General features: G+C 45.0%; 36 protein-coding genes and 1 pseudogene (1 of these 37 only partly in view). 18 read left to right on the plus strand and 19 right to left on the minus strand.

What is annotated here, in order from left to right; genetic code table 11:
- Window positions 1-257, plus strand: the 3' portion of a protein-coding gene (locus tag L3V32_RS19895) for a DUF2218 domain-containing protein (RefSeq protein WP_046875989.1). 25 nt of this gene lie to the left of the window's left edge; the window shows 257 of its 282 coding nt (coding positions 26-282); the start codon falls outside the window, past its left edge; its stop codon occupies window positions 255-257.
- 98 nt (window positions 258-355) lie between these two features.
- On the opposite strand, the gene L3V32_RS19900 is transcribed toward L3V32_RS19895, so the two are convergent.
- Window positions 356-601, minus strand: coding sequence for a YgjV family protein (locus L3V32_RS19900; protein WP_005397186.1), 246 nt, complete (start codon window positions 599-601; stop codon window positions 356-358).
- 859 nt (window positions 602-1460) lie between these two features.
- On the opposite strand from L3V32_RS19900, the gene L3V32_RS19905 reads away from it, so the two are divergent.
- The gene (locus L3V32_RS19905) at window positions 1461-16832 is read left to right on the plus strand and encodes a retention module-containing protein (RefSeq protein WP_237285017.1); all 15372 of its coding nucleotides are present in this window, start codon (window positions 1461-1463) and stop codon (window positions 16830-16832) included.
- A 159-nt stretch (window positions 16833-16991) separates the two neighbouring features.
- Here L3V32_RS19905 and L3V32_RS19910 read toward each other — a convergent pair whose 3' ends face one another.
- From L3V32_RS19910 to yccS, 3 genes are all read right to left on the minus strand, one after another.
- Window positions 16992-17294, minus strand: a complete 303-nt coding sequence (locus L3V32_RS19910; protein WP_053807815.1) for a hypothetical protein — start codon at window positions 17292-17294, stop codon at window positions 16992-16994.
- An 80-nt stretch (window positions 17295-17374) separates the two neighbouring features.
- Entirely contained in the window at window positions 17375-17605 is a 231-nt protein-coding gene (locus L3V32_RS19915; protein WP_041853076.1) for a hypothetical protein, read from the minus strand.
- A gap of 184 nt (window positions 17606-17789) precedes the next feature.
- Window positions 17790-19943 carry a YccS family putative transporter gene (yccS, locus tag L3V32_RS19920; RefSeq protein ID WP_005396670.1) on the minus strand — a complete coding sequence of 718 codons (2154 nt, stop codon included), beginning with the start codon at window positions 19941-19943 and terminating at the stop codon, window positions 17790-17792.
- A gap of 323 nt (window positions 19944-20266) precedes the next feature.
- On the opposite strand from yccS, the gene helD reads away from it, so the two are divergent.
- A complete protein-coding gene (helD, locus tag L3V32_RS19925) occupies window positions 20267-22336 on the plus strand; it encodes a DNA helicase IV (RefSeq protein WP_006742784.1) in 2070 nt (689 codons plus the stop codon).
- 77 nt (window positions 22337-22413) lie between these two features.
- Here the strand turns inward: helD and L3V32_RS19930 are convergent, their stop codons facing one another.
- Together L3V32_RS19930 and torT are read right to left on the minus strand one after the other, a co-directional pair.
- Window positions 22414-22869 carry a methylglyoxal synthase gene (locus L3V32_RS19930; RefSeq protein ID WP_005376571.1) on the minus strand — a complete coding sequence of 152 codons (456 nt, stop codon included), beginning with the start codon at window positions 22867-22869 and terminating at the stop codon, window positions 22414-22416.
- A gap of 64 nt (window positions 22870-22933) precedes the next feature.
- Complete coding sequence (gene torT / locus L3V32_RS19935; protein ID WP_301615455.1) at window positions 22934-23983, minus strand: TMAO reductase system periplasmic protein TorT; 1050 nt, start codon at window positions 23981-23983, stop codon at window positions 22934-22936.
- 43 nt (window positions 23984-24026) lie between these two features.
- Here torT and torS point away from each other — a divergent pair, with 43 nt between their 5' ends.
- Window positions 24027-26990, plus strand: coding sequence for a TMAO reductase system sensor histidine kinase/response regulator TorS (torS, locus tag L3V32_RS19940; protein ID WP_237285019.1), 2964 nt, complete (start codon window positions 24027-24029; stop codon window positions 26988-26990).
- A gap of 49 nt (window positions 26991-27039) precedes the next feature.
- Here the strand turns inward: torS and L3V32_RS19945 are convergent, their stop codons facing one another.
- From L3V32_RS19945 to L3V32_RS19955, 3 genes are all read right to left on the minus strand, one after another.
- Window positions 27040-27231: a hypothetical protein gene (locus tag L3V32_RS19945; protein WP_005376565.1), complete on the minus strand. Its 192-nt coding sequence runs from the start codon at window positions 27229-27231 to the stop codon at window positions 27040-27042.
- A gap of 18 nt (window positions 27232-27249) precedes the next feature.
- On the minus strand, window positions 27250-29565 hold the full coding sequence (locus L3V32_RS19950; RefSeq protein ID WP_124007921.1) for a fatty acid cis/trans isomerase: 2316 nt from the start codon (window positions 29563-29565) through the stop codon (window positions 27250-27252).
- A gap of 128 nt (window positions 29566-29693) precedes the next feature.
- The gene (locus L3V32_RS19955) at window positions 29694-30065 is read right to left on the minus strand and encodes a winged helix-turn-helix domain-containing protein (protein WP_227483998.1); all 372 of its coding nucleotides are present in this window, start codon (window positions 30063-30065) and stop codon (window positions 29694-29696) included.
- A 330-nt stretch (window positions 30066-30395) separates the two neighbouring features.
- On the opposite strand from L3V32_RS19955, the gene L3V32_RS19960 reads away from it, so the two are divergent.
- Window positions 30396-31943: an arylsulfatase gene (locus L3V32_RS19960; protein ID WP_046875994.1), complete on the plus strand. Its 1548-nt coding sequence runs from the start codon at window positions 30396-30398 to the stop codon at window positions 31941-31943.
- Between the two features lie 123 nt (window positions 31944-32066).
- Here the strand turns inward: L3V32_RS19960 and L3V32_RS19965 are convergent, their stop codons facing one another.
- Window positions 32067-32924 (minus strand): LysR family transcriptional regulator, encoded by an 858-nt coding sequence (locus L3V32_RS19965; RefSeq protein ID WP_237285020.1) that lies wholly within the window; start codon window positions 32922-32924, stop codon window positions 32067-32069.
- A gap of 140 nt (window positions 32925-33064) precedes the next feature.
- Here L3V32_RS19965 and L3V32_RS19970 point away from each other — a divergent pair, with 140 nt between their 5' ends.
- From L3V32_RS19970 to yegS, 11 genes are all read left to right on the plus strand, one after another.
- Window positions 33065-34591 carry an arylsulfatase gene (locus L3V32_RS19970; protein ID WP_006742790.1) on the plus strand — a complete coding sequence of 509 codons (1527 nt, stop codon included), beginning with the start codon at window positions 33065-33067 and terminating at the stop codon, window positions 34589-34591.
- Between the two features lie 114 nt (window positions 34592-34705).
- Window positions 34706-36007 carry an anaerobic sulfatase maturase gene (locus L3V32_RS19975; protein ID WP_237285021.1) on the plus strand — a complete coding sequence of 434 codons (1302 nt, stop codon included), beginning with the start codon at window positions 34706-34708 and terminating at the stop codon, window positions 36005-36007.
- A gap of 85 nt (window positions 36008-36092) precedes the next feature.
- Complete coding sequence (locus tag L3V32_RS19980) at window positions 36093-37076, plus strand: MoxR family ATPase (RefSeq protein WP_005396657.1); 984 nt, start codon at window positions 36093-36095, stop codon at window positions 37074-37076.
- Between the two features lie 12 nt (window positions 37077-37088).
- Window positions 37089-38051, plus strand: a complete 963-nt coding sequence (locus L3V32_RS19985) for a DUF58 domain-containing protein (protein ID WP_015313118.1) — start codon at window positions 37089-37091, stop codon at window positions 38049-38051.
- On the plus strand, window positions 38052-38630 hold the full coding sequence (locus L3V32_RS19990) for a DUF4381 domain-containing protein (protein WP_021485215.1): 579 nt from the start codon (window positions 38052-38054) through the stop codon (window positions 38628-38630). It begins immediately after the preceding gene.
- Entirely contained in the window at window positions 38623-39693 is a 1071-nt protein-coding gene (locus L3V32_RS19995) for a VWA domain-containing protein (protein ID WP_237285022.1), read from the plus strand. The genes L3V32_RS19990 and L3V32_RS19995 overlap by 8 nt, the downstream gene beginning before the upstream one ends.
- Window positions 39686-41416 (plus strand): VWA domain-containing protein, encoded by a 1731-nt coding sequence (locus tag L3V32_RS20000; protein ID WP_237285023.1) that lies wholly within the window; start codon window positions 39686-39688, stop codon window positions 41414-41416. The genes L3V32_RS19995 and L3V32_RS20000 overlap by 8 nt, the downstream gene beginning before the upstream one ends.
- Window positions 41413-42729, plus strand: coding sequence for a BatD family protein (locus L3V32_RS20005; RefSeq protein WP_237285024.1), 1317 nt, complete (start codon window positions 41413-41415; stop codon window positions 42727-42729). Before L3V32_RS20000 ends, L3V32_RS20005 begins: the two co-directional genes overlap by 4 nt.
- Window positions 42730-42778: 49 nt before the next feature.
- Window positions 42779-43204, plus strand: coding sequence for a bifunctional diaminohydroxyphosphoribosylaminopyrimidine deaminase/5-amino-6-(5-phosphoribosylamino)uracil reductase RibD (locus tag L3V32_RS20010; RefSeq protein ID WP_005498583.1), 426 nt, complete (start codon window positions 42779-42781; stop codon window positions 43202-43204).
- Between the two features lie 173 nt (window positions 43205-43377).
- A complete protein-coding gene (locus tag L3V32_RS20015) occupies window positions 43378-44283 on the plus strand; it encodes a LysR family transcriptional regulator (RefSeq protein WP_237285025.1) in 906 nt (301 codons plus the stop codon).
- Window positions 44284-44291: 8 nt separating this feature from the next.
- A complete protein-coding gene (gene yegS / locus L3V32_RS20020; RefSeq protein ID WP_237285026.1) occupies window positions 44292-45194 on the plus strand; it encodes a lipid kinase YegS in 903 nt (300 codons plus the stop codon).
- Between the two features lie 77 nt (window positions 45195-45271).
- On the opposite strand, the gene L3V32_RS20025 is transcribed toward yegS, so the two are convergent.
- The 4 genes from L3V32_RS20025 to L3V32_RS20040 form a co-directional block, all read right to left on the minus strand.
- Complete coding sequence (locus L3V32_RS20025) at window positions 45272-45607, minus strand: NirD/YgiW/YdeI family stress tolerance protein (RefSeq protein ID WP_237285027.1); 336 nt, start codon at window positions 45605-45607, stop codon at window positions 45272-45274.
- A gap of 15 nt (window positions 45608-45622) precedes the next feature.
- The gene (locus L3V32_RS20030) at window positions 45623-46270 is read right to left on the minus strand and encodes an AcfA family outer membrane beta-barrel protein (RefSeq protein ID WP_237285028.1); all 648 of its coding nucleotides are present in this window, start codon (window positions 46268-46270) and stop codon (window positions 45623-45625) included.
- Between the two features lie 166 nt (window positions 46271-46436).
- Window positions 46437-48050, minus strand: coding sequence for a VRR-NUC domain-containing protein (locus tag L3V32_RS20035; RefSeq protein WP_237285029.1), 1614 nt, complete (start codon window positions 48048-48050; stop codon window positions 46437-46439).
- Between the two features lie 67 nt (window positions 48051-48117).
- Window positions 48118-49350 carry an OFA family MFS transporter gene (locus L3V32_RS20040; RefSeq protein WP_237285133.1) on the minus strand — a complete coding sequence of 411 codons (1233 nt, stop codon included), beginning with the start codon at window positions 49348-49350 and terminating at the stop codon, window positions 48118-48120.
- A gap of 576 nt (window positions 49351-49926) precedes the next feature.
- Here L3V32_RS20040 and L3V32_RS20045 point away from each other — a divergent pair.
- Window positions 49927-50283, plus strand: coding sequence for a hypothetical protein (locus L3V32_RS20045; RefSeq protein WP_005398137.1), 357 nt, complete (start codon window positions 49927-49929; stop codon window positions 50281-50283).
- A gap of 68 nt (window positions 50284-50351) precedes the next feature.
- Here L3V32_RS20045 and L3V32_RS20050 read toward each other — a convergent pair whose 3' ends face one another.
- The 4 genes from L3V32_RS20050 to L3V32_RS20065 all read right to left on the minus strand — a co-directional run bounded on the left by L3V32_RS20050 (window position 50352) and on the right by L3V32_RS20065 (window position 55905).
- Window positions 50352-52241, minus strand: a complete 1890-nt coding sequence (locus L3V32_RS20050; RefSeq protein WP_199804322.1) for a M48 family metallopeptidase — start codon at window positions 52239-52241, stop codon at window positions 50352-50354.
- Window positions 52241-52831 carry a LemA family protein gene (locus L3V32_RS20055; protein ID WP_005398201.1) on the minus strand — a complete coding sequence of 197 codons (591 nt, stop codon included), beginning with the start codon at window positions 52829-52831 and terminating at the stop codon, window positions 52241-52243. Before L3V32_RS20055 ends, L3V32_RS20050 begins: the two co-directional genes overlap by 1 nt.
- 226 nt (window positions 52832-53057) lie before the next feature.
- The gene (dcuC, locus tag L3V32_RS20060; protein WP_237285030.1) at window positions 53058-54425 is read right to left on the minus strand and encodes an anaerobic C4-dicarboxylate transporter DcuC; all 1368 of its coding nucleotides are present in this window, start codon (window positions 54423-54425) and stop codon (window positions 53058-53060) included.
- Between the two features lie 355 nt (window positions 54426-54780).
- Window positions 54781-55905: a fatty acid desaturase gene (locus L3V32_RS20065; protein WP_237285031.1), complete on the minus strand. Its 1125-nt coding sequence runs from the start codon at window positions 55903-55905 to the stop codon at window positions 54781-54783.
- A gap of 272 nt (window positions 55906-56177) precedes the next feature.
- Here L3V32_RS20065 and L3V32_RS20070 point away from each other — a divergent pair, with 272 nt between their 5' ends.
- Window positions 56178-56726 carry a GNAT family N-acetyltransferase gene (locus L3V32_RS20070; protein ID WP_005398196.1) on the plus strand — a complete coding sequence of 183 codons (549 nt, stop codon included), beginning with the start codon at window positions 56178-56180 and terminating at the stop codon, window positions 56724-56726.
- 86 nt (window positions 56727-56812) lie between these two features.
- Here the strand turns inward: L3V32_RS20070 and L3V32_RS20075 are convergent.
- Window positions 56813-57429: pseudogene (locus tag L3V32_RS20075) on the minus strand (HAD family hydrolase).
- Window positions 57430-57671 lie beyond the last annotated feature (242 nt).

The following is a 57671-nucleotide window of genomic DNA, read 5'->3' on the forward strand; positions in this document are numbered from 1 at the left end:
ATAGCGAACACGCTGACAAATACTTAGTGACACTTTGTCGGCATTTTGGACGAAAGGTTCCTGCTACTTGGAATGAAAACAGCGGTTTGGTGACATTTCCGACGGGAAAAGCGGAGTTTGCTCTTTGCGAGTCTAGCTTGACCATTATTTGTGAGGCGGATTCCGAAGAGAAACTGAGCACAGTGAAGGCGATAATCTCATCGCATGTAGACATGTTCTCTCGTCGAGAAACATTAGCACTTAACTGGGTTCGCTAGAGCTATTGATGAATGTGCAGAAAATGAGAGCGCATTAAAAGCAAAAAGCCCGCGATCTTATCATTCGCGGGCTTTTATTGTTCGAATGCTATTGCTTTTTAGGCTCTAGATTCTAGGCTTTTTTTTTCCTGTTGCATTTTTGCTAGGAAGTAGATATTAACGCAAGCAATAAAGCCGTTAGTTAATACTACAGGCCAAGAATCAATCATTAGTCCGTAAGCAGTAAATAGCGCACAACCAATAAAGTTAAGGATACGAAGCTTAACAATATCTTTCATAGTTAGCGAAATTGCGACCATGATTGAAGCTGCATAACCTAAAATCTCAACCATATTCATGTCCATTTTTTGACCCTCTTAAAATCTGCCGAATTTTGTCGGTACCAATTCTTCTCATCTTGAGATTAATGAGGAAGCTCCATGCCTCGAATGGTCTTTTTTGTTGTATGGACGCACTATATCAATGGAAAAACCGTGATAAAAGCCTCAAATCAAGGTTAAGAGAAGGTTAGCGATTACGCAAACGTTTAGGAAGGGAATTACTGATAATTTTACTTATTGTGTTGATTGATAATAACGATGGTATTAATAGCTCTCACATCATTGAAAGTGGGGGAATATTTACATATGATTGAAAATGATAATTATTTTCAAGTGTGATGTTTATGTATTTTCTTATTAGCTTGCTCGTATTTTTTTTACTGTATATCAGGACAAAGCCGAATTCGTGGTGCTCGGGAATTCATATTGTGAGCCACATTTTCATGGTTATATTTTGTCCAACGATTTATGTCATTCAATATTTAATCGTCACGTTTTTCTCGTCACCAATATTGATTAAGTTGTCATCACGTTCAGGTGTATACAACATTCTTATTGCTTTTCTTCCATTATTGATTGCAACCGGTAGTTTGGCGTTTAGCTGAGCGTTTTCATCTATCTTCTTTTTTAAAACGACTACACTTATACGGAATAAGATATCAATTTCATATAATTAATCGATATTGCGGTGTTAGGACATGTGTCACATTTCTGTGACTACTAGTAAGTTTTACTTACTTTGCTCATTAGTGCGCCATTTATCGATTGTTTAATGAGTTGATACTTAGTCTAATCGTCTAAAGGTGTGCAGTATGCCGCACTAAATCATTTAAAAACTATCTAAAAAGGTTAATGGGAAACGTAGGCCATTAGCGGAGGTCAGATGAGTACGCAAACCGTGCCGCAGAACGCGATTGTAAATGCTGTCAAAGGTGAAGTCTTGGTTTTAGGTCTGGATGGAAAAGTCAGGTCTATAAAAGCGGGGGATGAGTTAATATCTGGCGAAGTGATCATTACTGAAAATAACGCTTCTCTTGATGTACAGATACATAATGAGCTGTATCTGGTTGATGCTAATTGTGTCGCGTGCCTTCCAGAACCTTCTTTTGAACAACCAGAAACCTTACTGCAATCTCCAGTTAATGGCCAAGTTACTTTCGATCCAACAGCTATCGAAGGTGCTAACTTTGACGCTAATGATGTCGCGGCTATCCAACAGGCCATTTTAGATGGTGCTGACCCGACTGCTATTTTGGAAGCAACGGCTGCTGGTGCTGGCGCTGAAGGCTCAGCCAATGCTGGCTATGTGACCGTTGAATATAATAATCCGGAAGTACTTGCCTCCACCTTTTTTGAGACGTCAGCGACTCGTAGCGGTGTAGAAGAACGCGATGAAGCTGATGATTTAGATGTCACTATCTTTGCCGATGGCGGACAATCATTGCAATCTAGCGTAACAGAAGGCTCAATTTCTCTATCAAGCTACCCGCAAACCATTTCTTCTAGTGTGCTGATTGAAGCAGGGGATCTCGCACTTGATACCGCTTCATTTGTACCTGAAACGTCCTCATTAGAGTCTCTGTTAACCGAGCTAAATAGTGATATTACCTCTGCTGATCAGTCAGTGGCGTTCGTTTATGACGAAGCGCAAAATGCCATTATCGGCACTCAAGAAGGTAACGAAGTGCTTCGTATAGAGATCGAAGCGACATCTTTAGGCCGTAATTTAGAGTTAGAGGTCGTTACCACGATTAGCCAGGGCATTGACCATGTCGCGTCTGTTGCTGATGGTCAAGTTTCCATCTCCGGTGATCAAATCAATATTGCTTTTGACATTACAGGCGCAGATATTGGTGGTAACAGTATTCAAGCACCTATCGATTTCACGACAACCGTTATTGATGGCGATGATCCGGCGCCGCAAAACGTTACTTTCGAAAACGTTGAATCTTCTTCTACTCCGATTACTGGCACCTTTGTTGATATTGGTAGTGATCAATTGGCAACGGTCACATTTAATCAAGAAGGACTTAGTCAATTTGATGGCCTATTGAGTGATAATCAGGCAACAGAGGCGGTACTCTCTGAAGACGGCAGCACTATCACCTTGTCCATTGCTGGCTCGAATGAAACCGTCTTAACCATCAGTCTGAATACTGATGGTACCTACCAATTTGAGCAATTTAAGCCGTTAGAACAAACAAACGGTGAAGATACGATTGAGCTCTCTTTGCCAACCACAATCGTCGATTTCGACCAAGATACGGCAAGTAACACCTTTACGATGAGCATCCTTGATGGCGATAATCCGGTGATTGCAAACGTGACGGGATTGTCTTTAGACGAGGCGGGGGTTGACCAGGGTTCACAGGAAGGCGCGGTAGTAACAAGTGGCTCTGGGTCGATCACGACAGCGGTCGGTAGTGACATCATTGATCACTATGAGTTGGAACCTACAGAGTTTAATGTTGGTGGTGAACTCCAATCTCAAGGGCAGGTTGTCCAACTTGAACTAGCGTCCGAGAGTAACGGCGTGCGTACTTACGAGGGCTTCATCGAGCTGGATGGCGTGCGTATCACAGTATTTGATGTGGCGATTGATGCCCCTGCATTGGGCGAATACCAATTCAACTTGTATGAGCAACTCGACCATACGGGTGCTAACGATGACTCGCTCACTTTCTCACTGCCAGTTTACGCGGTAGATGCGGATGGCGACCGCTCCTCGATTACTGAAGGTTCGAACACACCAGAAGCGGCGCAAATTGTCATTCAAGTTCAAGATGACGTTCCTACGATTGATGGCGTTGATGCGCTAGCCGTCGATGAAGACGATTTATCAAGCATCGGCTCTGATCAAAGCGACTCTGTGCTCGCGCAAGGTAGTTTCACGACGACTCAGGGCTCAGACCGAGTTGTAAGTTATCAATTAGAGAGCGTCACTGATCCACTCAATGGGTTGGAATCACAGGGTCGATCTATCTCTCTGACGGAAACAGCCAACTCAGATGGCAGCTTTACCTATTCTGCAACGGCAGAAGGGGACGCTATCTTCACCTTACAAGTGAACCCTGATGGTTCTTATTCATTTACTCTTGAAGGCCCAATCGATCATGCTGTGGGTAGCGATAGCTTAACTCTAGACTTCACTATTGTCGCAACGGACTTTGACGGTGACACCAGTTCACTTGTTCTACCGGTAACCATTGCTGATGATGTGCCAACCATTAACGACGTTGTTGCTCTTACCGTCGATGAAGATGACTTAAGTTCGGTAGGCTCTGACCAATCACAGCCAACGTTGGTTGAAGGTCAGTTCACGACGACTCAGGGCTCTGATGGCGTCGTACAGTATCAGTTGGATGTAAACGCTGATCCTTTAAATGGCCTGCAATCTCAAGGGCAAACCGTCTCCATTGCCGAAACGCAAAATGCAGACGGCAGTTACACCTACAGCGCAACGGCAAATGGCAGTACAGTTTTCACATTAATTTTGAATACTGATGGCTCGTACAGTTTTGAGCTGCAAGGTCCAATCGACCATGCGGCAAATAGCGACAGCTTAACCCTTGATTTTAGCGTTATTGCTACCGATTTCGATGGTGACACAAGCCAAATCGTACTGCCTGTTACCATCGTGGATGATAAACCGACCATTACCGATGTCGGTGCGATTACCGTTGATGAAGATGACTTAGGCACGATTGGTTCGGATCAAACTGACCCGATTTCAATCGATGGCAACTTCACCACCACACAAGGTTCTGACCGAGTAGTGAGCTATCAGCTTGACGCGTCTGCAACACCAGTGGCTGGACTCACATCGCAAGGCGTGGTAGTCACGCTAACTGAAACCGCAAACGGCGATGGCAGCTTTACTTACGAGGCGACAGCGGGGACTGAAGCGGTCTTTACGCTGACAGTGAATACCGATGGCTCTTATAACTTCACGCTTGAAGGGCCAATCGACCACGCGGTAGATAGCGATGAGTTAACGCTGAACTTCCCAATCATCGCAACAGACTTTGATGGCGATACCACAAACGCCACGATCCCAGTGACGATCGTGGACGATAAGCCAGTTATTACTGACGTGGATGCCATTACGGTTGATGAAGATGATCTAGCGTCAATTGGCTCAGACCAAAGCAATCCAATTTCTATTGATGGCAACTTTACTACCACACAAGGCTCTGACCGAGTGGTGAGTTACCAACTTGATGCTTCTGCAACACCGGTTGACGGTTTAACGTCGCAAGGCGTGGCTGTCACACTGACAGAAATCGCAAATGGTGATGGTAGTTTCACTTATGAAGCGACTGCGGGTGGCAACCCAGTATTTACTCTGACAGTAGATACTGATGGCACATATAACTTCACGTTAGAAGGACCAATTGATCACGCGGTTGATAGTGACGAGCAGACACTAAACTTCCCAATTATCGCCACCGACTTTGATGGCGACACAGTAACTGAAATCATTCCAGTCACGATTGTTGATGATGTACCGACTATTACAGCGGTTGATGCGTTAAGTGTCGATGAAGATGACCTTAGCGGTGTGGGCTCAGACCCAGGCGGCGATCTGTTTGTTGAAGGCGCGTTTACCACCACTCAAGGCTCTGACCGAGTGGTGAGCTATCAATTGGATTCAACAGCCGATCCTGTTGCGGGCCTGACGTCTCAAGGTGAGGCGATTACCTTAGTTGAAACCGCGAATGGTGACGGCAGCTTTACCTACGTCGCGACCGCAGACGGCAATCCTGTTTTTACCCTAAACGTCGCAACTGATGGTACGTATGACTTTACGCTTCAAGGACCAATCGACCATGCGGCCAACAGCGACAGCCTAACCATTGATTTCCCGATTATTGCCACCGATTTTGATGGTGATACGGCTACGGCAACTATTCCAGTCACGATCACGGATGATGCACCAATCATCGATAATGTCGTGCCGCTGGCTGTGGATGAAGATGATTTATCAGGTATTGGCTCAGACCAAAGTGACGCTGTGTTTGTTGAAGGCGTGTTTACTACTACCCAAGGCTCAGACCGTGTGGTGAGCTACCAACTTGATTCAACTTCTGATCCTGTTGCAGGCTTAACTTCTCAAGGCGAGCCAGTTACTCTGGCAGAGACTTCGAATGCCGATGGCAGCTTTACTTACGTTGCTACCGCGGATGGTAACCCTGTCTTCACCATGAATGTGAATGCAGACGGTACATACAACTTCCGTCTGGAAGGGCCGGTCGACCATGCGTTAAACAGCGATGAGTTAGTACTGAACTTCCCAATCATTGCGACGGATTTTGATGGTGATACGACTACTGCGACCATTCCAGTCACCATTACTGATGACGTTCCAAGCATCGACAACGTTGTTCCACTGACAGTAGACGAAGATGATCTCGCCACAATTGGCTCAGACCAAAACGATGATGCGTTTATGTCTGGTTCGTTTAGTACGACAGAAGGCTCGGACAGCGTTGTTAAATACCAGCTTGATGCAACCGCGGATCCTCTAGCAGGGTTAACTTCTCAAGGTGAACCTGTTGTGCTTGCTGAGACGGCAAACGGTGATGGTAGTTTTACTTACACTGCCACAGCAGATGGCAATGCCGTATTTGAATTAGTGCTGAAGCCAGATGGCAGCTACACCTTTACTCTGCAAGGTCCACTAGACCATGCGATGAACAGCGACAGCCTACAAATCGATTTCCCGATTATCGCAACAGACTTTGATGGCGACACTTCAACTAAAATACTGCCTGTCACTATTGTTGATGATCAGCCAAGCATCACTAATGTTGATGCGATCAGCGTGGATGAAGATGACTTGGCTACGATTGGCTCTGATCAAAACGAGTCCGTGTCGATTGATGGTCACTTTGTCACGACGGGTTCTGATCATGTTGTGAGTTATCAGTTAGACGCGTCCTCTAACCCTATTAATGGCTTAACCTCACACGGGGTAGTGGTGACAATGACGGAAAGCGCGAATGCGGATGGCAGTTTCACCTATACCGCTACCGCAGGATCAGAAGCCGTATTTACCTTGACGGTGAACAGCGACGGCAGTTACAACTTCACGCTTGAAGGTCCAATTGACCATGCAACAGGTAGTGATGAGCTCACGCTGAACTTCCCAATCATCGCGACAGATTTTGATGGTGATGCCACCACAGAAACGATCCCAGTCACCATCGTGGATGATAAGCCGACCATTACCGATGTTGATGCGATTACCGTTGATGAAGATGATTTAGGCGTGATTGGCTCAGACCAAACTGACCCGATTTCAATCGATGGCAACTTCACCACCACGCAAGGCTCTGACCGAGTGGTGAGCTATCAGCTTGATGCTTCTGCAACACCAGTTGATGGCCTTACATCACAAGGCGTGGCGGTCACGCTGACTGAAACCGCAAACGCTGATGGCAGCTTTACCTACCAAGCAACAGCAGGCACTGAGTCGGTCTTTACACTGACAGTGAATAATGATGGCTCTTACAACTTCACGCTTGAAGGGCCAATCGACCATGCTGTTGATAGCGACGAGTTAACGCTGAACTTCCCAATTATCGCAACAGATTTTGATGGCGACACGTCTGCTGAGACAATTCCTGTCAAGATCGTTGATGACAAGCCGACACTTGGTGGCATTGAAGCAACCAGTGTACAAACGGTTGATGAGGACGATATCCCAACAGTTGGATCTGATGGTACGCAGTCGAACAGCATTGCCGGTAACTTCATCGCGACTGATGGCTCTGATGGCATTGTAGAGTATGGTGTTTCTGACCTAACGATGCCAGTACAAGGCCTGACCTCTGGTGGTCAATCTCTGGTTATGGTTGAAGTATCAAACGCAGGTGGCGTTTCAGTTTACGAAGCTCGTATTGATGGCACGACGACACCAGTATTCCGTGTGACCCTTGATGCTTCTGATGATAGCTACACGTTCGATTTGCTTGCTCCTCTCGATCATCCAAATGCTGATGGCCAAAATGAACTGGTCATCAATTTGCCGATAAACGCGACTGACTTTGATGGAGACGTGTCGAACAACATCACCTTACCAATTACGGTTGTGGATGATGTTCCGACCATTGATGGTTTACTAGCAGGCAGCGAAAAAACCGTTGATGAAGATGACCTACCAGCAGGTACTGATGCTGCAAGTGCAGAAGATACTGTTATTTCAGGTACCTTTGATATCACCGAAGGTGCTGACCAAGTTGCTTCTATTCAGCTGAGTGACCTGACCACGCCTGTTGCTTCTCTGACTTCAGATGGTGATGCTATCACCTTAGTTCTGTCTTCTAGCGCAAATGGCGTGAACGTATACCAAGGTGTTGCTGGCAATCCTGCTGAAGTGGTTTTCGAACTGACGTTGGATGCAACGAACAACACCTACGAGTTCGATTTACAGAAGCCGCTTGATCATCCAGATGGTAATCAGCAAAACGAGATTGTTATTATCCTCCCTGTGACGGCGACAGATAATGATGGTGATACTTCACCAGCCTTCACATTGCCAATTACCGTTGTGGACGATGTTCCAGTTGTTACCAATATCGAAAGTCTACGTGTCGACGAAGATGACTTACCTCTTGGTTCTGATGGCACTAAAGAGCCATTAACGGTATCGGGTGAATTTGAAGTAACCAGCGCAGATGGTATTGATGCTTTCGAATTGGATCTGAGCTCAAATCCTATCCCGAATCTGAAATCGGGTGGGGAAGACGTCACGCTTTCTCAAGACGTTAGTGCTTCAACTGCTGACGCGCTTGTTTACGTGGGACAAACTCCGAGCGGAGTGACTGTTTTTACGCTGACACTTCATCAAGATGGTAAATACGACTTTGAGTTATCTGGTCAGTTAGATCACGCGGTTAACTCTGATGAGATTTTGTTGAATCTACCTGTGAAGATTACAGATGGCGACAACGATACCATCACTGCGACCTTGCCAGTGACCATCGTAGATGACAAGCCAACCATTGATGCTATTAGCTCTGATAGTACCTTGTCTGTGGATGAGGATGATATTCCAAGCCAAGGTTCGGACGACACGCCAGAATCCAATATCATTGGTGGCAATTTTGAGGTTACCGATGGTGCTGATTCTATCGTTAGCTTCCAATTGGATAGTTTAACATCACCAGTATCTGGACTTACCTCAGGTGGTCAGCCGCTTGAATTGGTTGAGTTTTCAAATTCAAACGGTGTGATTGAGTACCGAGCTTATGTACAAGGTACGACGGATACCGTCTTTAAACTGACGCTAAATGGTTCAGCAGACAGCTATGAATTTGAACTGTTGGGTGCACTTGATCATCCTGCAGGTAACGATGAAAACTCGTTAGTCATCAACTTCCCAGTCAACGCGACCGATTTTGACGGTGATGTATCAAGCAACATCACTTTGCCAATCACGGTTGTGGACGATGTTCCAGCGATTGTGAAATTGACAGACTCTAGCCAGCAAACGGTAGATGAAGATGATCTTGCTGGTGGCTCAGACACGACAAGTGGCGATTCAACGGTATTGACTGGTGGATTTGATGTCGTTGATGGTGCGGATGAGATTGTCAGCTACCAAGTTTCTGACCTCAATGCGGTTGTGTCTGGCTTAACTTCAAACGGCAGCAGCATAGAGTTGAATGTGGTGAGCTCGGTTGGTGGTGTAACCAGTTACGAAGCGGTGATTACTGGTACATCAACTAAGATCTTCACGTTGTCTCTTGATGCGAATAACGACAGCTACCAATTTGAGCTGTTGGGACCAATCGACCATGACGCTGTTCAAGGTGAAAACAACCTTGTCATTGATATTCCAATTACAGTAACAGACTTTGATGGTGACACGTCATCATCACTGAATCTTCCAATTACCGTGGTTGATGACATTCCCGAAATTAAATCAGCAGATGCTTTGGCTGTTGATGAGGATGACCTTGCCAACGGCTCTCAGGCAACCAACAAAGACAGCCTAGAAGCAACGGGCAATTTCGATACGGTGGAAGGGGCAGATACCGTTGTCTCTTATCAGTTGGATCTTACTTCTAACCCGATACCAGGAGTCACTTCAGGTGGTTTTGCGGTGACGTTAGTTCAAACCGCGGTAAGCAACAACAACTTTACATATCAAGGTCAAACACCTGATGGTAACTCAGTGTTCACGCTAGTTTTGAACGCTGACGGCTCTTACAAGTTTACGCTTGAGGGTGCGCTAGACCACTCAACCCAAGGCGAAGATACACTCATACTTAATCTCCCAGTCTTCGCGACCGATGTCGATGGCGATACGGCCGGTATTAACTTACCAGTGACGATTACCGATGATGTTCCAACCTTGTACGATGCATCTATTTCGCGTGTTGAGGGGCAAGGCAGCCGCACGGTTCATTTATTCCAAGACCCTGTAGAAGGTGATGACGATCTTGGTGCTGACGGCGCACAAATAACTTCATTTTCGGCTGATGATTCAGGCATTTACTTTAAGCAAAACGGTGTTGATTCCGATTCTGTCGATTTGAACGGCAGCGACCAAGTCGTATTTGTTCACAAGGTTCTTGACGGAGTGGATACTGAAATTGGTCGTTTGGTTGTTCGAACTGATGGCAGTGTGTCATTCCGTCCGAATGACGATCTTGACCATACCGAAACCGACTCGATTGATTTCACCATCAACGTTGTTGCAACCGATGGTGATGGCGATATCGCAGATGCCGATGTGGATATCTCGATAAGAGACCGTAATGCGCAAATTGACACGTCTACCGTTACTGCGTTCGAGGACCAAGGGCGTGATGGTATCGTTGTGGGCGTTGACTCTGCAAATACTCAGGACAACTTGTCGACGCTGGATGTTAACCCGGCGAAAGTCGATTTGGTTATCAATTTACATGATATCGACCGTAACGAGAGCTTAGGTGACATCACTATTCGAGATGCTGATACTCACAACGGTACGTTCTACTACCGAGACGGTAGTGGCAACTACATTGAATTAACATCTGTGGGCAATACGGTTGTTCTCGACACATCAAATGTCGAGCAGTCATTCAATGGTGAGCTTGTCTCGTTAGATAACTTGTACTTCGTACCAGATCGTCATACATCAACCGATGCTTCTGGTATCGATCCTCGTATCCGTGTGGAAATTCTTAACAATGGTACGCCAGATCATACGATTAATGGTCGTTTAGACATTGAAGTTGCTGCCGTTGCAGATATTGCGACTTGGACGACGAGCAGCGAGTTTAACTATTCTGTCGATGAAGACGGAAACAACGTCGCACTTAATATCACGGCGGAAACTCAGGATACTAGTAATCCTGAAGATATAGTGTACGAGCTCGTCTTTACACAAGGGGAAGGTAACGCAGAGTTAGTATATTCGGATGGTAGTGCGATTCCACAAACTGGTGGTGTTTATCTCGTAGATGCCAGCCGAATTGGTGACGTTCAAATTGACCCAATCGATAATTTCTCGGGCGAAATCAAGATTGATGTAACCGCGATTACAACAGAAAACAATAATCCGTTATCAGGGAAGGAAACGGCACGTTCAGAGACAGAAACTATCATCATTGATGTTAACCCAATCGCGGACCCAGGTAGTTTTACGGTCAACCGAATCAATGTCTTTGAGGATAACGCTCGAACTCAAGATACCGTCAATCCTGTTACGGATCATGATCCACTTCAGTTAAGTGAAGTGATTACCATGAAGCCGTCTGCGGATTTAGATGGTTCTGAAGCACTGTTTGTGCGTATTTCTGACTTCTCAATTGATGGCGTTACGTTAGTGTGGCTTGATTCAGCAAACCCAAGCCAAATCGTGGAAGTGACCGATTCAAGCGGCAATGTACTCTATTACGAAGTGCCAGAATCTGAGTTAGCCAACGTCGAAGTGCTTCCTCCGTTGCACAGCAATGATGACTTTACTTTCAACGTTGAAGGTATCGTAAAAGATACGGCATCGTTATCTAGTGGGGTTGCCGAAGATATGTTGTCACTAGGCAGCAAAACAGTGATCGTCGGTGTGAAAGGCGTAGCTGACATACCATTTATTGAGCTTAATGATAAATCAGGGATCTGGCATGAGTTTAATGACGGCAATGTAAGAGGTATTGAGACTAATATCGATGAGAATGGTCAAGTAGAGTTGGGCTTTAGTGTCATCTCTGGCGAGTTACCAGATAACCCGAATGATCACTCAGAGTCGGTTACGGTTCTGCTGTCCAATATTCCGGCAGGTGTCGAGGTATTTGATAGCGATGGTGCATCCGTCGATCTGACCTTTGTAGGCTATGACGCGCAAAATCAGCCAATCTATGAAGCCAATATCACCACGGCGAATATTAATTCTGGAATTGTTATTAAACCGGAAGCGTCATCGACGGAGAACATTCATATTACAGCGACGACGATCGTCACAGAGAATGATGGTCACAGTCGAACCTCATCGGGTGAGATCCGAATTATTGTCGCTCCTGTCATTGATGCGCAAGATAACTACACGGTTCAATCAGAAGGTGATGAAGATACACGCTTTAATATTGATTGGAAGCCAACGTTGGCTCAAAGCCCTGATACAGACGAGTTCTTTAGTGATGTGACGATTTCTGGATTTCCTCCAGGCAGCACGGTTTATGTCGATGGCGTAGCACAAACATTGGTTTCTGGAACATTAACACTTTCGCCACTAGCGAACGAGTCGGAGCAAGACTTTTCTGCTCGAATCTCTCAAAGCGGGTATGTCCAGGTGCAATTAGAGCAAGACTCTAGTACTGACTTTGATTTGAATACTACGGTGACGGTGAAAGAGATTGACCACGAATATGTCGATGCTTCTAATCCAGGGCAGGGAATTGCAGAAAAAACCATCAATGGCATGGTGCATGTCCAAGTCAATCCAATCGTTGAGCCAGAAAATACAACAGGATCGCTAGACGCCCAGACACGTTTGCTTGTTACTGAAAGCACTGGTGTTGTCACTGACATCGTGAAGTCAGACGGTCAAGGGAACATTGATTTTACGATCAATACTTCAACGGGTGGGGAGTCTGGTGCGAATATCATCAAATACCAAGAGTTTGACGCCTCCTCAGATGAAGTGGTGACTCAACTTGTTGTTCAGTTCCACAATGTCGACCCTGAGATTCTCGATCAATTGGTCATTGTTGGTGCATTGAACGAAGGCGGCGGTCGATGGACAGTCATTGACGAAGAAAACTTCTCGATTAAAGCGCCTTCGGGTCTTGATTTAACGCCAAACGACGACAGCGATGATGGTGACAACGGCGGTCTATCTCAAATTGGGTTAACCATCTATGCCGAGGTCAACGATTTAGGTGAAGATGCCGTTGAAAAAGACGCAACAGTAGTAAGAGAAACTGACGTGACACTTGAGTTTCCGACGGTTCTCACGCCGCAAACAAGTGTTGCAGCTGAAATTCAGGTGGCTGATGACGTCCAAATTGAAGCATCGGAAGATAATGCGATCGACCTTGGCACTCAATTGACGTCGAAAGTCGATGCGATTAATGCGGATGGTGTGGAAGATGTTTTGACTGTTGTTATTGATCCATCTGCACCCGGTATTCCTCCAGGCTTGGTGATAACAGGCACTGATATCGATTTTGTCAATGGTAAATACGTTTTCCAAGCAGATATTGATGCTAGTGGCAATATCACAGGTTTGGACGGTTTAACGATGCACTTGGCAGAAGATTACGCTGGTGATTTCGAATTGCCTGTGAGGTTTGTCACCAAAGACACAGAGTCTGGCGACGAAAAAGAAAACAACGTGCGAATTCCAGTTCAGGTTTTACCGATTGCAGATGTTCCGAGTTCGGCGGGTGATCAGCCACTAGATGGTGATGTTACACCAAATGTGACAGTGGATATCACAGGTACTCTCGGTTTAGACGCGAACAAACAACCCGTTGATGACCTAAATAACGATGTACCAACGGCGGATAGTGTGGGTTATGAAGATGGTTTAATCCAGCTTAATCTGAATGTCGATTTTGCCGACCGTTATAACAATATCCAAGGTGGTCAGGAAACGCTAACGAATATTAAGTTAGCACTCGATGACACAACACTGGGGGAGTTTGTTGACGCAAATGGCAATAGCTTAGGGACAAGTATTGAGTTTAATGAAGCTGAGATTTTAGCGGGTGCGCTTGATAATGTTCTGTTTAAGCCGAAAGAAAATTATCCCGTAGGTGGGGGACAAAACACCGTCAAGATTAATATCGAAGGAGAGATCACGGACGAGGCTGTATTTGATCAGTCTATCCTAAATAACCCTGGCGATAATATCGATATAAGAACTTTTACTGATGACGTGACATTCGAAGTTACGCCAGTGGTGGACGATATTACGATTACAGGTGCCGATCCTACGAAGCCAATTACCGTGGTTGGTGACGAAGATACTTTAATTTCGTTGAATCAATCAGGCTCTGGGGTTTCGATCAGCTTAAACGATAATGATGGCTCTGAAAGTTTCGTTTCACTCAAGTTAACAGGGATCCCTGATGATTTTGTCGTGCAATCCAATTCCTCTGATTATGTTGTTAAGAACAACGGCGGAGGAGAATGGAGTATTCAGCTAAAAGACCTTACTCAGACATCCGTTGATTTGAGTGACATCCAAATCAAACCGCCGAAAAACTTCAGTGGCGAGGCAGAGATTGGCATTACCGTGTTCATCCAAGAAGAATTGTTACAAGTACCAACTGAGCGAACTAATAACTTTACGCTGGTTGTGAATCCTATTGGCGATGATGTTGATGTGAATCCTGATACTTCAGCTGCGGGGAATGAGGGAGAAGATATTGTTATCAACGTCAATGCGTTGGTGGTTGATAACAAAGAGTCCATCGGAGATGGCGCAACCTACCAGGAAAATGATCCAGAGACGCTGAGAGTTGAGATTTCAAATGTCCCTGATGGGGCGAGTGTTTCATTACCTGATGGAACGGTGTTTACTGACCAAGGAAATGGCGTCTTCGTATTAGAAATCGATGCTCAAGATTTGGATCAAGTGGTCTTTAATTCTGGTGATCGAAACGATAACTCATGGGGAGGGTCACTGCATTTCAAAGTGCAAGCCGTTGATACCGGGCTCGATGGTCGCCAAAATTTAGGTTCAGCCGAGGAGTTTGACGTAGCTGTTGATGTTGAAGCGGTGAATGATCGACCGGACTTCGTGAATGTCATTGACGTTGAAACACCAGAAGACAACGCTATCCTGCTGGATACATTTGGTATTTCGGATATGGATGCGGTACTTGATGATCCTACCGCAGAGTATGTCTTGAATATTGCTGTCGATAGCGGTTACTTGGCGCTCAATCCATCGATTATTGCCAATTACGGATTGACGGTTTCAGGAGACGGCACGGGTTCAATTGAACTGAAAGGAACCGTATCTGACCTTAACGCCGCTATCGCTGATGGTTTAGTGGAGTTTAACCCAGCGCTTAACTTCTTTGGTAACGTCAATGTCGACATCTCTGTCGATGACCAAGGCAACGAAGGTATCGTGATTAGCGGTGTCGATGAAACACTCAATTCAAATAGTAGCCAATTTGTAATTGAAGTCACAGAGGTGAATGATGCGCCAACAACATCGGAAGTGACGTTGACAAGTATTGATGAAGACAGCGGCGCTGTTATTGTTACCGCAGCAGACTTGCTGGTTAATGCGGTTGATATTGAGTCGGACAATTTAACCGTTAGCAATGTTACGCTTGTCGACTCTGCAGCAGGGACGCTTACTCAACTGAGCTCAACGGAGTGGAGCTTTGAACCTGCTCCTGATTTTTACGGGGATGTAAGCTTTAATTACGATATTACGGATGATGGCATGACCAATGGCGTCTCGGATCCGAAGACTGTCAGTGGCTCAGCCGTGATGACAGTGCAGGCGATTAACGATGCTCCGGAGATTGATGGCTCAATGGCCACAAATACGATTATGGAGTCATCGGATCAAAAAATCTCAGGTATCGAAATTACCGATGTTGATTTTGCAGGTATTCATGAGAATGAAATCATGACGGTGTCACTCAGCATCGATGAGGGTGATATAAGTGTCCTTGTCCCGGCTGGGAGTGGCATTACTCAAGGCGTTGGTTTAGCAGGTGAAACTGTACTGATGGGGACCTTGTCTCAGCTTAATAGTCTTTTCGCTTCGACGGATCCGGATGCCGGTGTATTTATTGATTCCAGTGACGTGAACAGCAATTCTATTGCGCTTACCGTTACCGCTGATGACAACGGTATCTTCTATGACAACTTAACGGGTACCTCACTACAAACATCAGAAACGTTTGATATTAATGTAACGCCGGTCGCTGACGTACCAAACCTAGCCATTGATCAGAACTTTAGTTACATTCAAAGAATTAGTGCGAGTCAAAGTGCAAGCCGTCAAGGCATCGCGCTGATGGGTATTATGGCGGCGTTGACAGATGTCGATGAAGTACTGGCCTTAGAGCTCACTGGCGTGCCAAGAGGAGCCACTATCACGAGTGAAGCTACAACATCGAATATCAGCTTTGATGGTACAACATGGACTGTTCCAGAAGATGAAATTGATACGCTACACATCAATAATGCGATCCCGGGAGATTACGATATTACATTGACTGCGGTTTCTACTGCATCAAATGGTGATCAAGCGTATTCAACGCCATTAGATATTAATCTAAACGTTACGCTAAATAATCAAGATATTGATCAGTCCGCTGAAAGTGAAGACAGCTATCTTATTGGTAGTGATGCAGGCATTACTTTAGCAGCAGGTACGGGAGATGATTATATCCTAGGAGGAGATGGAGACGACGTGCTTATCGGTGGACTAGGCTCTGATATTCTGACTGGTGGTGCGGGTAGCGATATCTTTAAATGGACAGAAGACACGGTGGATAATGGTGCGATTGACACCATCACTGACTTTAGCGTTAATGAGGACACCATTGACCTCAAAGACGTGATCGCTGATTTGAATGATCCAACGGCAGGTATTGATGATTTACTTGCGCACATTCAAGCCGATTACGACGCATCAACAGAAAATGTTTCTCTGAACATTACGACGGATGCAAATGTCCAGCAAACCATAGTTGTGGAAAACTTAGGTACATCGATAGACTTCAACGGTCTTAGCTCCAATGAGATTGTAGAGTCATTGCTGAATCACGGTGTTATTGATAACGGATAAATTTGGATTCAACATAAAACGGGCGGCTTTAACAAGGCGTCCGTTTTTATTGGGAGTTATTGGTTTTTATCGAGACTTATTGAATCGAAATAGCACAACATTAGGTAGCAAAAGAGGGCTTGTTACGGATTTGTAGTGACAGGTCGGAACTAAGAAGTTTTAGACGTGAATATCGAGTAAGCTGCCAATGACTTCATTGTTTTTCTCAATGACGGACGCACCCACTCGGTTGTAACCTGCAGCTTGCGTAAGGTTGATGAGTGATTCAACTTTTTGAGAGGGGAGGCTAGGAGTTGAAGCGGTTATTGCGACATCTGCCACTTTAGCCAAATCGATGTTGTGAGAAGCGATCTCTTCTTTCACTTTACCTAAATTATCATTAATGCCATGCGCGGCTTTTTCAGCCATCTGCTGTGACATCTGAACAATTTGTTGCCCAGATTGAATTCCTGATACAGGCATATCACCACTCCCAATACTATGCTAATGAGAGCATAGGTGGAGTTTATAAAACGTTCAAGTGTTTTATATCAATGATTTGATTAAGCAAACAGTTTAGAAAGCATTTCTCGCTCTTCAACTGAAAGTACTGGGTTTTGCGTTTTGTTTAACTTTACGCTTATCTCACCCTGTAATGATTTCAACTGACTCGCCGTTAAATCGCTGAGCTTTTGTTTAAGTTCATTAAATTGTTGCGCGTTCATCTCAATACCCTCGTTGTAATTCGGTTTATCCTTCATTTCCCGAAATTCTTCGTCCTTTGGATACAACATATTTATTCAACCTAGATAGATTAGAATTTGATCGATTGCTTTTTGTCCGAATATTGTCAAGGTGCGTTAAGTGATACGTCAGATTTTTCCTATGAAGGTACATAATTACCCACTTTGGGGTAGATAGAAAAGTAGAAAGAAAAAAGGAAGCGACAATCCGCTTCCCTTTTATATGCGTGTGTTACTAGTTAACCCTCACTGCAAACTTACTGGCGAGTGAATGTAGCTCTGGGAGCATGCGGTAGATAAGGTGAAGTTGCTGCAATACCATGCGAGCGGAACTATCATCTTCATCTCGCCACTCATTTAAGCGTTGCTCAAGTCCCGCGTCGTCAATATTAGATAAATCGCACTCTTCGCAATGCTGGTGAAGCTGTTTATGGAGGACGTCTAAATGCTGATGAATACAGCGGTGTGCATCTAAAACGAGCTTATGAATAGACTCATCTTCAATGCGAGTTCGGTGCGCGCCAAGAGCAGAAATATAGTTCAGCATTGCGTGATTTAACGTTAAGAAGCGGAAGCTCTCATCAACGGCAGCACGATATTTACCAGGTTCCGCAAGCATTGTACTGATGGCAGAAGAAAGTGAGGCATCACTGTTATGGGCCTGACGACGAGCAATGCGATAGCTCAAGTTGTCCTTTTTACCAATTCGATACTGACCAATGATCTGATCGAGATACTGTTTGTTAGCATCTATCGCATCCGACATGACTTTGTGCAGCCTTCTCGATTGCCAATCTGGCAAAATAACCAGTACGGCTCCTACAGCAAGTACACACCCTATGAGGGTATCAGCTAGTCGAGGAAGCACAACCGCGTAACCTTCACCTAACTGGTTGAATAAGAAGAGGACCAGTAGTGTGATAAAACCGGTTGCGTATCCGTAATTGTTCATCCGAAAGGCGAAAAACATCACGCCAGAAATAACGATGAATACTAACTGGCTTTCTTGAGAAGGGAAGAAAGTCAGTAATGGTACGCCAATTAACAAACCAGCTAATGTGCCTATGACTCGCGCTGTCAGTTTTTGACGTGTTGCGCTGTAGTTCGGCTGACACACGAAGAGAGTGGTTAAGAGTATCCAGTAACCTCGGTCGATGTTGAATACTTGAATGATTCCATAACCAATCGTCAAGGCAATCGACATACGCAATGCGTGTCGAAACAGCATCGAATCTTTGTGTAAATTCGCGGATATACGCTGCCACATGGCTTTTAATGTGTGCGGGTTAGTATCGGCGAGCGTATCTTCCTCTAGGCCCTCAACATCTGGGTTGTTAATGTTATTCAGTTGCTTTTCTACCGTCGCTAAGTTATTGAATAAATATGTTAACTGCATTAGCAGACGTTTCCAGTGTCCTTGCTTTTGTTCTTCTAAGTAAGCAAGTGAATTTTGCACTTCAGCTAAGGCCAAGATGGACTGATCGGTATGTGAGTATTCATTCCCTAGCTGAATCGCTAATGCAATATCGCGACACGCTTGGGCTTGAGATTCCAAAAGATATTTAAAACGAAACAGCACATCAGAACGTTCAAATTCAGTTGCTAAATCTTGATAGCGGTAATGGCTAGAGCTGACTCGTTCGTGGATGTCTTGAGCGATGAAGTAGATATTTAAGAATCGGTCACTAGGGCCATCAATGTGGCCGCGTTTCGAGCGGTTTAGTAATGTGGCTTTGCAAGCGTTTAGCGCCATCACCGTCGCTGCGTTGCACTTGGCGGCTTCAATCCGAAGTGGCTGTGGCGTTAGGTTGGTGACAGGGTGAAAGAGCTTGGCTTTCGCATCGAGATAATTTGCCATTTGGAAGAACACATTGGCTAAGCTTTGTTGCACAGGCTGAAGAGGCCAAAATATCTGCCAAATCATCGACATGAAGTAATACCAAGCAGCACCAGTTAAAAGCAGTAGTGGCTGAAACCAAATGTTAGTACTTTCATGCGCACCAAGCATGGTGTAAATGGCGATCAGCAAAGAGCCAAAAGCAATGCTCGCGTATTTAGGACCTATCGCTCCAAGAATGATAAAACCAAAGGTTGAGATAAATAACCCTAATGCAAATGCCCAAGGGGTGTCGAACAAGATTTCAATTGAGAAAGCGGCGAGCGCAAAACAGAGAAAGGTCAGAATCAGCGCCTTGATGCGCCCAGTGAAGCTGTCATCACTCTCTGCCAAAGCAGCAGCAATAACGCCCAATATTAGAGGCGTGATCAGCGTGTTTTGCTCGAAGTACCAAGTCGGGATAACCACACCCAGTAAGGTGATTAGGATAAGAACGCTGTAATTTATGGTCTTGTTTGCCCAGTAGAGCCGAAATTTAGAAGTTGCTTGCACAATGCGCCTTATGTTTCCGATGAAGAACGGGGGAATACTACCAAACCCACTATAGCGCGTTTATGATTTACTTTAAGAAAAATTCGTTGTTGCTGATAAAATCAACAGGGATGTCATTGACTTATACTAAAGCAGCCACGCAATGTGTCTATAATTGTAAAGTCAGCTTCAAATAGAATGAGCTTTAGGTTACTAAATCGACAGTAATGTGAATTTTATTAAAGAATAAAAGAAGATGCTTACTTAGGTGCTCGCCATTGCTACAATTTGGCGCCTTAAAATGATATAAATCGACAACTTCTAAATTAAAAGGCGCACGTTTCATGCAGCTCACTGCCACTAGCAAAGCACAGTTTTTTATTCAAAATGAGTACCATCACGTCGAAATAAAAGAGAACAGTGTTTTATTAAGCTCAATAGGCAGTGAAGAACATATTCCTTTTACGATCTGGAATGGCAAAGTTAGCGTAAAGCGTGGGTTGTTATGGAGCTCTTTGCAGTTTTTTGCTCATGAGCACGAAGGCAAACAACAAAGCTGGCTAGTACAAGGGCTACCGTGGCCACAATGCCGTAAGTTTGCTCTTGAAGCTGTTCGTCAGTATCAAGAATGGCACAATACTCAGTGCCGAAAACTGGCTGAGTATCTACCTAAGTGGGAAGAAGAGCTCTACAAACTTAAGCATCTTCCTGCCTATCTATCGCACTCTCAAGTGGTCTCCTGGGTGGAAAGTCTTAACCAAGAGTTAAGCGAAATGAAAACCACTCTAGAAGAAGCCAAAATGCGGATGCCGAATCGCATGGCGGAAATCGAACCTTGGCTTATTGATACGTCTGCGACGCTTGGTGAGCGTAATCGTGATTGGCTTGAGGAAGAACGTCCGAATTGGGAAGTGCTGTTTAATCGCATAGAATCTTCGCCTTTAAACTTATCCCAGCAATATGCGGTGTTGCTTAACGATGATCACAACTTAGTCCTTGCTGGCGCAGGCTCTGGCAAAACCAGTGTTTTAACGGCTCGAGTTGCATACTTGTTGCAAAGCCACCAGGCTCAAGCAGAAGAGTTGCTTATGCTGGCTTTCGGTCGTGATGCCGCGACTGAAATGAAAGAGCGTTTAGTGGATAAAGTAGGCATGGCCGCAGACGGTGTGCGTGTGAATACGTTCCATCAACTAGGCTTATATATACTCAATCAAGTTGAGCAACAGCCTGTTGAGATCAGTCCGTTGGCGTTAGATGACAACCAGCGAACAGCATGGTGTGTAGATTGGCTGAAAAAGCACTGGATGACGCCTACTAACTTTAAACGTTGGCAAAAACATTTAGACAAATGGCCGATTGCCTATTTAAAAGGGGACGATGAGTTAGGAAGTCACTCAGAAAACCCAAAACTGATCGCGTGGCTAGACTCTCAGCTGTCTCACTTAGCTGCGGTAGGGCTAACCAAAAAGCAAGTGCAAGAAAAGTTGGTAAATCACCAAGACTATACTCGTTTAAACAGCGAACTCGCCTTGTGTTGGCCATGTTTTACGGCGTGGCAGAAAATGCTTAAAGAAAGCAATCAAGTGGATTTCCCTACCATGATCAGTCGTGCGACAGATTATGTAAATAAAGGGAAATTTGTCTCCCCATGGCGCTTCATTATGGTCGATGAGTACCAAGATATCTCTCCAGACCGTTTAGCACTGATTGAAGCACTGTGTGAATCCACACAGAAACAAGCGGGTGCGACGTTGTTTGCGGTTGGTGATGACTGGCAGGCCATCTATCAGTTCGCTGGTGCGGACGTCGATCTTATTACTGGGTTTAAAGAGCGCTTTGCTCACTCTACCGTTCATCATCTAGATACGACTTATCGTTTCAACAATCAGATTGGTGATGTGGCAAACACTTTTGTTCAGCAAAACCCATCGCAATTGCCGAAAACACTTAATAGCCACAAGCAACGTAAGCAGAAGAGTGTGCATACCGCACCGAGTAACCAAGTTGAAAAGATCTTGGATCAATTGAATCAACAAGCCAAGCAAACCAAGTCAGTTTTATTGTTAGGACGTAATCATTATCACAAGCCCGACTTGTATGACGATTGGTTGCGACGTTTTCCTAATCTCGATATTCGTTTTATGACTTGCCATGCGAGTAAAGGGCGAGAGGCTGATTTTGTCATTATTCTTTCTGTGGATGAGGGGCAATTCCCTGCGAAGAAGAAGCAAATTCACATTGATGGCGCATTGACCGAGTCCAAAGACAAATTCCCTCACGCAGAAGAGCGCAGGCTGTTTTACGTGGCGATTACGCGTGCGAAAGAGAAGGTTTGGATTACGCACACTGGCGCTGGGTCCGCATTTGTTCAAGAGCTCGTCAATGGTGATTATCCGATCATCACTTCGCGTTGAAGGCAGAGTTCTGAATTTTAGAAATAATAAAGGCGATACTCAGTATCGCCTTTACGTTATTCGGTTGGCATCAAAGCTTACATGCGTTCAGCAAGATACGCTTCGTAATCCGGTACTTCAATATCCACTTCTTGCTCAAGAAGAGGGGAGTTAAACAAGAACTTAGCGGTGGCTCGGTTCGTTGCCACAGGAATATTCCAAACGCTAGCAATACGAAGAAGCGCTTTAACGTCTGGGTCGTGAGGTACGGCGTTTAGCGGATCCCAGAAGAAAACGAGAACGTCGATCTTACCTTCTGAAATGAGCGCGCCAAGTTGTTGGTCACCGCCCATTGGGCCACTGATCATGCTCTTAATCGCCAGTCCAGTTTCTTTGCTCAACATGTGCCCGGTTGTGCCTGTCGCGTAAAGAAAGTGACTCTGCAGTTTTTCTTTGTTTTCTTTTACCCAGCGAAGTAGCTCAGGTTTGCAGTTGTCATGGGCAACCAAAGCCACATGTTTGTGGGTTGGCATGGTACGAATGGTTTTTTGCATCAAGATGTTTCCGTTTGTATGATTTTAAAATTGTTGTTATTCAATAGAACACGTTTTTTGTCTTTCAATCAACAGCCTTAACACGGAATGTCGGCCTATATTCTGACGGAGATAACGATTCTTCGATCGTATCGTCATGAAGTGTCTTCGGAGTCAGTGGTTTGATCGTTGGTGAGGCATGTTTGTCATACTCTTTTCCCCTTAAGTAATGCGCTGCTTGCATGACGGAAAGCCTGCCTTGCTGCACCATTTTATCTGTTGGCGCGAAGAGTACTTTGTTACGCAATAGGCCTCGGTAAACACCGTGGCTTAAGTACACAGAAACCAAGCCGATCTCCTCAGCTTTGCCTGCGCTACGCAGTTCACTGATAGCGGCTTCAATCGCAACCGCGCTGCCAACGATATAATCTATATTTCCCATATCAATCACACGCTGAACCAGGTTACGCTGTAACTCTTTGTCGTTGTCTGCCCAAAACGAGTCAACGATGTTGATATCACTTCCTTGGATCGCTTCATAAAATCCGGCAGTCACGGGCTTCGTGCCTCCACGAGTACGCGGCCCCAAAAGTAAGGCAATGTTTGTTTTTCCTGATCCCTTTGGATGGCGAGCAGCCAGATATTTTCCTGCTTCGTATCCCATCCAGTGCCAGTCAACACCGACCGTACCTTTTAACAGCTCACTTTGCTCTTCATCCAGATCGAGTTGGTTCACAGTAGCAAAGACAGGAATGTTTCCGACCCAATTCTTAAGCGAATGTTCATAGGCTTGTGGGTCCACGGTCCCAAGGACAATCGCATCTGCTCCCCATTGGCTGCACAGTGCGAGTTGTTGCTCTTGACGCGTTTTGTTTGGGTAGCCACCCGCTTCAAGGACTCTCAGCTCGACGCCTTCTTTTTTCGCTTCGGACACCATTCCATAGTTTACTGATAACCAGTATGAATCCTTTAGGTGAGGGTAAATGGCACATACTTTTTCTACTGCAACCACTGGTAAAGAAGCGACAAGGGCTAATGTGACTGCAGAATGTTTGAAAATTGTGCGAAATGCGTGTTGATTTTTAACCATGAAATGAAGTTCGTTGGCATAGATTAAGTAAACACTGCAAAATATAACGTAATATGTCGCTGAACACGAACATTAAGGTCATGAAAATATGTTGCTAGCAACCGCAAGCATCGGTCGTAAACTCTTATTGTCTTTCATTGCGATGGCAATGCTGGTTATGTTATCGGCACTTATTGGTGTGTCTGGATTTTCTTTAGTTGCCAAGACGGAAAGAAATGTCGTGGATTCTGCAATTCCCGCCATGATTGAAGCGAGGCAAGTCTCTGAGTTGAGTACTCGCATCATTTCGTCTGTACAACTGTTATCGAACGCAAGAAACGAGCAGGAAAGAAAAGAGTCTGGGCGTGTGCTTTTCGAACAGCTCGAATCATTGCTTACTCATATCAAAGAGCTGGGGAGTGAGTCGTTTGATTCTCAATTGCTAGAAGATCTCGAGAGTAACGTCCAGAACGTTATCGACAACTTGGCAGAACTTGGTGTTTCGGTTGAAAGAAAGCTGTGGCTGGCAAAAGAGATTGATACTCGTGTCGAAGAGATGCGCTTACTGAGTGAAGAGTTGGAACAGCTAACTCGCACGCAAGTTCAGAACACGAGCACCATTGCCGTTGCTAACGTCACACACATCTATGACTTATTAGAATCGAATAAAAAATCGCAAGTTTATCAGGCACTAGATGCGCTGGTGGAAGTGGATCTAGATCTGACAGAGCGATTGCATGAGCTGCACTTATTGGCTTTTAAAATGCTGAATCAAATTGAAGAAGCTCGCACATTAACCAATATTGAGCGAATCCAGCAGGTGCAAAGTGATTTTGAAGGTAATCTCAAAATCATGAAGCGCCGTGTGCTTGCCGTGGAAGATCCCACTCGCTCTAAACAAATGAGCCAACTATTAACGGAGCTCGGTAAGCGTCAAGTCGTGTTCACTATTTTGATGCAGCAGTATGAGAATAATGAACAATCTCAACAACTGATGCAAAAGACACTGGAATTGTTTTCGGAGCTGAATGGCACCGTAAACAAATTGGTTGATGATTCAAACAAAACGACAACCGTTGCTGTGGATGAATTGACGAGCACGCTGAAATTCGCTCAGTGGTCTCTAACGGTGATTTCAATTGTTGGTTTGATTGTGTTGGTGCTGATTTTATGGCGTGTTGTATACCTTTCTGTGGTTAAGCGATTGGCAGAGTACTCTGCCGCGCTGCTTTCTGTGGCGCAGGGTAACTTAGCCGTCGAGCTGGAGGTAAAAGGCAAAGATGAGCTAGCGCATATGGGGCAAGCTATCATCACGGCTCGAAATACAGCTCAAGCGCTAAAAGTGGTCGCAGAGGGAGAAGCTCAAGCCAAGCGAGAGCTCGAAGAGCACAAAGAGCATTTGGAAGAGCTCGTTGAGCAACGCACTTCGCAGTTAAAACAAGCGAACCGCCGTTTGAATGAAGAGGTTTTGAATCACGCGAAAGCTCGTAAGCAAGCAGAGCAAGCGAGTCGAGCTAAATCAGCATTCTTGGCGACCATGAGCCATGAGATCAGAACGCCGATGAATGGAGTGCTCGGAACGGCACGTTTGTTGATTGATTCAGGCCTCAACCCTATTCAAAAGCGTTATGCGGAAATCATCAACCGCAGTGGTAAAACGTTGCTCGCGATTCTGAATGATGTGCTGGACTACTCCAAGATTGAAGCAGGGCATTTAGAGATTCGCCACATGGGCTTCGATTTACACCAAATGGTTGAAGACACTTTCCAGTTAATGAACAGCCGAGCTCAAGAGAAGAAGCTGTTGTTTTCCTATCATATTGAAAGTGATGTAAGTCGCTATTGGAAAGGGGATGTCACCAGAATCAGTCAAGTGCTTAACAACCTTGTCGGAAACGCGATTAAATTTACTGACGAAGGTGAAATTGATATCTACGTTAGCCTCAACCCAGAGGATGAGTCGCAAGTCCTATTCGAAGTATCAGATACCGGGATAGGTATTGCCAAAAAAGATCAGAGAACGTTGTTTGATGCCTTCACGCAAGCCGAAGGTGGGATGAGTCAAACTGGAGGAACGGGGCTTGGCCTTGCCATCAGTAAACGAATCATTGAAGCGATGGGCGGTATTTTAGAAGTCGATTCTGAAGAAGGACATGGCAGTCGATTCTGGTTCTCCATTCCATTAGAGGAAAGTGAACCTGTTGAAACCGGTGCAGTGGCAACCGCGCGCTGCAAAGTGAAAGCGAAAGTCTTGTTGGTAGAAGACAATGAAGTAAACCGAGTGGTTGCGGAAGGCTTTTTAGAAAGCATGGGCCACCAGGTCGTGATGGCAGAAAACGGCTCACAAGCAGAGCAACTGATCAGCACGCAGGATTTTGATATCGCTTTAGTCGACATCAACTTGCCAGACTGTGATGGAACCGAGTTAATCCAACGTTTGAAACAAATTGAATGTAACAAACCAGCCAATAAAGCCCTTGCTGCTACGCCTATGATTGCAGTGTCTGCGCACGTTTTTGCCGAAGAAGTTGAGCGCTATTTAGCTGCAGGTTTTGACGGGTATTTACCTAAACCATTGGCAAAAGAAGCCCTAGCGGCATTGATACAGGATGCGCTGGATGGAAAACCGTTGTTGTTGCCACAAAATGCCGACTGTACCCCGTTTGATCAAACTTCACCTCAAGAACAAGCGATACAATCAAAGGTTGTTCAAGTCCCTAAAGCAGAGGAATCAGATGTGGTCATCATTAACCCGAGCGTGATTGAGTCCGATATGAAAATCTTGGGCAGAGAGAAGATGTTGCACATCATTAATCTGTTTAGAACGACCAGTGCCGATGTACTAAGCAAGCTGCAAGCGTCTGCTGGTGGTAATGACAGTAAAGAAGTGAAGAACCTTGCTCACAAACTAAAAGGCAGCGCAGGGAGTTTAGGGCTTACGGCATTAATGAACTCTTGCCAAGAAATTGAAGCTGCGCCTCAACCTTTAGATACCTACATGGAGACTAAAGATCAATTGGTGTCTCAAGTGTCTGAATCAATTCAAGCTCTTGATGAGTTGATGGCGAAGTAAATCAATTGCATCCCAAAAACAAAAACCTCCGGCAAGCCGGAGGTTTTTTCTATTCGGTCATGTCATCTTCCCACTCGAATCGAGTGTCTAGGGCATAAGGGTCGTCATCAAAAGGATGCTCCACTTTGCCACGCAAGTATTCGAGTTGATGCTCAAGCATGTTGACCGTTTCGTAGTCTCCCTCAGAACAAGCAACGTAAATCTGTTGTTCAAGAGCGGCAATGTTATCTCGGATACCCATGAGAACCCCCTTAAATCATCATCGATTCTCAAAACGATTATAGTCAAGTAATCCAAATTCGATCGGTTGTTTTGTACGGTACCAATTGTGCAGACGATCGCTAAACGGCCAGAATTTTTCTGAGCTTCTGCGAATCGCAAAATTATCCAATAACTTAACGTAATCGGATTCATTTTGGATGGCACTAAATTGATCGACAAATTCTTTTACTTGATTTTCGTTGATCGAGAAAAATGCCGCTGGGTAGCTTCCCACAACGCCACGTACGATGGTCATATCATCGTTAGCAAAGTCGCGGTTGCTTTCTTCATCAAACAAGCTAGAAATATTCGTGTGTGCATTATTGTGAAGTAGGGTGAATAACTCATCTTTTCCAGACTGGCTTCTCACCATAAGCATGGTGATTTGCGGAACGGTTTTCAGGCCTTCTCCACGAACTTGGCCAATACGTTGGAGCTGTTTTTCACTTTGAGCAGAAAGCTCAGTATCTTTAATCTCGTAGCGCGGAAGAAGAACATCTGAAACTCGTTCTCTAAGCAACTCGACTAACTCTGTTTTTGGATCGTCAGTTTTGTACTCGACGCTGGTTGGTTGGTTAAATGGCTTCACGTTGCGTTGTAAAAAGTCACTTAACTGTGGACTTTGATCTTTATACCAGCTTGATTGCAGTTCATGACGCATGTCGGTTGGCAGCAACGAGATAAAGTTACTTTCGCCTTCCAGACGCAAGAAGTCCATGAACATTCGTGTCATGAGTTGATGGCCGAAGTTGCCGTACACATCAAACCCAGCAACGAGCAAATAGTGGATGCGTTCTAGTAACGCGTAGTCAAGAATCCATACCGTTTTCGGCTGCTCGCCAACTAACCCTTGTACGACTGACGCGCTGTCAAAGTGGCGGAAAATCGTTAATGCCGCATTGTGGTTGGTGCCATTACCGTCCCAAATTACGTCGGTGGATAGGTTTTCGCCTTCCTTAAACCAGTTATTGGTAAATTCAGACTTGGCTTCTAGGTAGCGAGCTTGCTGACGCGCGTATTTAACCCAGTTGGTAACAGGCAGCGTGTTGCTTTCCTGCTCTGCTGGCAGTCTTAGGTTATCAGCCTGAGATCGGTAAAACTCATTTACTTCCGGGATATCTGCTTTATCTGGATCTAGAAAGAATATCCAAAAGCGATCATTGATAACATTCAGTGCAAGTTGGCCACGACAAACAGGCCCTTTAATGTAAGCCATGATCGTGTTTTGCGCATTGTCCAACATAAACTTGAAGCGTGATTTAACCGGAAGATCGATAAATGATGTCATCGGGTTTGCAGCAACTTCAGGTTCATAACTCGGTAGTTGATTAACCGTGTAATCAGCATCGATAAACCATGTGTTCCAGTTTTCAATACGTTGCTTGTTTAACGCGAACGGCATGTGCGTTTTATCTACAATCGTCCCTTGTTCTGGAATAATTCGATAAAACACGCGCTCAACCCCGGGATCATCGTACGGGCGACGTGTTGAAATACGTTTTACTGGTTGCCCCGGTGGAGTAGAAGAACGAACTAATGTAAAGAATCGAGGATCTTCAGTGAGCTCTGAAAAGTAGAGGTGAGACAAAAACAAATGCTCGTAAATATAGCGAGCCATCAGTTGATTTTTTAGATCAGCGCGATTGAGCAAAGTTTCATACTTGTCGATTTGAGCTTGCTCTTGTTCACTAATTGGTTGGTGAACGTTCATTATCGCGCCGTTTTCCAGCCAAGTCATCAGTGTGTGGTATTCACTGTTTGATAGGTTTGGCATACCAAAAGGCATTCCCCAGGTTGGGTTATCTTTTTCGTACTGTTCGTACTCTTCAATTGTTGGACAGGTTTGTTCTCGGTCTATCGAAAAATCAAAACCTTCTAACTGGACTTGATCAGGCAGCGGGTGGCGTTCTTTTTGTTGTAGCAAACGTGCAATGAGGCCTGCATCAATGTTGGCCGCCATGCTCTGATCACGTTCGTTAAGTACCGGATGAAAACCCGCATCGCGCCACTCTTGGGTTGTTTCTGCATCTTCGAATAAGCGTGTTGGCGCGGCGGCAGTAAGTCTTGTTCCTTCATATACCAGTGCTTTGCTCGCGCCACGGTCAATACCCTCAACTGAAGAAAGCTTAAGCTGACATGGTGCATCGTAGCACGCATGACAGACGACACAGCGGTTATCCATAATGGGTTTGACTTCGCTTTGGAAGAAGTTTGCTTGAGGTGTAGCTACGTCCGCCGTACGTTCACGAACGAGCTGTGGACCAAACAGTTGGTCATAGTTAAGGCCCGCATAGGTTGCACAGCCAGCAAACAATGTAGCAATGCAAAGTATAAAAATTAAGCGCAAATTCGTTGAGTTATTTTACGTGATTAGAATTTGCATTAATTAAAGCAAAATAAGCGGTCAATTACCAAAAGTTGGAGCAATTCGCCGCGATTTCTTTACTTTTTCGCATGCTTAAATACATAACCTTGTCGATGAACGGTCTGAATTCGATCCGCGTTAATCCCTTCGCTAACCAGTCGTTTTCTTATTCTACTAATGTGCATATCGAGTGCGCGGTCATGCTCTGAGAACGTGCGCTTCAGTACCGTTTCATAAAGGAAAGGTTTGCTAAGTACTTGATCTTGATAATGAGTCAGAGTACGGAGCAGCTCGAATTGAACGCTTGTAAGCTGAACTAACTTTTTGTCTGGCGGACGATTTATCATCACAGTATGGCTGTGCTTGTCCAGTACGAGCTCATATTCATTATTGAGACCGTTATCGGAAGCTGCCGTCTTAGGAGCAGACGAAAGGGTAGACTCAAACATATTGGCATTTTAATTATTAATGATAGTAAAAACTATTATCATTAATGTTGGCGTGAAATCAATGCTGTACTTTATTTGTAATGCAATATGTCGGAGTCATATCAAAATTCTGATATGGAAGAAATAACTCTACGAGGGAACGAGCACCAATTTAAATCGCCAAATCAATAAGTACTACCACAATTTCTAAAGTAAATAATCAGCTATTTTGGGGACTAGAGCAGCTGTTAATGTCTCTAAAGTTCTTATTTCTAAGATTCGCTTATCCACTATTTCTAGACTATACATTCTGTTGCAGGAAGCTCTTTTCTAATACACACAGAGGTTTATATGACAGCGAAATATGGCGTAAAACGTCGATTAGCGATTCTTGCCGCCGCCTTAATTGGCGCGACAAGTAGCAGTATCGCGGCAGAGAAACCTAACATTCTCGTCATTTGGGGTGATGATATTGGCCAGTCCAATCTCAGTGCTTACACCTTCGGCTTGATGGGATACAAAACACCAAACATAGACAGCATCGCGAAAGAGGGCATGATGTTCACGGATTATTACGGTGAACAATCTTGTACTGCGGGCCGTTCTACTTTTATCACCGGCCAGACCGTCCTTAGAACGGGTTTAAGTAAAGTAGGGCTTCCTGGCGCAGATCTTGGCTTGAAGGAAGAAGATGCCACCATTGCCGAAATGTTGAAGCCGATGGGCTATATGACGGGTCAATTTGGTAAAAATCATTTAGGCGACAAAGACGAACACCTGCCTACTAACCACGGCTTCGATGAATTTTTTGGCAACCTTTATCACTTGAACGCCGAGGAAGAACCAGAAAACGTCGATTACCCTAAAGATCCAGAGTTTCGTAAAAAGTTTGGTCCACGAGGCGTTATTCGCTCGTACGCTGACGGCAAAATCGAGGACACCGGGCCTCTGACTCGCAAGCGTATGGAAACCGTGGATGAAGAGACGTTGGATGCGGCGCTCGATTTTATGGATCGTGCCGTCAAAGCTGAAAAACCTTTCTTCGTCTGGTGGAACGCAACGCGTATGCATTTCCGCACCCACGTGAAAGAAGAGAATTCGGGAAAAACAGGCATCAGTGAGTATGCAGATGGCATGGTCGAGCATGATAATCATGTCGGCCAACTACTGAAAAAAGTGGACGATTTGGGCATAAAAGACAACACGATAGTCTTTTATTCAACCGATAATGGTCCACACATGAACTCGTGGCCAGATGCAGGTACAACGCCATTCCGTGGAGAGAAAAATACTAACTGGGAAGGTGCGTATCGAGTCCCTGCGATGGTACGTTGGCCGGGTAAAATTAAAGCTGGCTCTGTCTCGAATGATATCATGCACCATATGGACTGGATGCCAACTTTCGTTGCTGCCGCGGGTGATGACAGTATCAAAGAGAAATTACTCAAAGGCTATAGTGCGAATGGTAAGAAATTCAAAGTGCATCTCGATGGTTACAACTTCCTGCCATATTTAACTGGCAAAGAAGAGAAAGCACCGCGTGAAGAGATTTTTTACTTCTCGGATGATGGAGACTTAACCGCACTTCGTTATAACAAGTGGAAACTGGTTTTCATGGAGCAACGAGCAAAAGGTACGCTGCGCATTTGGGCGGAACCATTCACCACACTTCGAGTTCCTAAGATCTTCAATTTACGTATGGACCCTTACGAAGTGGCAGATATCACTTCCAACACCTACTATGATTGGATGCTAGACCGTGCTTATATGCTGGTTCCTGCCCAAGCTTACGTAGGACGATTCCTCGAAACGTTTAAAGAGTTTCCACCAAGGCAAAAAGCGGCAAGCTTCTCGCTCGATCAAGTGATGGAGAAATTAAAAGAGAACCCAAATAAGTAGGCTAGTGCTACGTAAGCAATACCATGCAACCATATAGAAAAGAGGCTCATATGAGCCTCTTTTTTCCGTCTAATAAAAGCTTTCAGAGCAACGAATGGCAAAGAAAATGCGAATTAACAAGGCCTACAAGGAAACTGGCTCATAGTGCGCAGCCGTTAAGTTCGCTTTAATTTTTTCACGTAGCGCAATATGAGCAGGGTTGTTCATCTCTCGCTTGTGGTAAACAAACTTGTAAGGGATAGCGCATATAGAAATAGGGCACTGCAGAACTTGAAGCTTAAGTGCTTTACTCCATTTGTTTGCAAAAGATTGAGACACTAAGCCTAAACAATCGCGTTGCGCGACGTACAACGCCATACCAGCAAGCGAAGATGTGATCAAATCGATTTTTCTCTCTTGAATAGTTTCTTGGGATAGCTGTTCAAAACCGCTCATGTTGTTCCATTTCCCTGAAAACAAACAGTGAGTTTCCTCATAAAACTGTTCTTTTGAGAGCGAGCCTTGCACGCGGGGATGATTCTCACGACAGATAACCACCGCCTCTTCTTCGTAGGCATCTTCAATAATAAACGCTGCATCTTTTGTGATAACAGTATCAATTACAAGATCGACTTTTTGTTGCCTTAGAAGCTCAAATAATAAGAACTTTTCGGGTGGCGATTCATAAAAAATAGTGTTCTTTATCGGGTCCATAATGTGCAATAAAATTTCGGAACAACACACTTCAAAATGATTCTTATCGGATATCGCATTATCAATGATATTAACCGCTTGCTGGAATTGTGGAAGCAGTTGATAGGCGGTGGATGTTAGTGCGATTCCTCGCCCTTTTTTGACAAATAATTGCTTATCGACCACTTGTTCTAAACGCTTTATTGCAGCGCTCACAGCGGGTTGTGTCAGCCCCAATTGTTCCGCGGCTTTTGTATAAGATTGGAACTCCGCGACAACAAGAAAAGTTTGGATCAAATTCAAGTCCATAACGTTACTCATAAATTTAATTTATAGGTTAACTAATTCTGACTGCATTTATCGCCTGAAATTAGTGCTTTATCTTATATCAACAATGGTATTGAAAAGCGAATACCATTTTTACGCACTAGCGAACTCTTGGAGATAATATGAAAAATGCGACCAAAACGAGCAGTAAAAAACTCGTACTTAACGCATGTACGTTAGCATTAGGCGCTGCATCTGCAGTTGCACACGCAGCGGACAAACCCAACATTCTTGTCATCTTTGGTGATGATGTTGGTTACTGGAACCTTAGTACCTACAACCAAGGCATGATGGCGTACAACACGCCGAACATCGATAGCATTGCTAAAGAAGGTGCGAAGTTCACTAACTTCTACGCACAGCAAAGTTCGACAGCAGGCCGTTCTGCATTCATTACTGGTCAAATGCCAAAACGTACTGGTCTATCAAAAGTGGGCTTACCAGGCGCTCCGCAAGGTATCTCGGAAAAAGATCCAACGATTGCAACCGTGCTTAAGCAAATGGGTTATGCAACCGGACAATTTGGTAAGAACCATTTAGGCGACCGAGACGAACACCTTCCTACCAACCACGGTTTTGATGAGTTTTTCGGCAACCTATATCACTTGAACGCGGAAGAAGAGCCAGAGAACGTGGATTATCCTAAAGATCCAGAGTTCAAGAAGAAATTTGGCCCTCGTGGCGTAATCCACTCTTACGCTGACGGCAAAATTGAAGATACCGGTCCACTTACGCGTAAGCGTATGGAAAATGTTGACGGTGAATTCCTTGATGCCGCGGAAACCTTCATAGAAAAACAAGTAAAAGCGGATAAGCCGTTCTTTACTTGGTTTAACACCACTCGCATGCACAACTTCACGCATGTTCCTGAAGAATACCAAGGTAAAACAGGCGCTGGTTTCTACGCGGATGGTGTTAAGCAGCACGATGATCAAATTGGTCAACTACTTAACAAGATCAAAGAGTTGGGTGTGGATGACAATACAATCATTGTTTACACCACTGACAACGGCCCTATGGTTGATTTGTGGCCTGATGCAGGGATGACACCATTCCGCTCTGAGAAAAACACTGGCTGGGAAGGCAGTTTCCGTGTGCCGATGTTGATTAAATGGCCTGGAAACATCGAAGCAGGTAAAACGTTCAACGGCATGATGTCATTAGAGGATTTCTTCCCGACATTGGTTGCTGCAGCGGGTGACACCAAAGTTAAAGATGAATTACTAAAAGGTAAGAAAGTTGGTGATATGGACTATAAAGTTCACCTAGATGGTTACAACCAACTGCCATATCTAACGGGTAAGTCAGACAAATCTGCTCGTAACGAATTCGTTTACTGGAGCGATGACGGCGATCTTGTGGCATTACGTCAAGGAAAGTACAAGTTCCACTTTATGATTCAAGAGAATGAAACGGGCATGGATGTATGGCGTAAGCCTTTCACTAAACTTCGTGTTCCATTGATCTTCGACTTGAGTATCGATCCATTCGAACGTGGTGACCAAGGTATGGGTTACTCTCGTTGGATGTACGAGCGTTCATTCCTAATGATGCCAGCGGTAGAGAAAGTGAAAGAGGTAATGGGTACGTTTAAAGAGTTCCCACCTCGCATGGAAGCAGGTTCATTCGTACCTAAGTCTTCTAAGTAATAAAGAACATCGATAATCCATAGCGCTCTTCGGAGCGCTATATACCCAAATAGCTTCCCGTTTACTGCACTACGCTTGCGAGGTTATTTGGGTATATTAAATAGTGAGAAACGTATGAGTAAGATTTCCCCTCGCCATTCTACTACTATGCCTATTGTGCCTCTTAAAACGGCGTCTAAAGCAACGGTTCCGGGTGCGTACGACCGTCGATTCCATGTGATGGCAAAGCCAGGCGGAGCAAAATGCAATATCGATTGTCAGTACTGCTTTTATCTGCATAAAGAAAATCTATTGCACCAAGAAAAGCAGCCAAAAATGGACGATGCAACACTGGAAGCGTTCGTGAAAAGCTACATCGAAAGTCAGGATGGCGAAGAAATTGTTTTCTCATGGCAGGGCGGTGAGCCAACGCTACTTGGGTTGGACTATTTCCGCAATGTTGTAGCTCTGCAAAAGAAACATCAGCCGAAAGGCGTTCGCATTGAAAACGACCTTCAGACCAACGGCATTTTGCTAAACGATGAGTGGTGTGCGTTTTTAAAAGAGCACAACTTCCTAGTTGGCTTGTCGATTGATGGGCCACGAGAGCTGCACGACAAATATCGCAAAACCCGCAGCGGTAAGCCGACGTTTGATCTGGTGATGAAAGCGGTAGATAAGCTCCAAGCACATGGCGTGAAATTCAACGCGTTGGTGACGGTGAATCGACACAATGCGAAATACCCGCTCGAAGTGTATCGATTTTTAACCCAAGAATTGGGTGTGACATACATTCAGTTTGCACCGGTGGTTGAAGCGAACGACTTCCAAACAACCGCACCGCAGTTTTGGAACGAACAGATGATCCCAACCAAAGGCAGTGAGCTGGCGAAACCGGGTCATCCAATGTCTGTAGTGACGGATTGGTCGGTCGATCCTGAAGACTGGGGACGCTTTTTAATGACCACCTTTGAAGAGTGGGTGAATAACGATCTTGGCCGTGTACTGGTTAACCTGTTTGAAACCGCGGTAGCGCAAGTAATGGGGAAACCGTCTCAGCTTTGCGTGACAGCTGAGTTTTGTGGCAAAGGCTTGGCGATTGAGCACAATGGCGACGTGTTCAGTTGCGACCACTATGTATACCCAGAATACAAACTCGCCAACATTCATGAACACTCATTGAATGACATGGCATTCTCTACACGACAATACACCTTTGGCATGGCAAAACGCGAATCTTTGCCGACGTATTGTAAGCAGTGTCCCTACTTGCCTTATTGCTGGGGCGAGTGTCCGAAAAACCGTCTGATCAAAACGCCGAATGGCGAGGCTGGACTAAACTATCTGTGTTCGGGAATCAAAATGTTCTTTGATTACGCGTTACCGATGTTGGTTGGTCTTGCACAGCTTCTCCAATCTGAAGAACCGCAAAGATAACATAGTGAATATAACCTTAAGTTATTTCATTTGTTCTTATACTTAACTATTGAAAAGATGGCTTAAACCACTGAAAAGGTACCCTATGAACCACGCACAACAAGCGATAAAAGAACTCATCGAACAAACAGAAAAAAGCGTCATTGGACAAAGCCACGTGGTTCGAGCTTTAGTCATCGGGTTATTAACGAACGGGCACATTCTTCTAGAAGGTTTGCCGGGAACGGCAAAAACACGTTCTGTAAAATCGTTGGCCAACTTGTTAAACACCAGTTTTGGTCGAATCCAGTTTACGCCGGACCTTTTGCCATCGGACGTGACGGGAACCGAGGTTTATCAAGAGTTGGATGGCAAGCCGCAACTCCATTTTCAGCCAGGGCCAATTTTTAACAGCATAGTGCTTGCCGATGAGGTCAACCGTGCGCCAGCCAAAGTACAAGCAGCATTGCTTGAAGCCATGGCCGAAGGCACAATCACGGTAGGTGATAAAACTCACGTATTGCCAGACTTGTTTATGGTGCTTGCAACGCAAAACCCAGTAGAACAAGAGGGCACGTATCCGCTGCCAGAAGCACAAATGGACCGTTTTATCATGAAGGTTACCGTCGATTACCCAGAAGATGAAGCCGAACGTGACATCATTCGTTTGGTGCGCAGTGAAGAATTAGGTGCGGAAACCAGCAGCGAAATTATTACGCCAAAACACATCGAACCTGACGTGGTGCTAGAAGCGCGCCGTCAGTTACCAAACATCGTGGTATCAGACCTAGTGGAAAACTACATTGTCGCGTTAGTGATGGCGACTCGTAAGCCAGAGCGTTATGCCGATTCAAACTTAGCAAAATGGATTGAGATTGGCTCTAGTCCCCGTGCTTCCATCGCACTAGACAAATGCGCTCGTGCGTATGCGTGGATGCAAGGACGTGACCATGTCACTCCTGACGATGTGCGAGCCATGGTTCCGTCTGTACTGGGCCACCGTTTTTCTTTGACCTACGATGCACTAGCAGACGGAGTCGATCACCAACGCGTCGTGCAAGAGCTGCTAGATTGTGTAGAAATTGGATAAGCGGGAGGCATTATGGCTAAGCCAACTCTTGCGCCAAAATCACAGGGGATGGATCCCCGTTTGTACTGCGATTACGCTCGTTTAGTACGTTTGCAAGCACAAGCAGAATCATTCAGTTTACTTCCTCATCTAAAAGCGGGCAGCGTACTCTCAGGCCGCCACAATTCGCTGTTTCGCGGTCGTGGATTGAACTTCGAAGAGCTGCGCCATTATCAATTGGGTGACGACATTCGTAACCTGGATTGGAAAGTCACGATGCGCACAGGCAAGCCGCACGTGCGCAGCTACACCGAAGAAAAAGATCGCAACGTGATCGTGTGTGTCGACCAGCGCAGCGCAATGTTTTTTGCTTCGACGCAAGTAATGAAATCGGTTGTCGCGGCAGAAATCGCGGCCATGTGCGGGTGGCGCGTGTTAAAAGATGGCGACCGAGTTGGTTTTGTCATCGCATCCCAACAGGCGCTGTTTCACAGCAAGGCGCAGCGTTCGCAAAACGATCTTCTGGCTCAACTTAAGCGTCTCGCTAAAGCCAATCAATCGCTCAATGTGGACTCCCGCAATTCCGAAAAAGTGACGTTCAGTCAATGGATTGAGCTCATTAAACGCATGAAGCTCAAACAATCCACATTGATTTTTATCAGCGACTGGAGCGACTGCGAGGAGCACCACCTTGATCACCTTAAACAGCTACAACAGCACAACGATGTTCTCGCAGTGATGGTCAGTGACCCATTAGAACAAGCGCTACCAGACGATTTGGCAAAATCGAAATGGGTGGTTGGTGATGGGCAGTATCAACTCAATTTAGACAGCAAAGCAAAGGTAGAAGCCGCGAGCGCAAAGCTTGAGGCTCGAACTAGCTTACAGCGTCAATCACTCTCTCAACTTATGGCGATGAAACACCTTCCGCACATCGAACTCGATACGACAGGCGAGCACATTAAACAATTTCAAAAACTGGTAGGAGGGCGTTAAATGAGTGGTCTTCCTACGCCTCCGAGTACCTACATACTCAGAGAGCTACATGATGTGGCCGTGCCACCAAGCGTGAGTTGGTATCCGCAAACTATTGGCTGGAAAATTTTAGCGGCGGTTGCGCTCATTGCATTAGTGTATGTCGCGTATCGTTTGGCTCAACAGTGGTGGTGTAACCGCTACCGACAAGAAGCTCTGTTGACGATTTCGCAAATCAAACCGAGCGACAAAGGCATGCCTAAAGCATTGTTCTCTGTGCTTAAAATTGTGTTGATTCATGTTGATAGCCGTAACGCGAAATTGTTTGATACCGCCTTTTTGCGCAAGCTCGATGCGCTATATCCGCAAACCGGAGATTCTCAAGCAAACTCGCAAGTGGTCTTTAACGATGAGCTTTCAAAGCGCTGGCTACAAAGTATTGTTGACCCAAGCGTTATGCTAACCAACGAAGAGCGAGTAACGCTTATTGCTCGTGCGAAAAACTGGGTGAGTGAACACCGCTGTGATGCTCAAAAAAGCGCGGCAAAGAAATCTCCATTATTGAAACGCAAAGCAAATCAGGGAGGTCAACATGAATGATCTTCTTGTATCGCTAACTGGTTTGTCTGGTTTTGAATTTGCTCACCCAATGTGGTTTCTGATTTTGCCGCTGCCATTGGTGGTGTACTGCTTGGTGCCTGCATATCGCACTAAGCAAATGGCGATCAAAGTACCGTTTTTTAGTCAGTTGGTGGAAGCGATTGGCGAGACGCCATCAGAAGGTGCAAGCCAGTTAACCCCAAGCTGGTGGCAACGAGCAACGTTAATTCTCTCATGGCTTTTGGTGGTGTGTGCGATGGCCAAACCCACCGTGTTAGGCGAGCCTCAAGTTCGCGAGAGTTTAGGGCGCGATGTTATGGTCGTGGTGGATCTTTCTGGGTCCATGGCTGAGCCTGATTTCACCTCTCGTACGGGCGAAAAAATTTCTCGCCTTGATGCGGCAAAAGAAGTGCTGACGGAGTTTGTTCAGTCTCGTAAAGGTGACCGATTAGGCTTGGTACTTTTTGGTGATGCCGCTTTTGTGCAAACGCCATTTACCGCAGACCAAAACGTGTGGCTCGAACTGCTTAACCAAACCGATGTGGCGATGGCAGGGCAGAGTACCCATCTTGGTGATGCGATTGGCTTAGCGATTAAAGTTTTTGAGCAAAGCGATAAGTCGCGTGGTGCTTTAGAACAAACCCAAAACCGTGAAAAAGTCGCGATTGTATTAACCGATGGCAACGACACGGGCAGCTTTGTCGAACCGATTGATGCGGCGAAAGTTGCGAAAGCCAAAGGCGTGCGAGTGCACGTGATTGCGATGGGTGATCCGGAAACGATAGGTGAAACCGCGTTGGATATGGACACGATTCATCGCATTGCGAAAGAATCCGGCGGTGAAGCGTTTGAAGCACTCAACCGTGATGAACTGTCGGCTGCCTACGACGAGATTGGCAAACTGGAACCTCAACTTTACGAAAGCACCACATACCGCCCAAAACAAAGTCTTCACCATTACTTGATGGCGTTAGTGGTCATTATGCATTTACTCGCGTTCAGCGTCGCGACACTCAAAAGAAGGGCTGCAACACGATCATCATTAGGAGAGAGCGATGTTTGATTCTCTTAGTTGGACGCAATTCTTTACGCAGTTTCATTTTATTCGACCGTTGTGGTTACTTGCTTTGATCCCCATGTTTTTCTTGGTGTGGTTGCGCTGGCGAGAAGAAAGCAAACCAAGCTGGAAGGATATTCTGCCCGAACATTTACGCAATGCTTTGACGATAGGCGAGCGAGGTTGGCGCAAGCAACTGCCGCTTAAGCTCTTGATGCTGATTGTGCTACTCGCCATTGTGATTTGTGCAGGCCCAACGTGGCAACGTGAATCTTCCCCCTTTGGCGAAGATAAAGCCTCTCTGCTTGTGGTGCTTGATAACAGCGACTCGATGCTGCAAAAAGATCTCCCACCAAGCCGCCTTGAGCGTTCCAAACAGAAAATACGCGATTTATTAGCTGCGCGAAAAGGCGGAAAAACGGGTTTAGTCGTATTTGCGGGCAGTGCTCATGTGGCGATGCCTGTGACTCAAGACAGCAAAGTATTTGACCCATTCTTGGCGGCTATTACGCCAGAAATCATGCCCGTGCAAGGTAAGCTTGCTGAAAAAGCCCTACCGTTAATTGATCAACAATTGCAAGGTCAACCAGGCTCCACCGTTTTGTTGGTGAGCGACGGCGTGAACCCGGCCACGATTAAGCAATACCAAGCGTATTTCGCAGGCAAACCTTATCAACTGTTAATTCTTGCAGCGGGGAATACAGACATCGTGAGTAACAACCCGATGGATTTGGATTCTCTGCAAAAACTGGTCAGCCAGACCAACGGTCGATTGGTGGAAGTGACGGTCGATAACAGTGATATCGAACAACTGAATCGATACGTTGAGCGCAATATGCAGCTTAATGGAGAATCTTCAATGCCTTGGAAAGACATGGGTTATCAACTGCTGTTCCCAATCGCGTTGATCATGATGCTGTGGTTTAGAAAAGGGTGGTTAGTGCAGTGGTGCGTGATTGCAATGGTGAGCGGTACACTGTTGATGCCGACCAGTGCAATGGCAGAGAACATTTCTGTTAAAGCCGAACAGCCACAAGTTGTGCAAAAAGTGACGACCTTCGACAAGGTGGCGCAATGGTGGTGGGATTTGTGGCTGACGCCAGACCAACAAGGACAGCGTTTGTTCAACCAACAAGCGTATTTAGACGCTGCAAAACACTTTGTCGATCCATTACGCAAAGGCACGGCGTACTACTACGCTAGCGAGTTTGAGCTCGCGCACAGTGCGTTTTTGGAAATGCAAAACGACCCGTCCGAAGAGGTTCGAGATTACGGTCTTTACAATGCGGCGAGCGCATTGGCGCGCCAACGTGAATATTTGGCTGCTCGCGACTTGTTAAAATCCTTAGCCAGCAAGCCAACGTTGAACGAGTCGTTAAGACCTGATGTTGAGCACAACTTGAAAGTGATTACTGGCATCGTCGATGAGATAAATCAGATGAGTGAGAGTCAAGCAGGAACAGAGCAAGAGGCGTCAACCGAGCTAGGCGACAACCCTCAAACCGCAGAAGGAGCGGATGAACAAACGTCAGCAGAGTTGATGATTAAAGAGACGTTAAGCGCAGACGACATCTTAGGTAGCCAAGAATTAGCCGACAAGTGGCTAAAGCGAGTCGAAGCGGATCCGAAGTATTTCTTACGCGCTAAATTTCAAATTCAATTACGCTCGCCAACAACGGGTAGCTCAACTACGACAACGGAACACAATACAGAGGAGGCTGCCCAATGATGATGAATGCCCATCGCGTGACCTCTTTTGCACTTCCTGCAAGGATAGTGGCATGGTTAGTGGTTTGTTTGAGTCTGTTCGTAAGTCGTCACGTTTTCGCTCAGGATATTTACGATCTTCAACGCAATCATGGTGTTGAGTTGCAAGCGTGGGTCGGTCAACAACCAACGGCTGGGGAAAAGCGTAAAACGCCAAGTTTTAGTGTCAACGAGCAAGTCATTTTAACCATCGAAGTGGCAACGCCGCGCTGGTTTACGGGTGGGACGCGAATTGGCAGTATTGAAATGCCCAATGTTATCGCCAAACAGCGTAATCAGTTAGCCACTAACTTCACGGAGCACAAGGGCGGACAAACTTGGTCGCGTCAACGCTGGGAAGTGACTTTGTATCCACAAGCATCTGGTGATTTTGTGATTCCACCTGTCGCAGTGGGCGTTCAGGTGTCAGCACCGGACGGCGAGAAGGTGTCAGGTACCCTTTACACGCAGCCGATTAAGTTCAAAACTGTCTTGCCATTGGGATTGTTGAGCGGTGACACTCCTTGGTTTTCTGCAACGCACGTAGACGTAAAACAAGAGTGGGAAACCTCCACTGAGTCACTCAAAGTTGGGGATGCAATCACGCGTAAAATCACCATTTCAGCTCAAGATTCGCTATCTGTGTTGCTACCAGACTTGTTGAAAGGAGAATCAACAACCCGTTACCAAGCGTATCCTCAACCGCACCGTCTTACAGATACGCAAACACGTGGTGATTACCAGTCAACACGCACAGAAGAGAGCGTGTACGTGATTCAACAAGGTGGTGAATTAACCCTGCCAGATTATGAGTTCCGTTGGTGGAACAGTAAGACTCAGCAAGTGGAAACGGTGGTGTTAGAGGGCAAAACATTTGCCGCGAAGCACACGTTGAAATCCTTCATCAAAACGTACTTTGCATGGATTGTATCTACGCTTGTATTGCTGGGTTTTGTGATTATTTCATTGGTAGCCATTAAACGTTACTACCGCAACAGACCGACACCAGCATGGTTGATGTTCCACCGTTTGCTAAAGGCTAAACGTTGGTCTGAAGCAAGGACCGTATTGTACAAACAATTGCGTTTAAATACGGCAGAGCTGGAAATGACCAAAGCCGATTCGAGTGAATCGTGGCAAAAAAGTGCGTCGCGAATGCAAAATGGTGAAAATAGCGCTCATTTAATGAAGTCGATGTGGCGCAAGATCCAGACCAAACAACAACGCTTTAAATTCCGTATTCTACGAGCGTTACCAGAACTGGACAAAGTCATTGGAAGAGATGGCAATGAATAAAACGGGGCGCTAATATAGCGCCTCGTTTTTATTAGAGAATAGAGTTCAAATGAGCCAAGAGTTTATGCGCCGCGCATTGGAAGTGTCCAAAAATGCGCTTCCTGAATGTCAACCCAACCCGCCGGTTGGCTGCGTGTTAGTGAAAGATAATCAAATCGTTTCAGAAGGTCATACTCAAGCTATTGGTGGCAACCACGCGGAAGTAGAAGCGCTGAATGCATATCAAGGCTCGTTAGAATCGGTGACGGCATACGTTACGCTCGAACCGTGTTCGTTTGTAGGTCGCACGCCAGCTTGCGCGGTGACATTAGTAAAATCCGGTATTGGCAAAGTCGTCGTAGCCATGTTGGATCCAGATCCGCGCAACAGTGGTCGAGGTATCGAGATTCTAAAACAAGCCGGTATTGAGGTAGAAATTGGTTTATGCGGCGAGGAAGTCAGCGAGTTTCTTACCCCATATTTAGGCAAATCTTAATGTAAGCTTTGGCTTGCACGGTAGCTGCTCACTTATGAGGTGAATGGAGCACGTCAAAATTGAGTTAAAACTCATTAAAACAGGTCGTACCGCCCATTTCTTGTACTTGGCTACGTTAACTATCATGCTGTTAGATTAAAATAGAGAAAGTGATTTTCGAAAAATTTAATAGCATGAAACCGACCGATCTGAATCTTATCCCCATCTTTATTGCCATTTATGAAGAGGGGAACTTATCTAAAGCAGCAGCACGTCTCAGCATCACGCAGCCCGCAGTCAGCAAAGCGTTGGCACGCCTTCGTGATATTTATGACGAACCTTTATTTCATCGCTGTACCAAGGGCGTAGAACCTACCTCTTTTGCTATGGATATTTACCCTGCGCTGCTTACTTCGGTGCAAAACTTTACTTCAACTCTGGCGGCTTCTAGCGAATTTGACCCTAAAGTGTCGAATCGAGTGTTTTCCATTGCTTGTGTCTCTGTTGCAAGTTTTGAGTTGCTCCCTCAAGTCATGAAACAGATCCGTGAGTTAGCACCACATATTGCTTTAGAGGTTCATCCACTCTTCACAGAAGATTTTGAAAGCGATCTGCGTTTGCAACGTTACGACTTGATCATTGATATCGTGCCAAGAGCACGAACAGTTTTAAAAGTTGAAACTGTGCTTACTGAGCGCTTGGTGGTGGTGTCTAGCGAGGAGCACCCACGCTTAAAGGACGAGATTACGGCTGAACAATTTTTTGAAGAAGAACATGTGGTGGTTTCGCAGTGGCAGAGTCGTAAGAGCTTGTTAAACGCCGATGATATTGTCGACTTGGACAAAAGAAAGATAAAGTATCGAGCTTCTGGCGTGTTGGAAATGCTACCTGTTATCTGCGGTAGTGAATATATTGGTTTAATGCCCGAGTCGATGATCAACTTGTTCAACCACACCTATCATGTTAAATCTTTATCTATGCCATTTGATGAACAAACCTATGAGCTCTGCACAATATGGCATCCTAGTCGGACAAACGACAGTGCCCATCAATGGTTGCGATCACAGATTAAACAAGCAGGGAAAACCATCAACCAATAGGAAGTGCAATGAAGAAGACAATACGTGCCATCCTTAACGGCAAAAAAGCTGGGAACCCAGAGCTAAGAGATGCAATCATGAAAATGAGAGACAAGGGCGTCGATGTGCAAGTGCGAGTGACTTGGGAATCTCAAGACATGCCGCGCTTGGTGAAAGAAGCGGTTGATGAAGGGATTGAACGTATTGTTGTCGCTGGTGGCGATGGGACCGTCAATGAGGCGGCTTCTGCGATTATCCAAATTGAAGAAGAAAAACGCCCTGAGTTAGCTATTATCCCTCTTGGTACCGCAAATGATTTTGCCACCGCGATTCAAGTGCCAGCTTCTATCAAGGCGTCTTTATCTCTCGCCGTAGAAGGGCAGTCTGCTTTGGTCGATTGTGTCAAGGCTAACGATCGCTACTTTATTAACGTGGCAACAGCAGGGTTTGGCGCAGAAGTTACGGCAGAAACGCCTGTTGAACTTAAAAACTTTCTTGGTGGCGGCGCTTATACACTAACCGGTGTTGTAAAAGCGCTCGGCTTTAAACCTTATGACGGAACAATAAAAATTGAAGGTGGGGCTTATCAGGGAGAAATGTTGCTTGGCGCTTTCTGCAATGGTCGCTTAGCTGGAGGTGGGCAAGAGTTAGCGTCGAAAGCGATGATTAATGATGGCTTGATGGATCTAACACTGGTGCGTCCATTCTTACCTTATGAGCTGCCAAAAGTTATCGAAGAGATCAATAATCCTAGCGAGAAAGGTGAGTTTGTAAAACACACAAGAGCAAGCTGGTTGGAGATAGACTTCCCAAATCCACTTCCGCTCAATTTAGATGGCGAACCATATCATTCGAGAACAATACGGTTTGATGTTCAGCCTAAGAGTATACGATTAGTCTTGCCGCAAGATTGTCCTTGCTTGACCAGCTAAACGAGTAGTTTCACGGCCCATAAACAACACAGCCTCCAATATGTGGCTGTGTTGTTTGTGTTGAGGTGTCAGGCGAATTAAAGCTTTTGAATGGTCTCTACGTCAATCTGCGTGGTTGTCCACTCTGAGTCAACTTCGCCTCGAATCGTCACTTTATCGTTTGGACCAACGTCTAGCCCCATCCAATCTTCACTGTCGATTTCTACTTCGATTTCGCCAGTCTCATCTTTGAACAAGTAAGTCTCGTTACCAAGAGATTGAACAATGTGCCCGGTTAACATGACGGCGCTGTCGTCGGTTGCGTTATGCGCCTCTTTCACTGAATTAATTACGCTTACTTCTGGACCATTAAACGCGGCGAAAGCTGAGCTTGAAAGTAGGGCAAACATGGATGCTAAAATCATTTTTTTCATTATCGTCTCCTTAAATTAGAAGTAATAAGTTGTGCCTACGTTAAAGGATGCAGTGTTTGCGTAGCTGTCTACTTGATATTTTACGTTTGCACCAATGGTGAGTTGCGGGAAAATTTTGTATTCCGCACCCACTGAGAACATTGCGCCTAGCTCGTTGTTTTTCTCTGTGTTGTGGAAAAGCGTGTTGTTCATTTCTACATCATCATTCGCGACAAGCTCATATTCTTGATGTTTCGAAACTTTGGTGTCGTATTGCGTGTACGTTAGACCCGCTTTGAATTTTGTTGTCCACTTATCATTTAATGCATAGCTAAACACTGGAGACAGTGATACTTGCTTGGCTTTGATTGACGCATCCCAATCCATTTCATGATGGTAATCTTTGCCATCAATTTGTTTGATACCAAGGTTCTTTGAACGATTATCATCAAGGTCAAATTGGCTGTAGCCCAACTCTAGCGCCCAGTTGTCATTGAACGCGTAACCGACAAAACCTGAGAAAATACCGTCTTCAAGCTCAGGGTTGAGTGTTACGTTGTCAGTTGAAAAGTGAGGTTCCAAATCATGGTCAGTGGTGCCTAGTCCATATTCCAGACCTACATAAGGAGCCGCAGATACCGAAACTGAGCAGGTAACAAGTAACGCAAGAAGTGTTTTGTTCATTTTATTTTGCCTCTTCAAATCAACTTAGTGAGTAGAAGCGCATTTTGTGTGAAGAAGCGTGAAGCGATCGTGAAGAAACGAAAAAAATGTTTAGAAAAAAGAGCAAGGGGCGATAACCGAGGGGAGGTTTGAGTGAACAAACACCAAGCTCTTTATATAGAGTAAGTTAAGTTGCTGCGACGTAACACACCGCAAACGGGACATTAAGGCGAGTAAACTCTTTGATCCAACGCCATTGGTTATCCTGGAGTTTATCGCCAGGACCTTTCACTTCAATCCACTTGAACTCGTTTTCTTTAAAAGCAATGAGATCCGGCATCCCATTACGGTAAAGCTTAAGGTCGCTCAATTGTATTTTGAACAGCGCCATCAGCATATTGGTTGGGATAGTGTTGAGCGCTGTTTCGAGTAGCTCTTTACTTATTAAATTCCAATGTACAAATGGATTACTGATGCCAAACTTCTCATCGTATTTTGTCAATAACGTCTGGGTGTTGCCCGCTTCTAGTTCGGCAAAAGCGGTGTCTATCAAAGCTTGGCGCTTGGTAACAAAATATGAGTGATATAAATCTAAAGGACGGTGTTGATAAGCGTTAATGAATGACCCTTCAATAGGAGCAAAAATCGCATCCCAGAATGTTAGCCCCAGTAGCGAGTTGAGCAACGCATTTTCAGCGTAAAACACATTCCAGCCTAAGGACTCAAAATACGCTTTACTGGCAAGCTCGACTCGTTGTTGAGATAAATCCAGTTCAATATGGTATTCGGAGCAGAGTGGCTTTGCCACTCTTGGTACTTTCGTGCCTTGTTTTCGCTTCAACCGTTGCTCAAGTTTTTGTGCGACTTCGAGCTCAGACACATCAATTGGCGACAGCAGCATCTCTGTGACAATGTCACTAAATAAATCATCATGGTTCAGTTTATCATAGATACGTGCACGTCGTTCTCGGCTCGGAGCGAGCTGAGTTTGGCTAAATAGAGATAGGGCGGTCTCTAGCTCATTAATACGCTCATAGTCTCGCGCAATGTCATTTAACATGTGTTCGCGTTTACGATCTACGTAATGGTGACTAACTGGATGAGGCATTGCCTCAATTAATAAGTCGAGGTTCGCTTTGTCTTTTCGATCAAATTGCCAGTACAGGTTGGCCAGTTGGCTCAGTTCAATTAAGCGGTCTATTTGCTCACGTGAATCAAAGAAACGGCGCACTTTACTCAATTGGTATTGCTCGAACTGATGTAGACCTAAGTCATCAAGTACAAACTGACTTAAGTCTTGATGGGTGTTGGCAAAAAATAGGGTGAGTAAAACGTCGATCATGTGGGCGGAATTGAGTTTGATGATCGTAAACTCAAGCTGCTCAAAACGATCAAATTCCGTGTTGCTTAAACTCTCTACAAGGGCATCTTTCTTCAATGACTTCGGTAGCTCTGGGTAAAGTGCAGAGATCTCCGGTTTCGTCAGTAAGTTAGACGCTAACTCTTGATGAGAGAGTGTGGGGGAAAGGGCCACAAACTCATGTTGACTCAATTCTACAAGTGCTTCATTGATAGAAGGTATTTCTTGATAACTCAGCTTATCACTTCGAAACCAACACCCTTTTCGGCTGTATAAACGCACCAACAGGCACTGGGCGTGTTTGCTCAAAGAATCAAACGAGCGAAGCCAAGCGTGTTCTTCCTCGGCCAGTAAATCGCTGTACCAGGTTACTGCGTGGTGAGTCAGCTTAAAGAAGTTTTCTAGATAGTAGTCTGGTGCAAGTTCGATAGGGCTTTCCATAAACGACCGATAACAAAAAAGGCTTAACCCATAGGTTAAGCCTTTTCGCTATCAAATCAATTCGCAATTATGCGTTTTTTAGGTGCGCTACTTTCGCTTCAGACAGTGGCTTAGTGATGAACGCAAGTACGATACATACTGCCATCATTGCTGAAGAAATAGTGTAAGCCAAGGTGTAGCCTTCGCCGTTCGTCATAGAGAAGCCAACAACTGCTGCGCCGATTGCACCACCGATACCCCATGCAGTGTAAAGCACACCGTAGTTAGTACCGTAGTTTATCAGACCGTAGAACTCGGCCGTTAGAGTAGGGAATACCGCTAGAAGTGTACCGTAACCTACCGCTGCGATCGCAGTGCCAATGATCAGAGTGAACTCAGAGTCGAACGTTGCGAACAACACCATGTTTACGCCTTGTAGGACGAATGCAAGTAGGAGCGTACGAACACCGCCGATTTTATCTGCAAGCATACCCGCAGCAACACGGCCGCCTGAGTTAAATACAGCAAGAATAGACGCTAGGTAAACCGCGTTTGGCAAGTTTGCTTGAACGCTTGCGATGGTCGTGATGTTACCGATGATCATTAGACCGACAGAAGCTGCGAATGCGTACATGATCCATAGAGAGTAGAACTGTGGCGTCTTCAGCATTGCTTTCCAAGTTAGGTCATCTGACTTTTTCACCGCTTTAGGTGCTTGACCTTCTTTTACTTTCGGCTCTGCAGGCGTGTAGTCTGCTGGTGGGTTATTGATGGTTGCAGCAAGAGGAACTGCAATTGCCAAGATACCAACACCAAGAACCATAAAGCTCGTTTGAATGCCCATGCTGTCGATCAATGATGATGTTACTGGTGCTAGGTAGATAGCCGCTAGACCAAAACCAGCCGCAATAATGCCGTTAACCATGCCTTTCTTCGAAGCGTGGAACCATTTCATTGCAGAAGGTGATAGGCATGCGTAGCCAAAACCGATACCTGCACCTGTGATCACACCGAAGGTAATGTTCAGCATGAGTGGAGTGTCAACAAAGCCAGACGCGATCATGCCTAGACCTGTAAGAACAGTACCTAGGATAAGGATCATACGCGGACCCATGCGGTCTTGCAGAATACCTGCAACAAGAAGACAGATAGAGAAAGTGATGGTTGCAGTTGCGTAAGGTGCAGAAGCTTCTGCAGCACTCCAGCCTGATTCAGTTACCAGTGCCTTGTTGAATACACTCCAAGCATACAGGATGCCAAGACAAAGGTTGATACAGAACCCTGCTAACAGGATGCGCATAGCTTTATCAATCTTGCTCATTTTCATTCTCAGTTTTTCCTCTTGTTGGCAATACCGCAAAGAGGGTTGGTTTAAAGATGTTTTTTCTCAAAATTAGTTTGCGTTTTTCAACGATTAACGCAATGAGCGCGGATTATAACCAATAAATATGTGATTGGAATCTCTTTTTGCCGTTACTGATAAAATAATTTGAAACATTAAAAGCGGATGTGAATTCATGGTTTTGTATGTGGTTGGAGTGTTATCAAAAAGTGATGATTTTTGTTGTGAGGAACGAGGAACTAGTCAAAACAGAGAATTCAGTGCGCAGTTGGGTGCACAGCTCACATTTCATATAAAAAATTTCAAAATGTTACCGTGTTAACTCCCTGTAACAAAAATGACTGGAATATCGTCTTGTCGCCGTAAGTATTGGATGTAAAGGGTTTCTTAAATTTAAATTGTTAACCTTTTGTAATAACTAGAGCTGATTAGGTTTTTTGTGCATTAAGTGAACAAAAAGTCACTTGTAATTGCAGATTATAGGAGCAGAATATAGCGAAAAATGAGATTTCATTTATGAAGGGATGCTTTTTTAGACTTGTTGTGAGGTGACTTATGAAACTGTTCCTATTACTCATGGCTTCGGTATCTGCTGGTGTCGCATCTGCAGACCACATCCATTCATTTATGTTGGGTCTATCTATTGCTTCTCTAGCGGTAGGGAGCTGTTATTTCTTTGCATTCCGTAGCTCGCGCTTTCCACAGCTTGCTTTATTCTTACTAATTTGCGGCATGCTTTCTAAGTTGACGATAACGGTTGTTGGTGTGATGTGGGGAATGTCGGCTGAATTAATTACATCTCCAATCGTATTCGCACTTTCGTATTTATTCTTCTCTCTCGCCGTGACCTACTTATGGTTTAGTTATCGAGAGAGTATCACTAAGATCCCTGATCGATTTAAGTCAGCGTAAATCGTCAAATAAGCAAACATAATGAAAAAACGCCAGCAAAAGTGCTGGCGTTTTTGTTTAAAGCTAAGTCAGTTAGCTTGTTGTGTTTGGCTCGGTAGGGTTTGTCCTGTATTGACTGATACTGTTAGTGGCGGCTCTGGAACTTCTAAGAAGCAGGCGATTACCCTATAGAGTTCTCCTTCCGCAACGGTGACCTTTCCATCCGATTCAATCGCTAATCGACACGCTTTTACGAACAAGCGACGACTTTTCGGTTTGAGCTGCAGTAGGAGCTCTAAAGCGGCGCGATTTAGGCCCCAGTTCTTATTTGCGGGTTGTAACTCTGCATCATTAAAGCCCAAACAGGTTAGGGCGCTGCTAAATGCACGTTGAGCGTCTTCCGGTTGAGAGTGACTAACCCAAGCCAATTCGCGCAGTAGCCAAAAAACACTCTCTTTTAATTGCTTTAAAGATTGGATCTGTTTTGTACATCCATACGATTCGAGTAGTTGCTTCTCCAATAAGTTGATGACACACCATTCTGCGAGTGAGTAGTGATCATCAGTTTGAGAGAGTTCACGTAGCACCTGGCACAGTCTGTTTTTCTGACCCTCACTCAGCGATTTCAAGGCAGGGATGGAGAGTTCGAGTAATGGAAAGCGTAGATGAAGAGGCAAATCATAATCTAGCCATGGTAATAATTGTGCTTGAGACACATTTGGGATATGACTTTTTATCATCTCTCGCTGGAGTTCACTGCCATCAAATATCAAGGCAAAAGCAATAAAGCGCGCACTGTACGGTTCACGAGCGATGTCGACAAGTTCGGAAGGAAGTTGGTTAAGTAGTTGTTGACCTACTTCGCTGAGTTCTGCGGTGGTTGGTTTCTCAGGTTGTGTCGACGTCCCTGATGAGAATCCACTAACGTTATCATTCTCAAAGCTTGTTGTTGGACGATGCGAACTTTGAGAAAAACTTCCATCCCAACCAGGTTCAATTCGGCGAATCCGTTCTTCTAGTGGAGGGTGAGTAGCAAATAGGCCAGAAAAGCCGGAGAGTTTGCTTTGACCAAACATCATATGGCTCATCTCATCGCTTGCTTTTGTATTCAATGAAGAACCCGCCATATGACTACCAATTTTCTTGAGTGCACCAGCAATGCCTTGATCGTTTCGAGTAAATTGAACGGCACTGGCATCAGCGAGAAATTCACGTTGACGAGAGATTGCGGCTTTGATCATCGAGCCAAACAAGGTGCCAATCCAGCCCAGAACCAAACAGATAATCGCAATCAGCATGATAACCGCAAAGCCTTTATCGGAATCGGAAGAACTTCTTGATACGCGGCTCGTATGATGAGTGTTATCTAAGACCAAGTGTCCAAAATGCGCAATGCAAGTGATGCCAAACAGTACGCCGATAAGACGCGTATTCAAACGCATATCTCCGTTTAAGATATGGCTGAATTCATGAGCAATGACACCTTGTAGTTCATCTCGCGTGAAGCTATCCAATGCGCCTTGTGTGACGCCGATGACGGCATCATCAATGCTCATGCCTGCTGCGAAAGCATTGATACCACGCTCTTCCTGCATCACATAGACGGGAGGAACCGGAATACCAGATGCAATTGCCATCTCTTCCACAACGTTGAGCAGTTGTCTATGTTTTGCATCTAAGGTGTTTGAGGAAATCAGCTTGCCGCCTATGCTCTCAGCAACACCTCGGCCTCCATTGGAGGTGAGGGCGGACAAGCGAACCATTGAACTTATCGCAACAACCAGCAATACACCGGCAAAGCACAACAAGACGTAGGTAAGTGCGGTTTCTTGATCAAAGTGTTCGCCTGTTACTCCGTAATAGATACCAATCGATAATACGCTTACCAAACCAGTGATGGTGACAACTGCTAAGGAAAACAGGAACACCAAAAGCCCAGTGCGTTGACGCGCGGTATCTTGATGGTCAAAGAAATTCATTAGAACTCAACCTTCGGGGCCGCTTGTATTTCAGCACTGTCAGAAAACTCTAACAGTTTGCCATCTTGGAATCCGAATGCGTTGGAAAACAACACTGGCGGGAACGTTTGTTTGTATGTGTTGTAGCTGGTTACCGCATCATTAAATGCTTGGCGAGCAAACGCAACTTTGTTCTCAGTGCTGGTTAATTCTTCTTGAAGCTGACTCATGGTTTCATTCGCTTTAAGCTCAGGGTAGGCTTCCACTACAACATTAAGTTTGCCCAACGCACTTTGCAGCATGCCTTCTGCTTGGTTTAGTTGGCTAATTGCCGCATCACTACCAGGCGCGTCACTGGCTGCTTTCAGGCCAGCAATTGCTTGATTACGAGCTTGGATGACACGTTCAAATGTTTCTTTTTCGTGTTCCATATAGCCTTTTGCAGTATTAACTAAGTTCGGAATCAAATCGTATCGACGTTTTAATTGAACTTCTATTTGAGCGAAGCTGTTTTTGAAACGGTTTTGTAGAGTAACGAGCTTGTTGTAGATACTGACGGCGTACACCACAATGAGCAGGACAATAACGATAAAGACAATAAATGCAGTCATAATAAATCCCATTTTCTTAATGTATTCAGTTCTTATATAAACTGTTGAGATATTAAGCAAATGCTTCTGAAGAAGCGATGTAATAACCGAGAAATATGTCACGAGTTGAGTAACAATTAAAATGCATTTACAAAGCAATACAGAAAGAATAATGGCACTGGAGAGATGAAAGAAATAGGCCCAGCTAGAAGCCGGGCCTTGTCGATAAGCGATATTGGCGATGCCGTTAGGCACTCATTGGAACAAGCACCATAGTACCAATTATAACTGTGATAAGACCGGCAAGAACCGGAACAGATGTTCGTTTTACAACCTCAAACGGGCTGATGTTCGCCATACCGGATGTCGCAACGATTACGCCAGACACTGGTGAGATAGTACGACCTAGGTTTGATGCTTGAAGCATCGGGATAATTAGGAACGCTGGGTTTAGTCCCATTTTCGCAGCCAAAGATGGTGCCAACTCTACAAATGCATAGAAAGGCGCGTTACCAGACCCCGTTGCAATTGCTGCTGCAACTGTCAATGCAGTAAGGATAAGCATTAAAGCAACACCGCCTGCACCTGCATTGTCTGCAAGGTGAAGTAGGTTATCGATAGCGCCGATAGACATTAGACCTTGAGCAAAAACCCCCGCTGCAACCAAAAGCATCACAACGCCTTTGAACGCGTCAGCCATGCCAGCGTAACAAGAATCTAAATCTTCCAGTGATTTCTTACCATCAAACTTATTTACAACGTAATGGATCAGAGCGCCAAGGAAAATCGAACCGACCACAATAGTGTAAATGTCTAGGCTAAGTCCTGGAATGGTACGACCGTTGAATAGGAACACGCCGATGATAGGTAGAAATGGCAGTGCCGCATAAAACGCTGGTGCATTGGCTTTGATCTCTGATACGTCAATTTTTTCCATTGGCGTATTTTCTTTCTTATCTAAGTATTTGTTCCAGAAGAAAGCCGCGGCAGCCATCACGATGATTGCGCAAATAGAAACAGGCAACACTGTTTGTACCGCAAACACATCAAGCGCCAAGCCAGATTTTTCGGCGGCGATCACCACATCACCAGAGGTTGGAGAAAGAATGATTGCCGCAGGAGAGGCACAAACTGCAACCGCTGCTGGACGAGAGATCCCCATCGCGACCATCATTGGGAACAATGTCGCCATTAATAGTACGCCAAGGCCAGTTGCAGAACTTACCGCAAGAGACATCAAACACGCCACAATGTAAGCCGCTACCAAAAGGACATAAGGAGACTTGATAACAGAAAGCGGTTTAGAGAACTGTTTCACTACAACGTTATTCGCGCCGATGTGAGTCATATAGGAAGCGAAGCCACATAGCAACATGATTTGCATACCAAGGCCGCCGCCGCGGTATTGTAGCATGTATTTCACGTATTCTAGCGCGTCTGTCACCATGTTACCGGTTGAGGTGATTTTTGAGGGCAGCACGTCATGCCCCAATACGCCAGTCATAAGAAGTAAAGCAATACCAGCCGTCAGTAACACGCCCGCTGCTTTATAGCCTTTGACGATAAAGTAACCCACAGCAATGGTGACAACTAAGCCAATTAAGAGCTCTAACATAGGGATCTCCGAATGTTATGAAAAAAAGAAAGAAACTGTTTCAGTTTATGACAAGGAATTTACAGAATTCTTAACTGTGGCACGAGACAAATATGGGGCTTGCATGATCTGAGACAAATAATAATTTAATAATTAATTTCGTTAGATTGTATTGTTGGAATTTGGTTTTCTAAGTGTTATGTGCTGGTTTGAAGCTGTTTGCAGGAAGGAAAATATGACCAGAAATTTGAATAAATAGTGAGGGAATTGATTCAAAATGAGAAAAAGAAACAGCTCAGTGAGTTGGGAGAGGGTAATAATCCTTGCAACAAAAAAGCTTCGCCGAAGCGAAGCTAAATCGTAAGGATGGGTTAAGTTAAGCGTATCGGCGCACCATCAGGTTCCAACTGCGTTGTTGCCGCTCGAACTCCGCTTCGATTTGCTGATACTTTATCTTTGTCACAGAGCACTCGTATTTTTTTACTACACTGGCTGTTTTTGCACCGAGTACTTCCTTTCGCATCTCATAATATTCCTGCATGTGATGAACTAGCGCATCAAACTCGTGTTGTAACTGATCGAGAATCGTCTGCGTATTCGGTTTTGCTCCCAGTTTTTCTTTTGCTTTCTTCAAGAGTTGAGTTGCGCGAGCTTTTTCTATTCTAAATGTTGGCGTTGTGCGTAATTTAGATGTCAGTCCTAGCCAAGAGCATGACTTAATTAACCACTTTGTCGGGTCGTAATGCCACCAATACACACCATTACGATAGTCATTCTCGAAGATATGGTGGAAATTGTGGTAGCCCTCACCAAATGTGAAAAAGGCTAACACGCCGTTGTCGCGAGCGGTGTTTTTGTCCGTAAAAGTCTGTTTTCCCCAAACATGCGCAAGTGAGTTAATGAAAAAGGTCGTGTGGTGGCTCATAAAGAGTCGAGCGGCACCAACTACTAATAACATACCCCAAATATCGCCGTAGATAATTCCAAGAGCGACCGGAAAGCCAATATTGGTGAGTAGAGCAAGTGGAACATAGTACTTATGTTGCCACATGACGATTTTGTCACGCTTTAAATCGCGGCAGTTGGTGTATTCGTTTTCCTGCGATTTGTTGTAGTCGCGTAACATCCAGCCAATGTGAGAATACCAAAAGCCTCGTTTTGCTGAGTAAGGATCTTTGTCGTTATTGTCGACATGCTTGTGGTGTACACGATGATCAGAAGACCAGTGTAATGCACTATTTTGCAAAGAAAATGCTCCTCCAATCGCAAAAATAGCACGTAAAATTGGATGAGCTTCGTATGTTTTGTGGCTCCAGAGTCGGTGATAGCCTGCTGTAATAGAAAGATTCGTAAAACTGAATGCCATCACTCCCCAAACTAGATGCTCCCAACCCAGTCCAAAATGATATGCATACCAAGGCATTACAATAAAAGTCAGAACAAAACTGGAAGAAAATATCAATGTATTCAACCAGATAATGGGTGGTTTGTTTTGAGTCACAGGTGTATTCCTAACTTTGAGCTAACAACTGTTCGCCAGAATATCAGCGTACACGTGTAAGTCAAATTAAAGTTAGACAAATGTGACTGTTCCTTTGGATGTACATTAAGGAACTTGATGGGATATTTTGCTTTTAATTGAATAATGAGTAGTATTAAAAAATGAGCTCTGGCTTAAGGTGTATAAAATCTGCCAAGAAACAAGTGTTATAAAGGTGGAATATGCCGAGACTCTATAAAGAAGTAAAAAATGTAAGAAAATAGGAATACGTAATGGATTTACGATTAGCGGAATATAAGGACTACGAGCGCATTGCGCATCTTCATGCGGATAGTTGGAAGCGTCATTACCGTGGCATTCTTAGTGATAACTATCTTGATAAAGAGGCGATTGACGACAAACTACTGATCTGGCAAACCCGTCTGACCAACCCACCATTCAACCAGCACATTGTCTTGGCGGAAGAGGGTGGTTTGTTGCTCGGCTTCGTTTGTGTGTTTGGCAACCATGACTTCGAGCGTGGAACCTTTATTGACGCACTGCATGTTGATGACAGCTACCGTGGTCGTGGTATTGGCAAACAGCTATTACTTGCTGTCGCAGAATGGCAGCAACAGTACTTTAAAGACACTGGTCTTTATCTAGAAGTCGTATCGCAAAACATTTCTGCAATTGAATTCTACCGCCATATTGGAGGTCAAGAATGTCAAGAGCGAACTTGGCGTGCGCCAGGTGGTACAGAAGTATTGGAGAAGGTATTCCGTTGGAAGAATGCTCAGTCATTAGTTAGTGGGATAGAAGAAAACGTTATTTACTCCTAGTCTGACGTTTTAGCTTAGCAATAAGAGCAGCATCAACGCTGCTCTTTTTTGTGCCTGTCCTAAAGTTTTGTGTTTCAGTGGGCGACTTAAAAGCAAAGCCCCATGGCTTTTAGCTCTGACTCGCATTGCTGAGCATTTTCAAATTGAATGGCTTCCATGCCTACCGCTCGGGCCCCTTCGACGTTGTATGGCATATCATCAAGAAATACCGTTTCCTCGGCCTGAAGCTGATATGTTGAAAGTAGGGCTTGGTAGATCTCAGCTTGTGGCTTTAGTAACTGCACTTCAGAAGAGATGATTGCACCTTCAAACAGCGGCCAGAATTCATAGGTAGCACGAAGATGCTCAACAATTTCGTTGACGTTGTCTGTGAGCGCATAAACGCGATATCCTGCACTTTTTATTCTTTTTAGCAGTTCGACACTGCCGTAAAGTAATATTTGTGTATGTTTTACGTAGTAAAAAAAGCGGTCCATTTCTTCCGCTGTCACTTTGTGCTCACGTTGATAGCACAGTTTGGCTTCCTCTTCGGAAATGATTCCTTTGTTTAAGTCTTTCCAGATTTGTGATGAAAACAGCAACTGGGCCATTTTTCCGCTTCTACTGAGTGACCAAATGTTAAGCGAACAATCTCTACCGGAGACCAGCGTACTAATACATTTCCCACATCAAAAATTACGTTTTTTATTTGTAAAGGTTCCATAACACCCCCCAAGCCAATTGTTCATCACCGCGTTACATCCACAGTGAATGCTGTCGTTAAATCTTTGGAAGTTCGAGCCAAAGGCGCTGTTTAAATGTCTCGAACGTATATGAGATTAACATCCCTTAGGATACAACGCGATTATCGCAAAATTACACTAAACTATATGCAACTTCATTTATTTGGTTGTAAATCAAGTGTCGCTATCTTAAAAGATTGAAATTAAAGACAAGCGTCGCGAA

The organism is Vibrio sp. J2-4, assembly GCF_021728155.1.
Lineage (GTDB): Bacteria > Pseudomonadota > Gammaproteobacteria > Enterobacterales > Vibrionaceae > Vibrio > Vibrio diabolicus.

Excerpts from the sequence above, each read along its gene's own strand:
- L3V32_RS19985 (WP_015313118.1), top strand. The coding sequence starts at position 37,089 with ATGGCTAAGCCAACTCTTGCGCCAAAATCACAGGGGATGGATCCCCGT.
- L3V32_RS19990 (WP_021485215.1), top strand. The coding sequence starts at position 38,052 with ATGAGTGGTCTTCCTACGCCTCCGAGTACCTACATACTCAGAGAGCTA.
- yegS (WP_237285026.1), top strand. The coding sequence starts at position 44,292 with ATGAAGAAGACAATACGTGCCATCCTTAACGGCAAAAAAGCTGGGAAC.
- helD (WP_006742784.1), top strand. The coding sequence starts at position 20,267 with ATGCAGCTCACTGCCACTAGCAAAGCACAGTTTTTTATTCAAAATGAG.
- torS (WP_237285019.1), top strand. The coding sequence starts at position 24,027 with ATGTTGCTAGCAACCGCAAGCATCGGTCGTAAACTCTTATTGTCTTTC.
- L3V32_RS19930 (WP_005376571.1), bottom strand. The coding sequence starts at position 22,869 with ATGCAAAAAACCATTCGTACCATGCCAACCCACAAACATGTGGCTTTG.
- L3V32_RS20070 (WP_005398196.1), top strand. The coding sequence starts at position 56,178 with ATGGATTTACGATTAGCGGAATATAAGGACTACGAGCGCATTGCGCAT.
- L3V32_RS19975 (WP_237285021.1), top strand. The coding sequence starts at position 34,706 with ATGAGTAAGATTTCCCCTCGCCATTCTACTACTATGCCTATTGTGCCT.
- L3V32_RS19965 (WP_237285020.1), bottom strand. The coding sequence starts at position 32,924 with ATGGACTTGAATTTGATCCAAACTTTTCTTGTTGTCGCGGAGTTCCAA.
- L3V32_RS19995 (WP_237285022.1), top strand. The coding sequence starts at position 38,623 with ATGAATGATCTTCTTGTATCGCTAACTGGTTTGTCTGGTTTTGAATTT.
- L3V32_RS20005 (WP_237285024.1), top strand. The coding sequence starts at position 41,413 with ATGATGATGAATGCCCATCGCGTGACCTCTTTTGCACTTCCTGCAAGG.
- L3V32_RS20015 (WP_237285025.1), top strand. The coding sequence starts at position 43,378 with ATGAAACCGACCGATCTGAATCTTATCCCCATCTTTATTGCCATTTAT.
- L3V32_RS20035 (WP_237285029.1), bottom strand. The coding sequence starts at position 48,050 with ATGGAAAGCCCTATCGAACTTGCACCAGACTACTATCTAGAAAACTTC.
- L3V32_RS19910 (WP_053807815.1), bottom strand. The coding sequence starts at position 17,294 with ATGCCTGTATCAGGAATTCAATCTGGGCAACAAATTGTTCAGATGTCA.
- L3V32_RS19905 (WP_237285017.1), top strand. The coding sequence starts at position 1,461 with ATGAGTACGCAAACCGTGCCGCAGAACGCGATTGTAAATGCTGTCAAA.
- L3V32_RS19900 (WP_005397186.1), bottom strand. The coding sequence starts at position 601 with ATGGACATGAATATGGTTGAGATTTTAGGTTATGCAGCTTCAATCATG.
- L3V32_RS20000 (WP_237285023.1), top strand. The coding sequence starts at position 39,686 with ATGTTTGATTCTCTTAGTTGGACGCAATTCTTTACGCAGTTTCATTTT.
- L3V32_RS19955 (WP_227483998.1), bottom strand. The coding sequence starts at position 30,065 with ATGTTTGAGTCTACCCTTTCGTCTGCTCCTAAGACGGCAGCTTCCGAT.
- L3V32_RS19980 (WP_005396657.1), top strand. The coding sequence starts at position 36,093 with ATGAACCACGCACAACAAGCGATAAAAGAACTCATCGAACAAACAGAA.
- dcuC (WP_237285030.1), bottom strand. The coding sequence starts at position 54,425 with ATGTTAGAGCTCTTAATTGGCTTAGTTGTCACCATTGCTGTGGGTTAC.
- L3V32_RS20040 (WP_237285133.1), bottom strand. The coding sequence starts at position 49,350 with ATGAGCAAGATTGATAAAGCTATGCGCATCCTGTTAGCAGGGTTCTGT.
- L3V32_RS19915 (WP_041853076.1), bottom strand. The coding sequence starts at position 17,605 with ATGTTGTATCCAAAGGACGAAGAATTTCGGGAAATGAAGGATAAACCG.
- L3V32_RS20025 (WP_237285027.1), bottom strand. The coding sequence starts at position 45,607 with ATGAAAAAAATGATTTTAGCATCCATGTTTGCCCTACTTTCAAGCTCA.
- L3V32_RS19970 (WP_006742790.1), top strand. The coding sequence starts at position 33,065 with ATGAAAAATGCGACCAAAACGAGCAGTAAAAAACTCGTACTTAACGCA.
- L3V32_RS20050 (WP_199804322.1), bottom strand. The coding sequence starts at position 52,241 with ATGAATTTCTTTGACCATCAAGATACCGCGCGTCAACGCACTGGGCTT.
- L3V32_RS20030 (WP_237285028.1), bottom strand. The coding sequence starts at position 46,270 with ATGAACAAAACACTTCTTGCGTTACTTGTTACCTGCTCAGTTTCGGTA.
- L3V32_RS20010 (WP_005498583.1), top strand. The coding sequence starts at position 42,779 with ATGAGCCAAGAGTTTATGCGCCGCGCATTGGAAGTGTCCAAAAATGCG.
- L3V32_RS20055 (WP_005398201.1), bottom strand. The coding sequence starts at position 52,831 with ATGACTGCATTTATTGTCTTTATCGTTATTGTCCTGCTCATTGTGGTG.
- L3V32_RS19945 (WP_005376565.1), bottom strand. The coding sequence starts at position 27,231 with ATGGGTATCCGAGATAACATTGCCGCTCTTGAACAACAGATTTACGTT.
- L3V32_RS19960 (WP_046875994.1), top strand. The coding sequence starts at position 30,396 with ATGACAGCGAAATATGGCGTAAAACGTCGATTAGCGATTCTTGCCGCC.
- L3V32_RS20045 (WP_005398137.1), top strand. The coding sequence starts at position 49,927 with ATGAAACTGTTCCTATTACTCATGGCTTCGGTATCTGCTGGTGTCGCA.